Source organism: Rathayibacter sp. AY1C1 (genome assembly GCF_002932105.1).
Taxonomy (GTDB): Bacteria; Actinomycetota; Actinomycetes; order Actinomycetales; family Microbacteriaceae; genus Rathayibacter.
Genome location: NZ_PSWH01000019.1, coordinates 1 through 43,530 on the forward strand (window position 1 = coordinate 1; position 43,530 = coordinate 43,530).

Sequence of the window (43,530 nt, forward strand, 5' to 3'; positions counted from 1 at the left end):
GGGTGGTCGGCGGGCAGGGTGGAGCGGGTGGAGCGAGGGGGCACAGAGAGGTCTCACGGGTCGGCGGCTCGGCGGGGGACCGGGCTCGGGAGCAGGGGAAGCGGCTATGTCACCAGGCGGGGGTGGGAGATCCGTCAGACGGGCCTCCGAAAGCGCTCCGAATAACAGTACGGTAACGAGCGGCGCGTGTCACGCCCGATCGTGTCCGTCTGTGATCGCTAGACCGCCTAGGAAGACGTCCCCGGCGCGTACTCGGGCGCATCCGGAAGGCCGAAGACGCGCTCGAGCGTCTCGATGCCGGAGTCGTGCAGGTACCCGGAGAGCTGGGTCCCGACGTACCGCAGGTGGTACGGCTCCGACTCGTACCCCGTGATCGGAGTGGTGTCGGGCTTGTAGCGCACGAGGAAGCCGAAGCGGTGGGCGTTGGCGCCGACCCACTGCCCCTCCGGAGTGTCGCCCCAGCAGATCTCGAGCGCGCACGCGCCCAACGCTCCCACCACGTCGACCGCCCAGCCGGTCTGGTGCTCGCTGTGCCCCGGGCGCGCACTCGTCGCATCCGCTCCCGCCTGTCCGCGCGAGGACACCCAGCCCGCGTAGACGCTGACCTGGGTGTCGTAGGAGCGGTAGGCGCTCTGCACGGCCAGTGAGAGGCCGGCCTCGGAGCGGGCGGCGGCGAAGAGCGGGACGAGGGCGTCCGCGGTCGCCTGGCGCATCGGCTGCCGGTTGACGTAGGGCACGTCGGGGAAGGTCAGGTCGGCGGGGACGTAGTCGACCGGCGCGAGCGTCCGCAGCTTGTTGACGACGACCCAGGTGCTCGCCGGGTCGTCGACGGACTGCGCGGTGAGGTCGATCCCGGGGGCGGTGGGAGTGGGTGTGGGAGTCGGAGTGGCGGTCGGCTCCGCTGTGGGCGCCGAAGTGGTCGCGGCCGCGGAGGGCGACGGAGCGGGCGGCGCCGTCGAGGGGGTCGGCGAGGGCGCCGGCGCTCCGTTCCCGATGGCGGCTCCGACCCCCAGCGCGGTCAGGCCCGCCGCGGCGGCCACACCCCCGATGACCAGGGCTCGGCGGCGGACGGGGCGCCCATCGGTCGGCTCGTTCTCGTTCGACGTCATCCTCCGAGCCTAGACAGACCCGTTCCTGCGCATCTGCTGAAGCACCGGCGATCGGTTCTGTCCACCCGTGCCCCTCCACGCGGGTCGCGCATATCCTCTAAGGATTCACATAAGCAGACCCCCTAGCTTGAGTGACAGCCACGACTCCGTGTGCGACCGCCCCCTCGGCCGCACGGCCCCCCACGGAGCCGTCGATGGAAGGACCCCATGCTCCGACCCCTCACCGCACCCTCCGTCCCTCTCGCCGCCCTCGCTCGGACGCTCGAGATCGGCGACGAGGGCGGCCTGACGGCCGAGATCAGCGGAGTGACGCTGATCGCCTCCGACGTCGAGCCCGGCGACCTCTTCGTCGCCCTGCCCGGGGTCAACCGCCACGGGGCCGAGTTCGTCGAGCAGGCCGTGGCCCGCGGCGCCTCCGCCGTGCTGACCGACACCGCGGGCGCCGATGCCGCGCGCGCGACGGGTCTGCCCGTCCTCGTGGTCGACGACCCCCGCTCCCGCCTGGGCGCCGTCGCCGCCGCCGTCTACGGGACGGCCGAGCGCTCCCCCGTGCTGCTCGGCGTGACCGGCACCAACGGCAAGACGTCGACCGTCCACATGCTCGAGGGGATCCTCCGCCAGCTCGGCGTCGTGCCCGGCCTCAGCTCGACCGCTGAGCGTCACATCGGCGACACCTCGGTGACCAGCGGCCTGACCACCCCGGAGGCGACGGAGCTGCACGCGCTCGTCGCCCGCATGGAGGAGGAGGGCGTCGGCGCGGCCGCGATCGAGGTCAGCGCCCAGGCGCTCACCCGCCACCGCGTCGACGGCGTGGTCTTCGACGTCGCCGGCTTCACGAACCTCAGCCACGACCACCTCGACGACTACGGCGACATGGACACCTACTTCGGCGAGAAGGCCCAGCTGTTCCAGCCCGATCGCGCGCGCCGGGCCGTCGTCTCGCTCGACTCCCCCGCGGGCGCGCGCCTCGTCGAGGTCGCCGGCGTGCCGGTCACCACGATCACCTCCCTCCCGGGCGTCGACGCCGACTGGACCGTGACGGTGCTCGAGCAGGAGTTCGGCCGCACCCGCTTCCGGGTCGGCAACCGCGAGGGCCGTGCCATCACGACCTCCGTCCCGATCATCGGCACCCACATGGCCGCCAACGCCGGACTGGCGATCGTGATGCTGATCGAGTCCGGTCGGCCGATCGGCGAGATCCGCGCCGCGCTGCACCGCGACGGCGGAGTGGACGCCTCCCTCCCCGGCCGCACCGAGCGCGTCTCCGGCGACCGCGGCCCCACGGTGTACGTCGACTTCGGACACAGCGCCGACGCCTTCGCCCGCACCTTGGAGGCCGTCCGCGAGGTCACTCCCGGCCGCGTGGTCATGGTGTTCGGCGCCGACGGCGACCGGGACGCGCTCAAGCGCCCGGCCATGGCCGGAGCCGCCGTCCTGGGCAGCGACGTGCTGTTCGTCACCGACCACCACCCGCGCTTCGAGGACCCGGCCTCGATCCGGCGCACCCTCGTCGACGCCGCCCGCGCCGCCCGTCCGGACGCCGAGATCCACGAGGTCGACGACCCCAAGCGCGCCATCCGCGTCGCCGTCTCCCTGGCGCACGAGGGCGACGCCATCCTCTGGGCCGGTCCTGGGCACCAGAACTACCGCGACATCCTCGGCGTGCGCACGCCGTACTCTGCCCGAGCCGAGGCCCGCGCAGCGCTCCGTGAGGCCGGCTGGGCGGACGAGGCGGTCCCCGCTCCGGCCTGATGCACGGCCCCGGCACGGCGGCCCTGAGATCCCGTTCAGGCTCGCCGGACGCTCTGTCGCGCTCTCCGCACGCGGTGTAACTTTGCGCAGCACGCAACGTTTGCGGCGGATCGCCGTGCCTGGACGCGTCCGCCAGACAAGGGGACCACCGTGGCCGACTCCGCCTCCGCTCCATCCGCTCCGACCTCGACGCCGTCCGGCGCCGTGATGTCGCACCGGCAGATCCTGTTCGTCATCTTCGGCCTGATGGCGGGGATGTTCCTCTCCTCGCTCGACCAGACCATCGTCGGCACCTCGATGCGCACCATCGCGGACGACCTCGACGGCCTCTCGCAGCAGGCGTGGGTGACCACCGCCTACCTGATCGTCTCGACGATCGCGACGCCGATCTACGGCAAGCTCTCCGACATCTTCGGACGCCGCCCGCTCTACCTGATCGCGATCGTGCTGTTCCTGATCGGCTCGACGCTCGCCGGCTTCTCGACCTCGATGCTCGGCCTCGCGGGCTTCCGCGCCGTGCAGGGCCTCGGCGCCGGCGGACTCATGTCGCTCGCGCTCACGGTGATGGGCGACATCCTGCCCCCGCGCGAGCGCGCCAAGTACCAGGGCTACTTCCTGGCCGTCTTCGGGATCTCCAGCGTCGTCGGACCGCTCATCGGCGGCCTGCTCGCCGGCACCCCCGAGATCCTCTTCATCACCGGCTGGCGCTGGGTCTTCCTGATCAACCTCCCGATCGGCGCCGTCGCGCTCTTCATCGTCGTGCGGTTCCTCCACCTGCCCAAGCCCGCCGGCAAGCGCTCGGTGCGGATCGACTGGTGGGGCGCCTCCCTCGTCGTCATCGCCGCGGGACCGCTGCTGCTGATCGCCGAGCAGGGCCGCGAGTGGGGCTGGGGCTCGCCGATCGCGTGGGTCTGCTACATCGTCGGCGCGCTGGGCATCATCGGCTTCATCGCGGCCGAGCGGATGATGGGCGACGACGCGCTCATCCCCCTCAAGCTCTTCCGCTCGCCGACCTTCTCGATGGCGACCGTGCTGGGCGTCCTCGTCGGCTTCGGCATGTTCGGCGGCATGATGGCGATCCCGCTGTACCTGCAGCTGGTGAACGGCGCCACGCCGACCGAGTCCGGCTTCCTGATGCTGCCGATGATCCTCGGCCTGATGATCGCCTCGATCGTCTCGGGTCAGATCATCTCGCGCACGGGCCGCTACCGCGCCTTCCCGATCGTCGGCACGTTCCTGATGTCGGCCGCGTTCTTCTACTTCACCTTCGTGACGATCGACAAGCCGGTGATCTTCATGATGGGCGGGATGCTGATGCTGGGCCTCGGGCTCGGGCAGATGATGCAGACCCTCACCCTGGCCTCGCAGAACTCGGTCGACGTGGCGAACATGGGAGTCGCTACCAGCGCCTCCACGTTCTTCCGCCAGATCGGCGGCACCCTGGGCACCGCCGTGATCTTCTCGGTGCTGTTCAGCCGGATCCCCGACACCATCGCCGCGGCCTTCAAGAACCCGGCGCTCGCGGCGGATCTGCAGCGGGCCGCCACCGACCCCGCCGTCGCCGCGGACCCGGCCAACGCCGGGATCCTGAAGCTGCTGCAGTCGCAGGACACCGCCGCGATCGGCTCCGCGCTCGACGGGGACACGTCGTTCCTGAACACCGCGGACCGCGCCCTGTCGGCCCCGTTCCTGACCGGGTTCAACGACGCGACCGTGACCGTGTTCCAGGTCGCGCTGGGCGTGGTCCTGCTGGCCTTCGTGCTCTCGTGGTTCCTCAAGACCCCGCCGCTGCGCGCGAAGTCGGCCATGCAGGAGGCGCACGACCTCGCGGCCGAGGACAGCGCGGAGGAGCTGCGCCGCACGGACCCGCAGCTGGCCGCGCGCGCCGGGGCCGACCTGGCCGCGGGCAGCATCGAGCCGGACGTCCGGACGGACTCGATCCGCACCGCTCCTCCACGCGACGGGCACGGCGCCCACCGAGCCTGATCGGGAAGCGCCGACGGACCGCGTCCTGCGCTCCGCTCCTCCCCTCCGAGGCGCCGCCTCCGCCGTCCGGACACCGCCCTCACCGCGGTGTCCGGACGGGGAGGCGGCGCCTCGCGGTCGTCCGGGGCGCGATGTCCCGCGTTCCGGAGCGAGAGAGCGCTCCACCGAGGCTCTAGGATGGTCGGACCGCTGCCGAAGGAGTCCGCAATGAGCGCCGCCCCCACCCCCTCCCCCGCGACCCCGAGCCTCTCGGAGCAGATCGCCCGCGCCGACCGGCTCGCCGTCCGCGACTGGCCCGCCGGCTTCCTCTGGGGATCCGCGACCGCTGCCGCCCAGATCGAGGGCGCCGGCCACGAGGGCGGCAAGGAGGACAGCATCTGGGACGCGTTCTCCCGCGTCCCCGGAGCGGTCGCGAAGGGCGACACCCCCGAGGTCGCGGTGGACCACTACCACCGGATGCCGGCGGACGTGCGGCTGATGAAGGAGCTGGGGCTCGGCTCCTACCGCTTCTCGGTCAGCTGGGCGCGCGTGAAGCCGGGCGACCGCGCCGTGAACCCCGAGGGCCTCGACTTCTACTCCCGCCTGGTCGACGAGCTGCTCGGCGCCGGCGTGCTGCCGTGGCTCACCCTCTACCACTGGGACCTCCCGCAGGCCGTCGAGGAGACCGGCGGCTGGGCGAACCGCGACACCGCCGAGCGCTTCCGGGACTACGCCGAGGCCGTCTACGAGAGCCTCGGCGACCGGGTGCAGCACTGGACGACGTTCAACGAGCCGTTCTGCTCGACCCTGCTCTCCTACGGGGCGGGCGTGCACGCCCCCGGCGTGATCTCGCAGCAGAAGGCCCTCGCCGCCGTGCACCACACGCACCTCGCCCACGGGCTGGCCGTCTCGACGCTCCGGCAGCTCGGAGCGCAGAACCTGGGCATCACGCTCAACCTCTCGAACGCCGTCCCCGACGACCCCGAGGACGAGGCCGACCTCGACGCCGCACGCCGCTTCGACGCCCTCCAGAACCGGATCTTCCTCGACCCGCTGCTGCGCGGCGAGTACCCCGAGGACCTGCTCGAGGACGTCGCCGGGCTCGGGCTCGACGAGCTGATCGTCGACGGCGACCTCGATCTCATCTCGCTCCCGCTCGACTTCCTCGGCGTGAACCACTACCACGACGACAACGTCTCGGCGCATCCGCTGCCGGCCGGAGCCGACGACTTCGCCCAGGCGACCGACCGCGAGGTCGGCTCCCCCTGGGTCGGCTCCGAGTTCATCACCTTCCCGTCGCGAGGGCTGCCGCGCACCGCGATGGACTGGGAGGTGAACCCCGACGGGCTGCGCTACCTGCTGACCCGCCTGGGCCTGGAGTACGAGAACCTCCCTCCGCTCTACGTGACCGAGAACGGCGCCGCCTACGACGACGTCGTCGAGGACGGCCGCGTGCACGACGCGGACCGCACGCAGTACGTGCTCGACCACGTCGAGAAGGTCGCCGACGCGATCGACCAGGGCGCCGACGTCCGCGGCTACTTCGTGTGGTCCCTCCTCGACAACTACGAGTGGGCCTGGGGCTACGAGAAGCGCTTCGGCGTCGTGCGCGTCGACTACGGCACGCAGGAGCGGATCGTGAAGGACTCGGGCCTGGTCTACTCCCGACTGCTCGGCGGCAGCGCCGCGGCGATCCTGGACTGACCCGTGAGCGAGCCGACGGGCGTCCGCGGCGGGGGCCGCTCCCCCACCCTCGAGATGGTCGCGGCGCGGGCCGGAGTCTCGCGCGCGACGGTCTCGCGGGTGGTCAACGGCGCCCCGCAGGTGGCGGCCGAGATCGTGGCCGCCGTCGAGAAGGCGATCGGCGAGCTCGACTACGTGCCCAATCACGCGGCGCGGATGCTCGCCTCGCGGCGCACGCAGTCGATCGCGCTGATCGTGCCGGAGTCGACCGCGCGCGTCTTCGCGGACCCGTTCTTCGCCTCGATCGTGCAGGGCGCCGCGATGCGCCTGGCCGACACGGACTACACGCTCTCGATGCTGATCGCGTCCGAGACGGACGGCGAGAAGACGCGGCGGTACCTGCTCGGCGGCAACGTCGACGGCGCGCTCGTGGTCTCGCACCACTCGGGCGACCACTCCTACGCGGCGCTCTCGGGCACGCTGCCGATCGTCTTCGGCGGCCGACCGCTCTCGCCCGACGAGCGCGGCTCCTACTTCGTCGACGTGGACAACACGGAAGGTGCCGCCGTCGCCACCGCGCACCTGATCGAGCGCGGCCGGCGCCGGATCGCGACCATCGCGGGCCCCGCCGACATGCCGCCGGGCGTCGACCGCCTGATCGGCTGGCGCGGCGCGCTCACCGACGCCGGCCTCGCCGACGACCTCGTCGAGTGGGGAGACTTCTCGCCGGCGAGCGGCACCGAGGCGATGCGCCGCCTCCTCGCCCGCGACCCCGACCTGGACGGCGTCTTCGCCGCGAACGACCAGATGGCGGTCGGCGCCTACGCCGCCCTCCGCGAGGCCGGCCGCCGGATCCCCGAGGACGTGTCCGTCGTGGGCTTCGACGACGATCTCTTCGCGCGGAACGCCGTCCCCGCGCTGACCACCGTTCGCCAGCTCCCCGACGAGCTCGGCGCCCGCATGGTGGAGCTGCTGACCGCCCGCATCGAGGGGCTCCCCGTGGAGCACCGCACGCTGATGCCGACGTCGCTGGTCGTCCGCGCCAGCAGCTGACCCCGGCCCGCGACTGTCCAGGAGTCGTCGCAGTCGACGCCGAGTGCGACTACTCCTGCGTAGTCGGAGGGCTCCGCGTGCTCGATCGGATGCGGACCGGCGGGCGGATCCGGACGGTGGGGCGGACGCGGGCGGCGGGGCGGGGATGGACGAGCGGGTCGATCCGTCGACGGGGTGCGTCACGGTCGCCAGCCGTGGGCGACGAGAGCGGCACGGAGCTCGGCGATCGTGCGCGCCCTGCCCCGGGTCAGACCCTCCGCGCGGACGACCACGACGATCCAGCCCGCGAGGTGCAGGGCCAGGAGCCGTTCACGATCGCGTGAGAACTGCGCGTCGTCCGTCCGGTGCTGGCCGCCGTCGTACTCCGCCACCACCTTCCACCGTTCGAAGACCAGATCGCCGACCGCGAGCAGTCGGCCGCCGATCCTGATCTCGGCGTTCACGTCGGGCGCGGGCAGTCCCGCCTCCTCGACGAGAGCGCGGAGCCAGGTCTCCCTCCGCGAGGCGGCTCCGGTCGATGCCAGCCGCAGAGCCTCAGCCAGGCCGCGTCGGCCCCGGCCCCGATGGGAGGCCAGGCGGTCCTGCAGCTCGTGAAGCCGGACATGGGGACGCGGATCGTCCCGGCGCGGGTAGCGCGGCTCGAACAGGAGGTGGTCCGTCGCCGCGAGGAGATCGCGGGCGGACAGCAGTGGCGCGAGCGCGATCCACGTCGACACCGCTCCCGTCACCGGCAGGCCGTGCCGCTCGACCCTGTCCGTCTCCGTGAGGGTGTGGCCGATCACACCCCGGGTCCTGGGGGGCCGGTGCGGCGTCGTCGCCGACACGTGGATCGGATCGTCCTCGCCGGGTCGCGCCGGGAGCGGCACTCCCCAGGCTTCGGCCGCGGTCAGGTGGGAGAAGAGCTGCCAGGGCCGCAGCCGCGGCAGATAGGCGACGGCTCGTTCCAGGTGCGTGACGGGCGCCACCCGGGTGCTCACTCCGTGGAAGGGGCTGGCCAGGGCGGGAGTGCGCAGCCGGGCGTCCGTCATCCCGGCGCGGAGTGCCGCTCGCCGGGTGAAGGCTCCGAGGTCGGTGCTGGACATGCCGCGATTCTGGGGGTCCGTGATCCTCGTCCGTCTCCCGCGATCCGCATTCTGTGGACGAACCCCTGATCCCGCACCTGGGGAGGCGCGCCTCCCACCACGACTGTCCAGGAGTTGTCGCAGTCGGCGTCGAGTGCGACAACTCCTGGACAGTCGGAGCGATCGATGTCGAGTGCGACACCTTCTGGACAGTGGGAGCGACCGACCTCGACACGTCTGAGGAGTCGAGAGGGCCCGCGTCAGAGGAAGAGCGGCGCCGGGTCGAGGGCGGCGAAGCGTCGGCGCATGACGGCGACCGCGTCGGCGTGCTCGTCGACGAGGACGAAGCGGCGGCCGAGAGCGTGCGCGACGGCGCCGGTCGTGCCGGAACCGGCGAAGAAGTCGAGGACGGCGTCGCCCTCGCGGCTGGACGCCTGCACGATGCGGCGGAGGATCCCCTCCGGCTTCTGCGTCGGGTACCCGGTCTTCTCGCGGCCTGTCGGCGAGACGATCGTGTGCCACCACACGTCGGTCGGCCGCTTGCCGCGCTCGGCCTTCTCGGGGGTCACCAGGCCCGGGGCCATGTACGGCTCGCGGTCCACGGCGGCGGAGTCGAAGTGGTAGCCGCGCGGGTCCTTCACATAGACGAGGATCGTGTCGTGCTTGGTCGGCCAGCGGCGCGTGGCCTTCGCTCCGTAGTCGTAGGCCCAGATGATCTCGTTGAGGAAGCACTCGCGGCCGAAGAGCGCGTCGAGCAGCACCTTCGCGTAGTGCGCCTCGCGGTAGTCGAGGTGGAGGTAGAGGGTGCCGTCGTCGGCGAGGAGCCGCCACGCCTCGGCCAGACGCGGCTCGAGGAACGACCAGTAGTCGTCGAAGCGGTCGTCGTAGCGGAGCAGGTCGCCGCGGATCCGCTCGTAGCTGCGCCCCTTGAAGCCGGCGATCGTGCCTGTGGTGGAGCGCACCGAGGTGGTCGAGGTGCGCACCTGCGCCCGGCCCGTGTTGAACGGCGGGTCGAGGTAGACGACGGTGAAAGCGCCGTCGGCCAGCTGCGGCAGGACCTCGAGGTTGTCGGCGTGGAACACCGCGCTCCGCGACTCCGGGACGCCGTCCGCGATCTGGATCGTCCTGGGCACCCGGCAATTGTGCCAGTGCGCGCGAGCCCGGCGACACGCTCCGCGCCTCGCGCCCGGGCTCGACGGATGCCGGGGAGGCTCCGGCGTAGAGTGGCGCGATGATCTCCGAGGTGCGCCACGACGAGGACTCGTCCCGCTACACGCTCTGGCTCGACGGCGAGACCGTCGGAGTCGCGGACTACGCCGTCCGCGGCCGCGACGTGGTCTTCCTCCACACCGAGATCGCGCCCGAGCACCGCCACGATGGCCTCGGCGAGACCCTCGTCGAGGCGGCCCTCGACGACGCGCACGAGCGCTTCGGCGGGCGCATCGTCCCGGCCTGCCCGTTCGTCGCCGAGTTCATCGCCGAGCACCCGGACTACCAGGAGCTCCTCGCGAGCTGAGGGGCGCCCGCCGGACCGGTCCGCCGCGTTCCGCTCCGGGTCCACGCGCCGGCGACCGCCGCCCCGGACCCGCCGGTCAGGGGACGCGCCGCAGCCACTCCGGAGTCGAGTACTTCGTCCGCACCAGCTCCTCCGCCGCCGCGTACTCCTCCTCGGTCAGCGTCCCCGCCTCGCCGCCGTGCAGCTGCACGAAGGTCGCCTTCATCCGCTCGATGATCTCGGCGCGGCTGAGCCCGGTCTGGCTGCGAAGCGGGTCGACGCGCTTCACGGCGGAGGCGATGCCCTTGTCCGAGAGCTTCTCGCGGCCGATCCGCAGCACCTGCACCATCTTCTCGGCGTCGATGTCGTAGCTCATGGTCACGTGATGGAGGACGGCGCCGGAGCCCAGGCGCTTCTGCGCGGCGCCGCCGATCTTGCCCGAGGGCGAGGTGATGTCGTTGAGCGGCTGGTAGACCGCGTCGATCCCGAGCGACTGCAGCGCGCTGACGGCCCACTCGTCGAGGAAGGCGTAGGAGTCGGCGAAGGTCAGCCCCTGGACGAGGTCGCCGGGGACGTAGAGCGAGTACGTGACGACGCTGCCCGCCTCCATGAACATCGCGCCGCCGCCCGAGATGCGGCGGACCACGTCGACGCCGTACTTCGCCGCGTTGTCGAGGTCGACCTCGTTGCGGAGCGACTGGAAGCTGCCGATGACGACGGCGGGCTGGTCCCACTCCCAGATCCGCAGCGTCGGCTCCCGGCGGCCCTCGCCGACCGCGGCGGTCAGCACCTCGTCGAGCGCCAGGTGGGTCGCGGGAGGGACGGCCCGGTCGTGCACGATGCGCCAGTCGTAGTCGCGCCAGCTGGTCGCCTTCTGCAGCGAGCGGCGGATCGCGACCGCGACGGCCTCGGGCGTGAAGCCGAGCAGGACCGCGTCGGCCGGGAGCGCCTGCCGGATGGCGGCGGCGATGGACTTCGCGTCCGTCTCGGCCGGGAGGCCCACGACCGCGCGATCGATGTCGTCGAGGGCCGTGTCGGGCTCGAGGAAGAAGTCGCCCGCCAGGCGGAACCCGGCGAACCTCCCGTCGACCACGTCGAGGTCGACGACCACGAGCTTTCCGCCGGGGACCTTGTACTCGCCATGCATGACGCCAGCCTAGGCGCGAGCCGGGGCGGGGAAGCGCTCGCCCAGCCACTCCACGAGATCGGCCGTGACCTCGGCCCGGTTGAGCTCCTGGAACAGCTCGTGCCGCGCCTCCGGGTACACCCGCACCGAGACGTCCGTGTACCCGGCCCGCCGCCGGTAGGCCTGGGCGAGCGCGCGCACCGACCGCTCGCCGCCGAGGGTGTCGTCGGCGCCCACGACCAGCAGCAGGGGCAGCGGATGCTCGGGCCCGCGCTTCGGGCGGCCGACCAGCCGCAGGGTCTCGACCAGCCCGATCCGCTTCGCGAGCGGCGTGGTGAAGGTGAGGGGGTCGTCGTGGAAACGCTGCCAGACCTCCGGGTCGCGGGAGAGCCACTCGAGGCCGAGACCGCCGGCGACGCGGTGCCGCTTCGCCAGGTCGCCCGCGTTCATGTGCCACGGGAGGCGGTAGGCCGTGCCGCTCAGCACGAGCGCGCCGTAGGCGCCGGAGTGGTGGTCGACGATCCGCTGCGCCATGAGCGACCCCCAGGAGTGGCCGAGCAGCACGATCGGCACTCCCGGGCTCTCCTCCGCGAGCAGCTCCGTCAGCCGGAGGATCGCCGCCTCGGTCGCGCGCAGGCCGCCCGGCCCCAGCAGTCCGAGCCGGGAGGAGTCGCCGCCGTGCTGCTCGAGGCCGGTCCGGCCGTGCCCGCGGTGGTCGTCCGCCGCGACCGCGTACCCGGCGGCGACCAGCGCCTCCGCCAGCTCGACGTAGCGCCCCGAGTGCTCGCCGACCCCGTGGGCCAGCTGCACGATCGCGCGGGGCGAGGGGTGCGGCCACCAGCGGTAGTGGATGACGACGCCGGAGGCGTCCTGGAAGGTCCTGTCGACAGCGGCGCCGGTCATGGTGACCAGTGTGGCGCTCCGGCCGCTGGGCGCGAGGGACGCGCGGAGAACTGAGAAGATACTCACGATCCATCGGCGGGCGCCCTGCTCGCTACGGTGCCTCGCTACCTTTTCCCTTGACGAGCGACCCCCGCGACCGTCCCCCGACCCCCCCCTTCACGAGCGAGGCCAGCCCCTTCATGACCGTATCGCCCCTGATCTGGACCCTGACGATCGTCTTCATCGTCCTGCTCCTGCTCTTCGACTTCTTCTTCCACGTCCGGAAGGCCCACGAGCCCACGCTGAAGGAGTCGTCGATCTGGTCGGCGCTCTACGTCGGTATCGCCGTGCTCTTCGGGCTCGGCGTCCTCGTCTTCGGCGGAGCGACGCCCGGATCGGAGTACTTCGCGGGGTACATCACCGAGAAGGCCCTCTCGGTCGACAACCTGTTCGTCTTCCTCATCATCATGGCGAGCTTCAAGGTGCCCCGCGCCGACCAGCAGAAGGTGCTCCTCTTCGGCATCGTCTTCGCGCTGATCGCCCGCACCGGCTTCATCTTCCTCGGCGCCGCGCTGATCAACTCGTTCGCCTGGGTCTTCTACATCTTCGGCCTGATCCTGCTGCTGACCGCGTTCAACCTGGTCAAGCCGGGCGACGACCACTCCAGCGACAACGTGATGGTGCGCCTGGCCAAGCGGATCTTCAAGACGAGCGACCAGTACGACGGCGACAAGTTCTACACGCACATCGACGGCAAGAAGGTCCTCACGCCGATGATCCTCGTCATGGCGGCGATCGGCGGAACGGACATCCTGTTCGCCCTCGACAGCGTGCCGGCGATCTTCGGCCTCACCAGCGACGTGTACCTCGTCTTCACGGCGACCGCGTTCTCGCTGCTGGGCCTGCGCCAGCTGTACTTCCTCATCGACGGGCTGCTCGACCGCCTCGTCTACCTCAGCATCGGCCTCGCCGCGATCCTCGCCTTCATCGGCGTGAAGCTGATCCTGCACGCGCTCCACGAGAACAACCTGCCGTTCATCAACAACGGCGAGCACGTGGAGGTCTTCGAGATCGGCACCGGACTGTCGCTCTCGGTCATCATCGGCGTCCTCGTGATCACGGTGATCGCCTCCCTCGTCAGCCCCAAGGGCCGCCGCATGGCCGCCGAGGCCGCCGAGCGCCGCCGCGTTGCCGAGGCCGCGGGCGCGGACGTCGACGCGACGCACTGAGTCGTCTCGTGCGCCGCGAGGCGGCGCACCGCAGTCGGCTCTCCTAGGCGGTCGATTTCCCGAGAGCGGGTCCCGACCGCCTAGAACGATCCGCTGACACGCGGGTCGCTCGTTCGACGGGCCGTCTCGTGCGCCGCAGGGCGGCGCACCGCAGTCGGCTCCCACGGGTGGTCGGGTTCCCGAGAGCGGGTCCCGACCGCCTAGGAGGATCCGCTGACACGCGGATCCCCCGTTCGGCTCGACCGAGCACCGCACGCCGGTGCTCCGCAGTCAGCTCCCCTAGGCGCTCAGGTCCCCGAGAGCGGGTCTTGACCGCCGAGAACGTCCCGCCGGCTCGAGCGCGGACTCCGCTCGCGGAGGGTCAGCGGGCGCGGTAGCGGTGCTCCGGGCGGCCGGTGGTGCCGTAGCTGAGGGTCATCTCGACGAGGCCGCGGCCCGCGAGACCCGAGAGGTAGCGCTGGGCGGTGGCGCGCGAGATGCCGGCGCGCTCGGCCACCTCGAGGGCCGACAGCTCGGCGCCCGACTCGGCCAGGCGCGCCAGGACGAGCTGCTCGGTCGCCGAGCGCGAGGGCTGCGCGGCGGTCGCGTCGCCCGAGTGCAGGATGCGCAGGGCCCGCTCCACCGCCTCCTGATCGGCCGCGCGGTCCTCCCGCAGCACGTTCCGGAACCGCACGTACGCGTCGAGGCGCTCGCCGAGCAGGCGCGCCTCGAACGGCTTGATGAGGTACCCGAGCGCCCCCGCGTGCAGGGCGCGCCGCACCGTCGCCCCGTCGGAGGCGGCGCTCACGACGAACGCGTCGGTGTCGAGCTCGCGGAGCAGCGCGATCCCGCTCTGATCCGGCAGGTGCACGTCGAGCAGGAGCAGATCGGGCGCGTGCTCGGCGACGGCCGCCCGCGCCGCGCGCGCCGTGTGCACCGGAGGAAGGGCCGTCAGCCCCTGCCGCGCCTCGACCAGATCCGCGTGCAGCTGCGCGACCCGGAAGTCGTCGTCCACCACCAGCACCGTGCGCTCCCGCGCCGTGTCCGCGCTCATGACCCGTCCCCGTCCTGCTCCGGCGGCAGCACCGCTCCGGGGAGGCGCGCGCACAGCACGGCCCCCGACTCCGCTCCGCCGGCGTCCGCCAGCCAGACCTCGCCGCCGCGGCGGGCGGCCACCTCACGGCACAGCGGCAGGCCGAAGCCCCGACCGTGCACGCGTCCGTCGTCCTCGACGGGGTCGCCCGCGCCGGCCCGGTCGAACAGCGAGTCCGGATCGAGCACTCCGTCGCCGGAGTCGGCGACCGTCACGAAGAGCGCGTCGCCGTCGTCGAGCAGCTCGACCTCGACGAAGCGCACGTCCCGACGCCCCTCGACCGCCGCGCGCACCGCGTTGTCGACCAGGTTCCCGACCACCGTGGCGACGTCCTCCGGCTCGACGACGGTGCCGCGCACCAGCGTCTCCTCACCGAGCGTCAGCAGCACGCCGCGCTCGGCCGCCTCGATCCCCTTCGCGCCGACGAGCGCCTGGAGGTACGGCTCCTGCAGCCGGTCGGCGTGCTGCACCGGGTACTTGAGCGGGCCGCGGGTCAGCACCTCGTCGAGGTAGTCGCGCGCCGACGCGGTCCGCCCCGCATCCAGCAGGCCCGCGACCACGTGCAGGCGGTTGGCGAACTCGTGCCGCTGCACCCGGAGCGCGTTGGTCATCGCGCCGACCGCGTCGAGGCGCCGGCTCAGCGCGGCGAGGTCGGTGCGGTCGCGCAGCACCACCACCACGCCCAGGTCGCGGTCGCCGCGGGTCACCCGGCGGATGTCGACGTAGACGATGCGGGAACGGACGACGAAGCCCTCCTCGCCTCCGGGGCGGGGCGGTTCGACGGAGTCCAGCGCGGCGCCGATCGCATCGGCCAGCGGTACGGGGAGGTCGAGCGCCGCGAGCGGCCGCCCGTGCAGCGCCCGCCCGGTCGGGTCGTCGGAGCCGAGGATCGCGGCGGCCCGCGCATTGCAGACGCCGACGCGCCCGTCGCGGTCGAGCGCGAGCACGCCCTCGTCGACTCCGTCGAGCACGGCGGCCTGGTCCTGCACGAGCGAGGTGAGCTCCTCCGGGGCGAGGCCGAGCGTCAGGCGCAGCAGGCGGCGGCGGATGAAGACGGAGGCGACGGCGGCGAGCACCAGCCCGGCGAGCGCCGCGGCGAGGACGCCGAGCAGCGCGGTCGGCAGGTCGGTGAAGACGCTGGAGCGCGCGAAGCCGATGCTGACCTCCCCGACGACCCGCTGCTCCCCCGCGGCGAAGACCGGGACCTTGGCCCGTGCCGACTCGCCCAGCGTGCCGGTGCCCCACGAGACGCTCTCGCGCCCGGCGAGCGCCTCGTCGGGGCTGGTCGAGACCCGCTCGCCGAGGCGGTCCTCGTCGGGGTGGGCGAGGCGGATGCCCTGATCGTCGGTGATCACGACGAAGAGCGCGCCGGTGCGCTGCTCGACGGCGGCGGCGACGTCCTCGAGCGGTCCGCCGCGCAGCTCCGAGGCGGCGGGCGCGCCGGGCACGGCGGAGGACGCGGCGACCGCGTCCTGCACGTCGGGGTCCTCGGCGACGGTGCGGGCGATGGCGAGCGCCGTCCCCTCCGCCTCGCCGCGCAGCTGCTGGACGCTGAGCGCGGTGACGAGGCCGGCGCAGACCAGCACGGCGGCCGACACCGTGGCGAGCTGCAGGACCAGGACGTGGGTCGCGAAGCGCATCGGAGCCTCCTCGCCGTCGTCGTGCGCAGAATGCGCAGAAGCCACACTATGCGCAGATGTCGCCGTAATGAGCGATACCCCGGCGCCGGACGCGGAGCTGCCTAGGGTTTCCACCATCTCCCGGCCGGCTCTCCCGCCGAGCGCGGGCGGAGGCACTGGACGAAGGAGTCAGCTGTGTTGGTAGTACTCGGTTTCACCATGATCCTGGCCTTCATGGCCCTGATCATGACCAAGCGGCTGACGCCGATGGTCGCCCTGATCGTCGTGCCGACGATCTTCGGCCTCTTCGCGGGCGCCGGCCTCGGCATCGGCGACATGGTCCTCGAGGCGATCGGCAGCCTCGCGCCCACGGCCGCGCTGCTGATGTTCGCGATCATGTACTTCGGGATCATGATCGACGTCGGGCTCTTCGACCCGCTGATCCGCTTCATCGTCCGCGCGCTCGGCGACGACCCGGCGAAGGTCGTGCTCGGCACGGCGCTGCTCGCGGGTGCGGTCTCGCTCGACGGCGACGGCTCGACCACCTTCATCGTCACCACCGCCGCGATGCTCCCGATCTACCTGCGCCTGGGGATGAACCCGGTCGTGCTGACCTGCGTCGCGGGCCTGGCCAACGGCACGCTCAACATCGTCCCCTGGGGTGGACCGACGGTGCGCGCCGCCGCGGCCCTCCAGGTCTCGCCGAGCGAGATCTTCGTGCCGATGCTCCCCTCGCTCGCGGTGGGCCTGGCCGTCACGCTCGTCTTCGCCTGGTTCCTCGGGCTCGGCGAGCGCCGCCGCCTCGGCTCGCTCGCGCTGGCCGAGCCGATGCTCGAGCAGGAGCTCGTCGGCGCCGGCCGCGGCTCCTCCTCCCGCTCGGGCGGCGCCCGCACCGGCGGCCTCGCGGCCCTGACCGGGGGCATCCGCACCGTCGCCCGGGAGCGCTTCTCCTTCCTCCGCGGTCCCCAGGCCCTGCGCGGAGCCCAGGTGGCCGTCGCCGCCCGCGTGCAGGCCGACGACGCCGACACCGCGATGGCCGACACGATGCTCGACCCCGAGCGCGAGACGCTGCGCCCGAAGCTGATCTGGGTGAACCTGGTCCTGACCCTCGCGGTGATGACGCTGCTGGTCGCCGACATCCTGCCGCTGCCCTACGTGTTCATGGTCGGCTCCGCGGTCGCCCTCCTGATCAACTTCCCGAAGATGAAGGACCAGGCGGCCGAGATCGTCAAGCACGCGCCGAGCATCGTGGGCGTCGTGTCGATGGTGCTGGCGGCCGGCGTGCTGATCGGCGTCCTCAACGGCACCGGCATGGTCGACGCCATGGCGGAGTGGGTCGTCGCGGTGATCCCGCCGGCGCTCGGACCGTTCCTCGCCGTGATCACCGGCGTGCTCAGCATCCCGATGACCTTCTTCATGTCGAACGACGCGTTCTACTACGGCATCCTCCCCGTGCTCTCCGAGAGCGCGGCGAACTACGGCATCTCGCCGGTCGAGATGGCGCGCGCCTCCATCACCGGGCAGCCGGTGCACCTCCAGAGCCCGCTGGTCCCGGCGATCCTCCTGCTCGTCTCCCTCGCCGCGGTGAACCTCGGCGACCACCACCGCAAGGTGCTGTGGCGAGCGGTCGTCGTCTCGCTGGTCATGCTCGCCGTCGGCGTGCTGGTCGGCTCGATCCCCTTCGGCTGAGCCAGGCGAAGCCGAGCGCCGGAGCGCGAGCGATCGGAACGAGGACGGGACCGTCTGCCGCGGCAGGGGGTCCCGTCCTCGTTCCGCGGCTCGGTCCCGCAGCCCGCGCTAGCGCAGCAGCGGCGCCAGGTTCTCGGTCCACACGTCGGAGCCGACCTTGAGGATGAGGGCGCCGACCACGACGAGGAACGCGACCCGGATGAAGCGGCTGCCACGAGCGACGGCCATCCGCGAGCCGAGGTACGCGCCCGCCACGTTGGCGGCGCCCATCAGGAGGCCCAGCAGCCAGATCACGTGCCCGCCCGGCACGAAGTAGAGCAGGGCGCCGAGGTTGGTCGCGACGTTGACGATCTTCGCCTTGGCGCTGGCGAGCAGGAAGTCGTAGCCCAGCGCGGTGATCAGGGCGATGATCAGGAAGGTGCCGGTGCCCGGTCCGATCAGGCCGTCGTAGAAGCCGATCAGGAGTCCCAGCACGGCCGCGGTGACGAGGTGGCGCCGGCCCGCGTGCTTGAGCACCGTGACGCTGCCCAGTGCCGGGCGGGCGATCGTCACGACGGCGACCACGATCAGCGCGACGACGATGATCGGCTTGAACACCGCGGCCGGGAGGAGGCCGGCGAGCGTCGCGCCTCCGTAGCTGCCCGCGAGGGCGACTGCCGCCATCGGCAGTGCGGTGCGCAGATCGGGCTTCGCGCGCCGGTAGTAGGTGATCGCGCTGGTGGTCGTGCCGAAGATCGAGGCCAGCTTGTTCGTGGCGAGCGCCTGCACGGGCGAGATCCCCGGCACGAGGAGCAGGGCGGGGAGCTGGAGGAGTCCGCCGCCGCCCACGACCGCGTCGATCCAGCCGGCCGCGAAGGCGGCGAGGATCATCAGCGCGAGGACGGGGAGTCCGAGATCCTCTGTGAAGGTCAGCATCGGTCGGAAGCGTACGCGAGCACCGCGACCCCCTCGACCTCGGTGGCCGGGCCGCCCTAGGGTCGGCGGCATGCGATTCGGACTCTTCATCCCCCAGGGCTGGCGCCACGACCTCGTCGGCGTCCCGGCCGCCGACCAGTGGCGCACCATGAGCGACCTCGCCCGGCACGCCGACGACGGCGCCTGGGAGTCGATCTGGGTCTACGACCACTTCCACACCGTCCCGCAGGTGACGGAGGAGGCGACGCACGAGGCGTGGTCGCTGATGAGCGCGTTCGGCGCCACCACGTCGCGCGTGCGGCTGGGCCAGATGTGCACCTGCATGGGCTACCGGAACCCCGCCTACCTCGCCAAGGTCGCGACGACCGTCGACATCGTCTCGGGCGGGCGGGTCGAGATGGGCATCGGCGGCGGCTGGTACGAGCACGAGTGGCGCGCGTACGGCTACGGCTTCCCGCCGATCGCCGAGCGGCTGGGCCGGCTCGACGAGGGAGTGCAGATCCTGCAGCAGGCCTGGACGACCGGGTCCGCGACCCTCGACGGCCGCTACTACCAGGTGGACGGCGCGCAGAACCGACCGCTGCCCCTGCAGGAGGGCGGCATCCCGCTGTGGGTCGCCGGCGGCGGCGAGAAGGTCACGCTGCGGATCGCGGCCCAGTACGCGCAGTACACGAACTTCGCCGGGACCCCGGAGGCGTTCGACCACAAGAGCTCGGTCCTCCGCGGGCACTGCGAGCGCCTGGGCACCGACTTCTCGGCGATCACCCGGAGCTCGAACTACAACGTCGTGATCGGCGAGACGGAGGCGGAGGTCGAGGCGGCGCTGCAGCGTCTCGAGGAGCGCGTGGTCCCGTACCTCGGCGCGGAGGGAGCGGCGTCCTTCGTCGCCGAGTACCGCAGCCCCGACGCGCTCGCGGTCGGCACTCCCTCGCAGATCGTCGACCGGCTCGCCGGCATGCAGTCGCGCGGGATGGACTACGGCATCCTCTACTTCCCGGACGCCGCCTACGACCGGTCCGGCATCGAGCTGTTCGAGCGCGAGGTGCTGCCGGCGCTCTCCTGAGCGCGGAGCGGCGGGGGCTCCTACGCCTCCCGCCCCCCGCCCGCAAGTCCTTGGGGCGCCCCGGCCCCGCGCCTACGGTCGGAGCATGGACGCACAGGACATCCGCTGGAACGACGAAGCCCGCGACAAGATCCTCGAGGACTCGGACAGGGTCCTCCGCGAGGCGGTGCTCGACCTCGCGACGAGCAAGAAGGGCGAGCCCTGGGAGGACGTGTTCGCGGAGCTGAACGCGCGCCTCAAGGACCGCTTCATCGACTTCGAGCCCGGCCCGGACCTCCGCAAGTACGCCGAGGCCGTCTCCGCCGGGGAGATCGAGACCGGCTCGTGAGCGAGCACGACCGCGACGCCGCGCTCGAGGACGAGATCACCTCGATCCACGCCCTCGGCGAGGGCCGCGTCGGCGAGACTGCCGGCCCGGAGGACGAGGACCACGAGCTCTCGCCCGAGCAGGACGCCCGCATCGAGTCCGAGCTGAAGAGCCGGGGCAGCGAGAGCTGATCCTCTCTGTACGCGGAAGGCCCGCTCCCCCTCGAGGGAGCGGGCCTTCCGCGTGAGTCGCGACTACGCCGAGAGGGGCTCGTAGTCGGTGTAGCCCTCGGCTCCTCCGCCGTAGACCGTCTCCTGGACGACCTCGTTCTCGGGGTGCCCGCCCTGCCAGCGCTCGACCAGGTCGGGGTTGGCGATCGCCGGGCGGCCGACGGCCACGGCGTCGGCGTGGCCCTCGCTGATCAGCTCGGTCGCCTCCTCGCGGCTGGTCGGCGAGCCGAAGCCGCTGTTGGCGATGAAGACGCCGTCGAAGCGCGAGCGGAGGTCCTGGACCAGCTCGCCGGCGGGCTCGGCGTGCAGGACGCTGAGGTAGGCCAGGCCGAGCGGGGCGAGCCCGTCGACGACGGCCTCGTAGGTGGCGCGCACGTCGTCGCCGTCGGTCTCGACGACGTCCTGGATGTTGTGGGCCGGCGAGAGGCGGATGCCGACGCGGCCCGCTCCGACCTCGTCGACGATCGCGCGGGTGACCTCGAGCGGGAACGCGGCGCGCTCGGCCGGGGTCCCGCCGTACTGGTCGGTGCGCACGTTGGAGATGGGCGAGAGGAACTCGTGCAGCAGGTAGCCGTTGGCGCCGTGCACCTCGACTCCGTCGAAGCCGGCGTCGATCGCGCGGCGGGCGGCGGCGACGAACTCGTCGCGGACGGTCGCCAGCTCCTCGGTGGTCAGCGCGTGCGGCACCGGGAAGGGCTTCTTGCCGGAGGGGGTGTGCACCTCTCCGTCGATGGCGACGGCGCTCGGGGCGACGATGCGGTCGGTGCCGGTGATCTCGGTGTGCGAGACGCGGCCCGCGTTCATCAGCTGCATGACGATGCGTCCGCCCGCGGCGTGCACGGCGTCGGCGACGGCGCGCCAGCCCGCGGCCTGCGCGTCGGTCTCGATGCCGGGCTGCCCGGCGTAGCCCTTGGACTCGGCGCTGGGGAAGACGCCCTCGCTGATCAGCAGGCCCATGCTCGCGCGCTGGGCGTAGTACTCGGCGACGATCGCGCCGGGCACGCCCTGCTCGTCGGAGCGCAGTCGCGTCATCGGTGCCAGGACGATGCGGTTGGGGAGGTCGAGGTCGCCGGCGGTGAGGGGGGAGAACGGATCCACGGGATCGCCTTTCTACGGAGCTGTCTCAGGGGGCTGCCCTGAGGGGGGGAGGCACGTGCACCTGCGGCGCACTCCGGGCAGCAACCGCGAGCGGAGCACGGTCATTCCTCCTCCCGGCGTTCTCCCATCCCCCGCGCCCCGGGCACGCGGTCGACGGCCTGCCGCCTCCCGACTCCTGCTCGGACATCCGGGCTGTCTACACTCGGGAGGCGACGACGAAGGAGTGTGCGCGATGCCGGCGAGACCCCACCACCCCGTGAGCTCCCGGCTGCTGCCGGCGCTCGCGGCCCTCCTGATCGCCGCGGTCCTCGCGCTGGTCCCCGCGACCGCGGCGACGGCCGAATCGCCCGTCTCCTTCTCCTCCTCCACCGTCCTCGACTCGGTCGGGGTGCTGAGCTCCGGAGAGACCGCCGAGATCGAGCAGGCCTCGCGGGCCCTCTACGACCAGCACCGCGTGCAGCTGTTCGTCGCCTTCGTCGACTCCTTCACCGATCCGTCCGACCGCGCCGCGTGGGCGGACGAGACCGCGACCCGCAACGGACTGGGCACCGACGACGTCCTCCTGGCCGTCGCGGTCGACGCCCGCCAGTACCAGGTGTCGGTCGCGCAGGGCTTCGCCCTCGACGACGCGCAGGTCTCCTCGCTCCAGTCCGACGACATCGAGCCGAGGCTCGCCGACGGCGACTGGGCCGGAGCCGCGGTGGCCGCCGCCGACGGGATCGGGCAGCGCCTCGACGCGCCCAGCGCCGGCGAGTCCCTCGGCTCGGGGCTGCTGATCGCGCTCGGCGTGCTCGCGGCCCTCGTCGTGGTCGGCCTCGTGGTGCTGCTGCTCGTCCGCCGCGCGCGGAAGCGCCGCGCCCAGGAGGCGGTGGAGGCCTCGATCGACGAACTCGCCACCCGTGCCGGGTCGGCCCTCGTCCACGCCGACGACGCCGTCCGCACCAGCGAGCAGGAGGTCGGCTTCGCGGAGGCGCAATTCGGCGCCGACGCGACCGGCGCGTTCCGCGAGGCGCTCGTCACCGCGAAGCGCCTGCTCGGCGAGGCCTTCACCCTGCAGCAGCGCCTCGACGACGCCGAGCCGGAGACCGATCAGGAGCGCCGCGACGGCTACCAGCGCATCCTCCAGCTCTGCGAAGACGCCGAGCAGACGCTCGACGAGCGCGCGAGTGCGTTCGAGGAGCTGCGGGACCTCGAGAAGAACGCGCCGCAGGTCGCCGCCGCGCTCACGGCCCGCGCCGCCGAGGTCGGCGACCGCCTCCCCTCGGCCCGAGCCCGCCTCGCCGAGCTCGCGTCCCGCTACGCGCCGACCGCGATCGACGACGTGGGCGACGACGCCGACCAGGCCGAGGACCGCCTCCGCTTCACCCGCGACCAGCTCGCCGGCGCCCAGCAGGCGCTGCAGGCCGGCGACTCCGGCCGCGCCGCCGTGCTGCTGCGCGCCGGGCAGCAGGCCGCCGAGCAGGCCTCCGGGCTCGTCGACGCGGTGGCGACGCGCGGCGACGAGCTGCAGAAGGCGGAGGCGTCGCTCGCCGGCCGCATCGCCGAGATCCGCGCCGACGTGGCGCAGGGACGAGCGCTCGCCGCCTCCCAGGACGCGGAGTCCGCCGCCCAGGCGCAGAACGTCGCCGCGGCGGTCGCCTCGACCGAGGCCGCCCTCGACGACGTCGAGCGCGCCGCCTCCGTGCGGCCGAACGACCCGCTCGCCCTGCTCGAGGCGCTCACCGCCGCCGACGCCACGATCGACGCCGCCGTCGGCGGGTTCCGCGACGCGCAGGCCCAGCGCGAGCGCGAGCGGGCCGCCCTCGGCGCCGAGCTCACCTCCGCCCGCAGCCGCGTCTCGGCCGCCGAGGACTTCATCGCGGCCCGCCGCGGCGCGGTCGGCTCGGAGGCGCGCACCCGCGTCGCCGAGGCCGCCCGCTCGGCCGAGTACGCCGAGCGCATCGCCGCCACCGACCCCCGCGAGGCTCTCGCCTCCGCCCAGCGCGCCTCGCAGCTCGCCCAGCAGGCGCTCGAGCGGGCGCGGGCCGACGCCGGCGCCTACTCCGCGCCGAACGCCGTCGGCAGCCCCTACGGAGGCGACACGACCGGCGCGTTCCTCGGCGGGATCCTGGTCGAGTCGCTCCTGGGAGGCGGACGCCACAGCGGCTACCGCTCGGGCGGCTTCGGCGGAGGCGGGTTCAGCGGCGGCTTCGGCGGCGGCGGCTCGTCCCGGCGCTCCGGCGGCGGCGGCTTCGGCGGCGGGCGCAGCAGCGGCGGAGGCGGACGCCGTGGAGGCGGCGGGCGCTTCTGAGCGCCCCCGGGCATCCGCGCACGACCGACGACCATCACCTCCCCCACGACTCCGGCACCACCTCCGACATCCGGCACCACCCACGACGCAAGGAGAGACACCCATGGCTCAGAGACAGTCGATCTTCGGCCGCATCGCGCAGCTCGCGAAGGCCAACATCAACGCACTCCTCGACCAGGCCGAGGACCCGCAGAAGATGCTCGACCAGATGGTCCGCGACTACACCGACAGCATCCGCGACGCCGAGGCGGCGATCGCCACCACGATCGGCAACCTGCGCCTGCTCGAGGACGACTACCGCGAGGACGTGCAGAACGCCCAGGAGTGGGGCGGCAAGGCCCTCGCCGCGAGCCGCAAGGCCGACGAGCTGCGCACCGGCGGGAGCGCCGGCGACGCCGACAAGTTCGACGCGCTGGCCAAGGTCGCTCTGCAGCGCCAGATCCAGTCCGAGAAGGAGGCGAAGGACGCCGAGCCGACCATCGCCTCGCAGACCGAGGTCGTCGACAAGCTCAAGTCGGGCCTGAACCAGATGCGCGAGAAGCTGCAGCAGCTCTCGAGCAAGCGCGACGAGCTGATCGCGCGCTCGAAGACCGTCGAGGCGCAGAGCCAGGTCCAGGACGCCGTGAAGAGCATCGACCTGATGGACCCGACGAGCGAGGTGAGCCGTTTCGAGCAGAAGATCCGCCGCGAGGAGGCGCGCGTCCGCGGCGCGGAGGAGCTCGCCTCCTCGAGCCTGGACGCGCAGTTCGAGTCGCTCGAGGACCTCGGTGAGATGACCGAGGTGGAGGCGCGCCTCGCCGCGCTCAAGTCCGGCCGCCCGCAGGACTCGATCGGCTCCTGAGCCCGTGCGCCTCCGGCGGTCCTGCCGGAGGCGCACTCCCCCTTCCCGACACGCGCGGAGCGAAGGCTGGCAATCGCCATGGTGCGGTGCCGCCGCCGTCCCCGTAGTGTTCACACCAGGTTGCCCTTGACCCCGGTCGCCCTGATGCCGCGTCCGGCCCCTACCGACGCGGTGAACCATGAGCGGACCGCCCCCGTCGGGATCGCTCACCGAGAGACCGTCGACGCCGACGGTCACCACGAAGAGCGAGGCGCCGATGAGCACCCCCACCACCACGTCCGTCACCGGAGGCGCCCCCCGCGTCGTCCGCACCCGCCCCCGCGCCGACGGCCGCGTCAACCCGACGACCGAGTACTCCGGTCTCCTCAGCACGGTCCGCGACGCGGGGCTCCTCCGCCGCCGCACCGGCTTCTACTACACGATGTTCGGCGCGCTGGTCCTCGCGCTCGGCGGCATCGTCACCGGCTTCGTCCTGCTGGGCGACTCCTGGTTCCAGCTCCTGCTCGCCGCCGCCCTCGGCATCGTGCTGACGCAGTTCGCCTTCCTCGCCCACGAGGCCTCGCACCGCCAGGTGTTCGAGTCCGGCAGGGCCAACGACGTCGCCGGGCGCACCCTCGCGAACCTCTTCGTCGGCATCAGCTACTCCTGGTGGATGACCAAGCACAGCCGCCACCACGCGAACCCGAACGTGCTGGGCAAGGACCCGGACATCGAGCGCGACGTCGTCTCCTTCACCGCCGAGGACGCGGCCCGCTCGCGCGGCCTCTACGCCTGGCTCACCCGCCGCCAGGGCTACGCGTTCTTCCCGCTCCTGCTGCTCGAGGGCCTCAACCTGCACCTGCACGGCTTCCGCACCGTGTTCGGCAAGGGCAAGGTCGACAAGCGCTGGGTCGAGATCACCATGCTCGTCACCCGCGTCGGCCTCTACCTCGCCGTCGTCTTCTGGGCCCTCCCCCTCGGCCTGGCGTTCGCCTTCGTCGGCGTGCAGCTGGGCGTCTTCGGCCTCTACATGGGCGCCTCGTTCGCGCCGAACCACAAGGGCATGCCGCTGCTGCCGAAGGAGGCGCGCGTCGACTTCCTCCGCCGCCAGGTCCTCACCTCGCGCAGCATCCGCAGCACCTGGTTCACCGACCTCTACATGGGCGGACTGAACTACCAGGTGGAGCACCACCTCTTCCCGAACATGCCCCGCCCGGCGCTGCGCCGTGCGCAGGTCATCGCCAAGGAGTACTGCACCACCCACCAGATCCCCTACACCGAGACCTCGCTGATGGAGTCGTACGCGATCGTCGTCCGCTACCTCAACAAGGTCGGCCTGTCGGCCGGCGGCGACCCGTTCGACTGCCCCGCCGCCTCCGCCTACGGACGCTGAGCACTCCCCCTTCGGAGGCCCCTCGCACCTTCCCGGTGCGGGGGGCCTCCGTCGTTCGCGGGAGCGCAAGGGGGTGCCCCCGCGGGCGGCGGAGTCGTAGCGTCGGGACATGAGCAGCTCCGACTACGACATCGAGCCCACCCCCACCGACACGACCGACGGCGCCCGCACGCCCGACCCCGCCACCGAGACCGGCACCTCCGCGGGCCTCGACGAGGTCGGCGGCGCGGCCTCCCCCCTGGCCGACGGCGTCGGCGCCGACGGCGAGGAGCAGAACCCCCCGCTGCCCGACTGGGGCCCCACCGACGGCGTCCACGGCACCGACGCCGAGACCGACGCCTCGGGCACCGAGCAGCACTGACACGGCTCCGCGAGGGACCTCCCCGGCCGGTCGGCGAACGTTCCGACCGCGTTCCGAGGAGGTCCCTCCGTGTTCGCCGGAGGGTCGGCCGGCGCTCGGTCGGCGCGCCCTACACTGGCGAAATGCAGCCGACCGAACGCGCCCTCCGCGTGATCTCCTACAACCTCCGGGAGCACCGAGCGCACGCCGAGATCGCCCCCCTCGCCGCCCGCCACGACATCGACGTCCTGTGCCTGCAGGAGTGCGACACCACGAAGCTGCCGCAGGAGGTGGGCTCGCTCCGGCTCGCGTCCGTCACGGCCCGCAACCGCCTGGGCCTTGCCGTCTACTACTCGCAGGACCGCTTCGAGCTCTCCGGCAGCGCCGCTTTCGAGCTCAGCAAGTCCATGCACGACCGGGTGATGTCCCCCGCTCACGAGCGCCTGCTGGCCGTCCGCCTCGACGACCGCGACGGCGGATCGATCGCGGTCTCCTCCTTCCACGCCGCCCCGCTCTCGGCCGGCAACGCCCTGCGCCGCAAGCAGATCGACGAGGCGCTCAACCGGCTGCGCGAGTACGCGCCGGACACCCCCTCCCTGATGGTCGGCGACTACAACTACCCGTGGTTCTTCCGCGGACTCGACCGCCGGATGACCCGGAACGGCTACCTGGTCTCGCGGAGCGACTCCCCCACCTACGCGCGCTACCGCTACTTCAGCGGCCACTTCGACTTCGCGATCAGCGACTCCGTGCGGATCGAGCGGGTCTCCACGCTGCCCCAGGGCGTCTCGGACCACCTCCCGGTGATGGTCGACGCGCACTACGGCGTCCCCGCCGCCTGAGCGCGGGGCCCGCGGGCCCGCGCGGTCGGTAGGCTCAGGGGGTGACGACCCTGATCCTCGCCCGGCACGGAGAGACTGTCTGGCACTCCGAGAACCGCTTCGCGGGCTCCTCCGACATCGCGCTGACCCCCCGGGGCCAGGACCAGGCGGCGACTCTGGCCGCCTGGGCCGTCGACGCCGACCTCGAGGCGGTGTACTCCTCCACCCTGGTCCGGGCCGTGCGCACCGCCGTGCCCGCCGCGCGGGCGGCCCACCTCGAGCTGCAGCCCGACCCGGCCCTGGTCGAGGTCGACTTCGGCCGCGGCGAGGGGCTGACCACCGACGAGATGGAGAAGCGCTTCCCGGACGAGTACCACGCGTGGGTCGCGGCGCCGGCCATCCAGCCGATGCCCGGCGGCGAGTCCGGCCTCGACGCCGTCGCCCGCGCGAACACCTCCCTCGCCCGCATCCACCGCGAGCACCCCGACGGCCGCGTGCTCGTCGTCGCGCACGGCACGCTCATCCGCCTCCTGCTGTGCGCCTACCTCGGCATCAACCCCGAGACCTATCGGCACACCTTCCCGGTGGTCGACAACGTCTCGCTGACCACGCTGCGCTGGGACGCGACCGGCGTCGGCCTGCTCGGATACAACGTCCCGCCCGTCCAGACGCAGCGGCGCTCCAGCTGAGCGCAGCGGCCGCTCCGGAGCGGCGCCCGGCGAGCGCGGGCTCGATCGGCCTGGTGCTCGGGTCGGTCGCGAGCGTGCAGCTGGGCGCCTCCTTCGCCGTGCTGCTCTTCCCCGCCGCGGGGCCGATCGGCACCGTCACGCTCCGGCTGGTGTTCTCGGCCGTCGTTCTGCTCCTGGTCTGCCGTCCGCGGCTGAGCGGCCACAGCCGGAGCGACTGGGCCACCGTCGCCGCCTACGGTCTCGCCCTCGGCGGGATGAACGCCTGCTACTACGAGGCCATCGCCCGGATCCCGCAGGGCGCCGCCGTCACCCTCGAGGTGCTCGGGCCGCTGACGCTCTCGGTGATCGCCGGGAGGAGCGTGCTGAGCCTGGTCTGGGCGGTGCTCGCGCTGGCCGGGGTGGTGACCCTGTCGCAGGGCGGGTTCTCCGCGCTGGACCCGGTCGGCGTCGGCTTCGCGCTGGGGGCCGCAGTGCTCTGGGCCGCGTACATCGTCTTCGCCGGCCGCACCGGCGGGCGGTTCCAGGGGATCGACGGGCTCGCGCTGGCGCTGGCGGCCGGCGCGATCGTGTCGCTGCCGTTCGGCATCGCCTCCGCCGGGCCCGCCCTGGTGGTGCCGCCGGTGCTGCTCCTCGGGCTCGCCGTGGCGGTGCTCTCCTCCGCGGTGCCCTACGCGCTGGAGCTGCTGGCGCTGCGGCGCCTGCGCTCCTCCACCTTCTCGATCCTGATGTCGCTCTCCCCCGGGGCGGCCGCGCTCTCGGGCTTCCTCGTGCTCGGCCAGCGCCTCAGCGCCGTCGAGGCCGTCGGGATCGCGCTCGTGGTCGCCGCGAGCATCGGGGCGGTGCGGACCGCGCGGACCTCCGCCTGAGCGGCAGTTCTTTTGTTAGGCTAACTATGTGCCATCGACCGAGACCCTGCAGACCGAGACCCCTCAGACCGATCTCCCGCAGACCGATCTCCCGCTGACCTCCCTCGCCGGCGAGGTGCGGGCAGCGGTCGGCCGGCTCGGACGGCGGCTCCGGCAGGAGAAGGCCCAGCACGAGCTCAACGATCCGCAGTTCAGCGTGCTCGCGCTCCTGCACCGCGAGGGCGCGAAGACCCTCGGCGAGCTGGCCGAGGCGGAGCGGGTCCGCCCGCCGTCGATGACCCGCACGGTCGGCTGCCTGGTCGACGAAGGACTCGCGGAGCGCCTGGCCGACCCCGCCGACGGCCGCGTCACCCGCATCCGCCCCACGGAGGCCGGCACCGCACTGGTGCTCGACGTGCGCCGCAGCCGCGACGCCTGGCTCGTGGCGCGCCTCGAGGAGCTCCCTCCCGAGGACCTGCGCCTCCTCCACGACGCGGCGGCGGTCCTGCGCGCAGTGGCCGACCGATGAGCGCGATGTTCCGCTCCCTCGCCGTGCCGAACTACCGCATCTGGTTCGCGGGCGCGATGGTCTCGAACGTCGGCACCTGGATGCAGCGCACGGCCCAGGACTGGATCGTGATCAACGACCTGACCGACCACGACGCGACGGCGCTCGGCGTGACCATGGCGCTGCAGTTCGGACCGCAGCTCGTGATGGTGCCCTTCTCCGGCTTCATCGCCGACCGCTTCGACCGGCGGAAGCTCCTGATGGCCACCCAGGGCGCGATGGGCGCGCTCGGGCTCGGCCTGGGGCTCATCGTCGTGACCGGGGTCGTCCAGCTCTGGATGGTCTACCTCTTCGCCCTGCTGCTCGGCTTCGCCGCGGCGATCGACGCGCCCGTGCGCCAGACGTTCGTGTCGGCGCTGGTCGAGGAGCGCGACCTCACCAACGCCGTCTCGCTGAACTCGGCCTCCTTCAACTCGGCGCGGATGATCGGACCGGCCCTCGCGGGCGTGCTGATCGCCGCGGTCGGCTCCGGCTGGGTCTTCCTCCTCAACGCCGCGAGCTTCCTCGCCGTCCTGCTCTCGCTGCGCGCGCTGCACCGCGACCAGCTCCGCAGCGCCCCACGCGCCACCCGCGGCCCGGGTGCCCTGCTGGAGGGGTTCCGCTACGTGTCGAAGCGGCCGGACATCCTCGTGGTGCTCGCGATCGTGTTCCTGATCGGCACCTTCGGCCTGAACTTCCCGATCTTCGCCTCGACGATGGCGACGGTCGAGTTCGACATGGGGGCGAGCGAGTTCGGCCTCCTCTCCTCCGCGATCGCCGTCGGCTCGGTGCTGGGGGCGCTCCTCTCGGCTCGCCGCGACCGCCCGAGGCTCCGGCTCATCGTCGGCGCCTCCGCGGCGTTCGGCGTCGCGCTCGCGCTGGCCGGCGTCATGCCGACCGTCTGGGCGTTCGCGATCCTGCTCCCCTTCGTCGGCATCGCGGCGCAGACGCTGATGACCTCGGCCAACGGCTACGTGCAGCTCTCGACCGCCCCCGAGATGCGGGGCCGGGTCATGGCGCTCTACATGGCCATCTTCGTCGGCGGCACCCCGATCGGCGCCCCGCTGATCGGCTGGGTCGCGAACGCCTACGGTCCGCGCCAGGCGATGCTGGTCGGCGCCGCCTCCGGGATCGCGGCGGCCGCCATCGGACTCGCCTTCCACCTCCGCCTGCGCCGCGCCGCCCGGCTCGCGGCCCCCGGGCCGGAGGCTCTGCCCGCCACCGGCGGAGTCCCCCTGCTGCGTCCGCGCGCCTAAGCTCCGTCGGCCGGTCCGCACGCCGGGCGGATCCGCGGACCGCCCACTCGACGGGTCGCCCCCGACGCGGGGCGCGACCGCCGCCCGCCCTCAGGCCTCGCGGGTGATCTCGACGCGGACGAAGAGCTTCGACGAGCGGGGCCCGGCGAACACCCCGCGCAACGGCGCGATGTCGTTGTAGTCGCGGCCCCGGCCGACGATGACGTGGCGGTCGCCGATGTCGATCAGGTTCGTCGGGTCGTAGCCGCGCCAGGCTCCTCCGCAGAACCACTCGACCCAGGCGTGGGACTCCCCCACCACGGTCTCGCCGATCTCGGCGTGCGGCTTGGGGTGCAGGTAGCCCGAGACGTAGCGCGCCGGGATGCCCACCGAGCGCAGCGCCCCGAGGACGATGTGCGTGATGTCCTGGCAGACGCCCTCGCGCGCGGTCCACGACTCCGTCGCGGTGGAGTGCACGCCGGTGACGCCCTGCCGGTAGGTCATCGCCCGGCCGATCGTCTCGGCGATCATGAGCGCGGCCTCGCACGGGCCGGCCGCCTCGTCCGCGAGCGAGCGCGCCATCGCCGCGAGGTCCTCCGGCGGCGCGGTGCGGTGGGTCTGCTTCGACTGCTCCACGTACTCGGTGCGCGTCTCGACCTGCTCGGACAGCTGATCCCACCCGGTCGGGTGGTCGGGGTGCTGCTTCGGCCGGATCTCGACGAGCGAGGTCGCCGTCAGCGAGAGCTCGCGGTGGGCGTCGAGCACGTCGAACGACGAGACGCGGGTGCCCCAGTAGTCGGTGTAGGCGTGCACCGAGGTCACCGGCCTGATGTCGAGGTTCGAGAACAGCACCAGCTGCCCGTCCGAGGAGGCGGGGAGCATCCGCGCCTCGTTGTAGGACGCGACCACGTCCCCCGCGTAGGTGAAGCCCGTGGTGTGCCTGATGCGCAGCCTGCTCACAGCGCCTCCCCGATCCAGCTCGGCATGACGTTGGTGGGGAAGTACCGCTGGCGGATCGCCTCGGAAGCGGCCGAGGTCGCCTCCTGCACGCTGTCCATGTGCCGCGGCAGGTCCTCGAGGATGTCGGTGATCGGCCGGAACTCCAGCTCGCTGCGGATCCGCCCGAGGACGCGCTGCGCGTCGCCGGAGTGGCCGATGCGGCCGGTGCGCGGCTCGATGTCGCGCATGCACGCCTCCGCCCGCGAGACCGAGAAGAGGATCGAGCGCGGGAACAGCCGGTCCAGGAGGAGGAACTCGGCCGCGTTCCGCGCGCTCGGCACGCCCCGGTAGGTGCGCAGGTACGCCTCGTAGGCGCCGCAGGAGCGGAGGATCGTGGTCCAGGAGGGGCCGCTCGCCTCGGTCAGCGAGCGGGTGGCGAGCAGGCGGGCGGTCATGTCGGCGCGCTCGATCGAGCGGCCGAGCGTGAAGAACTGCCAGGCCTCGTCGCGCGAGGTCGCCGACTCGATGATGCCGACGGCGAGGGCGGAGCGCTCCCTCACCCAGCTGAAGAACTCCGACACCCGCTCGCCCGAGACGCGGCGCGGCATCCGGGTGCGCGTGGTGTTGAGGCACTCCCAGAGCTCCGTCGAGACGATCTCGCGCGCCCGGCGGGCGTTCTCGCGGGCGGCGCCGAGCGAGTAGGCGATCGAGGCGGGGTTCGTGCGGTCGATCGCGAGGATCGCCAGCACGTCGGCGCGGGTGATCTCGCGCATGTCGTCGGGCGGGGTCGAGCCCATCACGGACAGGAGCGAGCGGCAGGCCGTGTCCTCGTCGATCCACGGGTCCTCGAGCAGGAGCTGGAGGTGGACGTCGAGGATGCGGGCGGTGCCGTCGGACCGCTCGATGTAGCGGCCGATCCAGAACAGCGACTCGGCGATCCGGGAGAGCATCAGTCGTCCTCCCCCGCCGCGAGCGTCTGCTGCTGCTGCTGGTCCTGGTCGGTGTTCGGCGCGTCCTGCGGCGAGTGGTCGGGCGTGTGGTTGAGCGGGTAGACGATCGGGATGGAGCTGGTGACCGCGGCCTGCTCGGCGACGAGCGCCTGGATGTCGCGCGCCTCGGGCTCCGCGCTGCGCGCCTCCTCGAGGCCGACCACCCAGGTGTCCTTCGATCCGCCGCCCTGCGACGAGTTGACGACGAGCTGCCCCTCCGGGAGCGCGACGCGGGTCAGGCCGCCGGGCAGCACCCAGACGTCGGTGCCGTCGTTCACGGCGAAGGGCCGCAGGTCGGCGTGCCGGGGGCGCATCCCGTCGTCGACGAGGGTGGGGATGGTGGAGAGCTGCACGACCGGCTGCGCGATCCAGCCGCGCGGGTCGGCCTGGAGGCGGGAGCGCAGCTCCGCGAGCTCCTTCGCCGAGGCGGCCGGCCCGACGACCAGGCCCTTGCCGCCGGAGCCGTCGACCGGCTTCACGACGAGCTCGTCGAGGCGGTCGAGCACCTCCTCGAGCGCTCCCGGGTCCTCGAGCCGCCACGTGTCGACGTTCTTGATCACCGGCTCCTCCGAGAGGTAGTAGCGGATGAGGTCGGGCAGGTAGGTGTAGACGAGCTTGTCGTCGGCGACGCCGTTGCCGACCGCGTTGGCGATCGTGACGTTCCCGAGCCGGGCCGCGAGCATCAGCCCGGGTGAGCCGAGCATCGAGTCGGCGCGGAACTGCAGCGGATCGAGGAACTCGTCGTCCACGCGGCGGTAGATCACGTCGACCCGGGTCGGGCCGGAGGTGGTGCGCATGAACACCTTGCCGCCCGTGCAGAACAGGTCGCGGCCCTCGACCAGCTCGACGCCCATGAGGCGGGCGAGGAGGGTGTGCTCGAAGTAGGCGGAGTTGTAGACGCCCGGAGTGAGCACGACCACGGTCGGGTCGTCGACGCCGTCGGGGGCGGAGGCGCGCAGTGCCTGCAGCAGCTTGTTCGGGTAGTCGCCGACCGGGCGCACCCGCATCGAGACGAACAGCTCGGGCAGCGTCTGCGCCATCACCCGGCGGTTCGAGATGACGTAGGAGACGCCGGAGGGCACGCGGACGTTGTCCTCGAGGACCCGCCAGCCGCCCTTCTCGTCGCGGATCAGGTCGATCCCGGACACCTGGATCCGCACGCCGTTCGCGGGGACGATGCCCGCGGCCTGCCGGTGGAAGTGGCTCGAGCTCGAGATCAGCCCGGCGGGGATGACGCCGTCGGCCACGGCGTTCTGCGGGCCGTAGACGTCGGCGAGGAACGCCTCGAGAGCACGGACCCGCTGCTTGATGCCGGTCTGCACCTCGTTCCACTCGGCGCGCTCGATCACCCGGGGGACGGCGTCGAGCGGGAACGGCCGCTCCTCCCCCGCGAAGTCGAAGGTGACGCCCTGCGCGAGGTAGGAGGAGGCGAGCGCGTCGGTGCGGCCGCGCAGCTCCTCCTGGGTCATCCGCGCGAGCGAGGAGTAGATGTCGCGGTAGGCGCCGCGGACCCCGTCGGGGCCTCCGGTCGACGCCACGTCGGCGAACATCTCGTCCCAGGGGGTGGCGCCCGTGTCGGGCCGCTCGACCTTCTGGGACCCGTATCCGTCGAAGAGGTCACCCATGGCACGACTCTAGTGCGGGGCGTATTGCGGGGATGTTTCGGGCGGCCGCGGGGCGAGCGGGGCGGGTCGGCGACGTCCGGGCACGGCACCGGCGCCGTCCTCCGACAGGCCGGCGGAGGCCCGGGGATCCACGGGAATAGATCCGGCCGCACGTGGTTGAATGAGGATGTACATGCAAACGCATGGACCAGGCCCCACCGGGCCGGAGGACAGAAGGAGCGCCTGATGCAGTTCGGCATCTTCACGGTCAGCGACATCACGACCGACCCCACGACCGGACGGACCCCGTCCGAGTCCGAGAAGATCCAGGCGACCCTCGCGATCGCGCTGAAGGCGGAGGAGATCGGCCTCGACGTCTTCGCCCTGGGCGAGCACCACAACCCGCCGTTCTGGTCCTCCTCCCCCACCACCACGCTCGGCTACCTCGCGGCGAAGACCGAGAGGATCACGCTCTCCACCGCGATGGCCCTCATCACCACGAACGACCCGGTGAAGCTCGCCGAGGACTACGCGATGCTCCAGCACCTCGCCGGCGGCCGCGTCGACCTGATGCTCGGCCGCGGCAACACCGGCCCCGTCTACCCGTGGTTCGGCAAGGACATCCGCCGCGGCATCGAGCTGACGATCGAGAACTACGACCTGCTGCACCGCCTGTGGACCGAGGACTTCGTCGACTGGGAGGGCCAGTTCCGCACGCCCCTCCAGGGCTTCCAGTCGACCCCGCGCCCCCTCGACGGTGTCGCGCCGTTCGTGTGGCACGGATCGATCCGCTCCCCTCAGATCGCCGAGCAGGCCGCCTACTACGGCGACGGCTTCTTCGCGAACCACATCTTCTGGCCCGCCTCGCACACCCAGAAGATGGTGCAGCTCTACCGCCAGCGCTTCGAGCACTACGGCCACGGGACCGCCGATCAGGCGATCGTCGGCCTCGGCGGGCAGATCTTCCTGGCGAAGAACTCGCAGGACGCGGTCTCGCAGTTCCGCCCCTACTTCGACAACGCCCCCGTCTACGGCCACGGCCCCTCGCTGGAGGACTTCACGGAGCAGACCCCGCTCACCGTCGGCTCCCCGCAGCAGATCATCGACCGCACCCTCGGCTTCCGCGAGTACGTCGGCGACTACCAGCGCCAGCTCTTCCTGATGGACCACGCGGGACTCCCGCTGAAGACCGTCCTGGAGCAGATGGACATGCTCGGCGAGATCCTCCCCGCCCTCCGCGCCGGCTTCGCCGAGGGCCGCCCCGCGCACGTGCCCGACGCCCCCACCCACGCCTCCCTCGTGGCCGCGCGCGACGCGCAGCCCGCGGCCGAGCCCGTCACCGTCTAGTCAGGAGCTCTCCATGGACACCCGCAGGATCACCGTCCTCTCGGCCGGCCTCAGCCAGCCGTCCTCGACCCGGCTGCTCGCCGACCGCCTGGCCGACGCCGCCGAGTCCTCCCTCGCCGAGCAGGGCTTCGCCGTCGAGCGGAGCGTCGTGGAGCTGCGCGACCTCGCGCACGACGTCACGAACAACCTCCTCACCGGCTTCGCGAGCCCCGCACTGCAGACCGCGCTCGACGCGGTCGCCGGCGCCGACGGCCTGATCGCCGTGACGCCGATCTTCACCACCAGCTACAGCGGGCTCTTCAAGTCGTTCGTCGACGTGCTCGACACGGAGGCGCTGCGCGGCCTGCCCGTGCTGCTGGCGGCCACGGGCGGGTCCCCCCGCCACTCCCTGGCCGTCGACTACGCGATGCGCCCGCTCTTCACCTACCTGCACGCGACGCCCCTCGCGACCACCGTGTTCGCGGCGACGGACGACTGGGGCGGCGCGACCGAGGACGGACGGGCGCTGCCCTCGCGCATCGAGCGCGCCGGACGCGAGCTGGCCGATCAAGCCGCCCGCTCCTCCCGCTCGGGCTCCACGCCCGACCCGTGGGCGCTCGACGGCTCGTTCGAGGGGATGCTCGGCCGCCGCGGCTGAACGCCCGCCGCGCGGATCGGCCGCTCCTCTCATGGATCGGCCGATCCGTCCAGCCGCGATACCCGCGGCCCTGCCGGAATAGCCTGCCCCCGGGAGCCTGCCGCTGGCCCCCGGAAGGAGGCCGTCATGGGCCTGACCAGCAAGGGGCTCCCCTCGGGGGCTCTCGACCTCTCGCAGCTCGGACGCGCGGTCCTCGACCGCCGCCGCTTCCTCGGAGCCCTCGGCGTCGCCGCCTCCGTCCCGGTCCTCTCCGGCTGCGGCTTCGCCCCCGCGGGCCCCGCGGCGAGCGCCGGCAGCGACACCCTCACCTTCACCACCTGGGGCACCGACGCCGAGCTGGCCGGCTTCCAGCGCGCGATCGACGCGTTCCAGTCGGCGAACGCCGGCGCCACCGTGACCCTCAACGCGGTCCCGTACGAGCAGATGTTCACCAACATCGACGCGCAGCTGCAGGCGGGGAACCCGCCGGACGTCTTCCGGGTCCCGTACTACACGTTCGGCAGCTACGCCGGCCGCGACCAGCTCCTGGACCTGTCGGGCTTCCTCGACTCCGACGTCGCCGAGCGGTTCACCGATCCGGCCTGGGCCGCGGTGCAGAGCGGCGGGAGCCCCTTCGGCGTCCCCCACCACACCGACACCTCGCTGATCCTCTACAACACGCAGGTGCTGGCCGACGCGGGCGTCACCTCCTTCCCGTCCTCGCCCGAGGAGGCGTGGACCTGGGAGGAGTTCACCGAGGTCGGGCGGAAGCTGCGCGCCTCGCTCCCCGCCGAGCGCTACCCCTTCGCCTACAACTGGCAGGGCAACGGCGTCACGCGCTGGCTGAGCCTGCTCTTCCAGGCCGACGGCCGCTTCCTCACCGAGGACCTGTCCGGGCCCGCGATCGACTCCGCCGCCGGCCGCGCCGCGATCGACTTCAGCCGCAGCTTCTTCACCGACGGCCTCGTGCCGCCGAGCAGCTCCGTGCAGGCGACCACCTACGCCAGCGACCTCTGGTACTCGCAGACCACCGCGATGACCTTCGCCGGCGCGTTCCTCATCCCCGACGCCGACTCCACCCTCGACTTCGAGTGGGGCGCCACCTACTCCCCGCGCAACGTGCGCGGAGGCGGCGACTTCGGCGGCAACGCCCTCGTCGCGACCAAGGCCGCGAAGAACCCGGAGCTGGCCGCCTCCTTCCTCGCGTTCGTGACGGAGGAGGAGGCGATGCGCGACTTCTGCGCCGGCGCCTCCCTCCTCCCCACCCGTCGCGACCTCACGGAGTCGGGCATCGAGTTCGCCGTGCGCCCCGAGCTCGCCGAGGTGTTCCTCGGCCAGGCGGGCACCGTCCAGGCGTCCGACTCGGCGCAGGTCGCCTCGCCCGACATGGCCGCGATCATCACGGTGCTCAAGGAGCAGCTGGAGCAGGCCTTCGTCGGCGGGCGCAGCACCGAGGACACCATCGCCGGCCTCACCTCCGGCATCGCGGCCGCGACGCAGTGAGCCGGTCGGTCCTCGCGCCGGAGGCGGTGACCGCCCGCTCCCGGCGCGCCTCCCGCGCCCCCGCCCGCGAGACGGCGGCCGCCTACGCGTTCCTCGCGCCGAACCTGCTGATGCTCGGCCTGTTCGTGTTCGTCCCCCTGGGCGGCGCGTTCCTGATCGGCTTCCAGCGCACGAACGGCTTCGGCGACGGCGTCTTCGTCGGGCTCGACAACTACGCGCGGCTGCTCGGCGACGGCCTCTTCTGGCGCTCGACGTTGAACACGGCGCTGTTCACCCTGATCGTGACCCCGCTCTCGATGGCGCTGGGCCTCGGCGCGGCGGTGCTGATGAACTCGGTGCTGCCCGCGCGGCCGGTGTTCCGCAGCATCCTCATCCTGCCGATGGCGGTCTCCGGAGTGGCGACGGCGCTGATGGGCGTGCTGATCTTCGACGAGAACAGCGGCGTGCTCGACGGCATGCTCCAGACGATCGGCCTCCCCCGCATCGCCTGGCAGTCCGGCGGAGCGGCGGCCTTCGCCTCCGTGGTGCTCGTCACCCTGTGGTGGCGCACCGGCTTCAACATGCTGATCTACCTGGCGGGGCTGCAGGGGGTGAACCCGGCGCTCTACGAGGCGGCCCGGCTCGACGGAGCGAACGCGTGGCAGCAGTTCCGCCACGTGACGCTGCCGCTGGTCGGCCCGTCGTCGTTCTTCCTGCTCATCCTCAACGTCATCTACTCGTTCCAGGTGTTCGACATCGTCTTCGTGCTCACCGGCGGCGGACCGCAGAACGCGACCTCGGTGCTCGTGACCTACGCCTACGACACCGGGTTCGTCACCCGCGACCAGGGCTACGCCGCGGCCATCGGCATCGTGCTGCTGATCCTGACCATGATCTTCACCGCGGTGCAGTGGCGCACCAACCGCTCGAGGGACCTCGTCGAATGATCCGCACGTCGCGCACCTCGCGCCTGCTCCGCCTCGCCCTCGCCCTCGGTGTCTCGGTGGTCATCGTCTTCCCGCTGTACTGGATGGTCGTCGTCGCGTTCTCCTCGCGGTCCGAGCTGCTCGGCGGCACCCTCCGCCTCTGGCCGCGCGAGCTGACGCTGGTGAACTTCGAGCGGGTGTTCTCGTCGTTCCCCGTGGCGACCTGGTTCGGCAACTCCCTCGCGATCAGCCTGGTCACCGCGCTGATCACCGTGACGATCAACCTGCTGGGCGGGTACGCCTTCGCGCAGCTGCGGTTCCGCGGATCCGGCGTGCTCTTCCTCCTGGCCCTGTCGACGCTCACCCTGCCCGTGCAGGTGATCATGGTGGCGCTGTTCCGGCTCGTCACCGACCTCGGCCTCTACGGGAGCTACTGGGCGGTGATCCTGCCGACGGCGGCGTCGGCGTTCGGGCTGTTCCTGGCGCGGCAGTTCATCCTCGCGATCCCGCGGGACCTGATCGAGGCGGCCCGGATCGACGGCGCCGGGCACTTCCGCGTGTTCACGGCCATCGTCCTCCCCCTCTCGAAGCCGCTCATCGCCGTGCTCTTCTTCATGTCGCTGCTCGGCTCCTGGAACGACTTCGCCTGGCCGCTCATCGCCCTGAAGGAGAACGCGCTGTTCACGCTCCCGATCGGGCTGCTCTTCCTCCAGGGGCAGTTCGGCAGCGACTACGGAGCGACCATGGCGTTCGCCCTGGTGAACGTCGTGCCGATGGTGGTGCTGTTCCTGGTGTTCCAGCGCTACTTCGTGCAGGGCTTCGCGCGCAGCGGCCTCCGCTGACCTCGCGGCGGGGGGGGGTGCGGATCGGTGCGCTGAGCGGCCATTCGTCCCCCCGTCCGGGGCCGGGAGTGTCAATCCCCCCGTTCCGCCGACCCGGCCGGCGCCGCCCCGCGGTACCGTCGTCGCAGGCGCCCACCTCGTGCGCTCCGGAGCGCACCGTTCGAGCGGAAGGCGGGATCGCCATGAGTACCGTCGCCGCGAACGCCGCCCAGCAGAAGGTGGCCGGCCGCTACTACCTGATCGAGCGCATCGGCTCCGGCGGGATGGGCTCGGTCTACCGGGCCCGCGACGAGACCGTGCAGCGCGAGGTCGCCGTGAAGGTGTTCCGCGCGGAGGCCTCGAACCCCGAGGACGTGGCCCGCCAGGAGCGCGAGGTGCGGATGCTGAGCTCCTTCGCCCACCCGGGCATCGTCAACCTCTTCGACGCGGGGCTGCACAACTTCGGCGGCGAGGTCCGCCGCTACGTCGTGATGGAGCTCGTCGCCGACCCCACGATGGAGGCGCGGCTCGAGTCCGGCCCCCTCCCGGCGGCGGAGGTCGCGGCGATCGGCACACAGCTCGCGGAGGCCCTGGCCTACCTGCACGAGCGCGGCGTCGTGCACCGCGACGTGAAGCCCGCGAACATCCTGGTCAGCGAGGTCGCCTCCAGCGGCTACGCCCGCACCGCCAAGCTCACCGACTTCGGCGTGGCGCACTTCATGGACGGCTCCCGCCTCACCAGCGACGGCGTCGTGATCGGCACCGCGAGCTTCGTCAGCCCGGAGCAGGTCGCGGGCGAGCCGATCAGCGGAGCGAGCGACGTCTTCTCCCTCGGCCTGGTCCTCCTCGAGGCGATCACCGGTCACCGGGAGTACTCGGGCACCGTCCTCGAGGCGGCGATCGCCCGCCTCCACCGCAGCCCCTCCGTGCCCGACGCCCTGCCGGCGGAGTGGCGGGCGCTGCTGACCTCGATGACGCAGCGGGACCCGGAGAAGCGGCCGACCGCCGACGAGGTCGCGCACCGGCTCCGCGGCGGGATGACGACGGGCTCGGCTTCGGGCGCGCCGACCGCCTCGGACTCGCGCGCGGCACGGATCCGGCGCTCCGTGATCATCGGCTCGAGCGTGGTCGGCGTCGGCGCGATCGCGGCGCTGTCGTGGATGCTCGGAGCGCTCGCCGGTCGCTGACCGACCGGGCGCGGGGCCCTAGGCCTCGCCGGGGAACGCGGGACGGAGCACGATCCGCGTCCAGGCGCCCACGTAGATCCGATCGCCCTCCTCGACCTCGCGGCGCTGACCGGCGGCGATCGGCGACTGCGGGAGCGGAGCCCCGGCCGGGGCGAGGTACGTGCCGTTCGCCGACTGCAGATCCTCGACCCACCAGCGGTAGCCGTCGGTGCTCAGCTGGCAGTGGCGCCGCGAAACACCGGAGTCGGAGCCGCAGTCCACCTGCGGCGAGATGCCGCGGGAGACGGACGGGCGGCCGACGAGCAGGGTGCGCTCGCGGAGGACGACGGTCGCGGGCGGGCCGGGCGAGGGCATGGGGTCGTCGGCGCGCTGCTCGGCGTACCACTCCGGGTCGACCCAGAGCTCGGCGATCCACGGGCGGTCCGGGTCCGCGGAGGCGGCGGCGGGGCGGGCGGAGCCGGTGGCCGGCGCGGACGCAGCCTCCTCCTCCGACGCTGAGGCCCCGGGTGCCGGGTCGGGGGCTGCGGCCTCGGGTGCAGGGGCCTCCGGGATCACCTCGGTCGGCGGAGCGGCGGGCGGCGCGGTCGCGACGGGGGTGTCGAAGCCGGCCTCCTGCTCCGGGATCAGCTCGGTCGGAGCCGCGGGATCGGCCTGCGGCGCGGGCGCCTCGCCCAGGTGCTGGGCCGGGTCCCCCGACGGCGTCGCGGAGCCGCCGACCTCGCCCGGAGCGCGGACGGCGCCGGAGGAGGTGAACGGATCGGCCTCGGGGAGGGAGCCGGTCGTGAAGTCGTAGCCGCAGTTCTCGCAGAACAGGGCGCCGGGCTCGTTGGGGAACGAGCAGTGCGGGCAGACCGAGGGGCCGGTCGGGATCGCGGTGGTCGGCGCGGCGGGAGCGGGCGACGGGGCCGCAGCGGCACCGATGGGCGCCCCGCAGACGTCGCAGTAGTCCCCGGACTGCGAGGTGTGCCCCTCGGGGCAGCGGAAGCTCACTTGCGCACCCGCGTGGTCTTGGTCGACGCGGTGTCCAGCGCCATCTCGTCGAGGCGGTCCACGCCTCGCTTGAGCCGCACGGTGCCCTCGTTCGGGTTGTCGATCTCGACGACCTTCCGCAGCTTCGCGGTCGCCTCGTCGTTCCCGGTGACGGAGGCGAGCTGCACCGCCCGCCCGAGCTTGACCGTGGCGGTCGCCTCGTCGCCCCGCGCCTTGGCCGCGAGCCCGTCCTGGATCGCGGAGGCGAGCTCGGTCTGGCCGGTGTAGTGGGCGACGGCGGGGTCGATGCGGGCGGTCAGGGCGGAGTCGTCCGTCCAGCGCGCCTTCACCAGGGCGGAGGCGACCACCTCGTCGCGCACGCTGAGCTGCACCCGCGCGGCGAGCTGCTCCGAGCCGACCGGCTTCGACGCGACCCGGACCGCCACGTGGTACTCCCGCGACTCGTCGCCCCAGGCGCCGGTCGGGTAGGCGCCGGTGAGCGGGTTCACGGCGTTCCGCCGGGAGCTGAGGTCCTCGAGGTTCGGAGCGACCTGGCGGACGAAGAGCAGCTGCGCGCCCTGCGGAGTCCAGACGCGGAGCTCGCCGTTGGCGACTCCCCGGCCCATCGACGCCCGCATCAGCGACTCGAAGTCGGCAGCCATGTCGGCCGGGTTCGCGATCAGGCCCACGGTGCCCAGCAGGGCGCTCGCGATGGTGCGCGCCTCCTCGACGATCCAGCGGGAGCCGACGCCGCGCACGTCGCACTGGAAGTCGCCCGACGCCGCGCGGATCGCCGCGTCCAGCTGCATCCGCGACTCGTGCTCGTTCTTGCCGTCGGTGAGGAGGATCGCGTGCCTCTGCGTCGCCTCCGGCACGGTCGCGAACAGCTGGCGGGCGAGGGTCAGCCAGGTGCCCATCGCGGTGCCGCCGTCGGCCTGGAGGTAGCCGATCGCCTCCTTCGCCGCGGCTCGCGCCCCCGGCTCCATCCGCACCATCGAGACGGTGGCGTTGGGGTACGGGAAGGCGCGGTCGGCGCGCTCGGACCCGGCCACGACGGCGAAGAAGGTGCCGTCCAGGATCTGGTCGACGGCCACGGCGGCGGCGCGCTTCGCGGCCGTCATGTTCTCGCCGGTCATCGATCCGGAGCAGTCGACGATGATGATCTCGGCCGCGGCCCCGTCGGACCCGGCGACCCCCGTGCCGGACGCGGTCACCGTGACGATGGCGTGCACGTCGGTGGCGCCGTCCGAGAGGAACTCGTTCTGGAAAACACTCGCGCTGAACTCCGCCATTCCGGCAGTTTACGGGGACGCCCGGCCCGAGCGGCCCTCCATCGCCGAGGATCGGCCGGGCATCGCGGCCCGACGCCTGCACGACAGCTGTCGGGGCCGGCGGAGGCGGGTCGAGCGCCGCCGGAGCGCCCCCGTCAAGCCCGCCGCGACCGGACGCCGCCGATGCCAGGGTGGAGCCGTGCCTCCCTGGACCCTCGCCCTCGCCAGCGGCGCCATCGGCGGCGCCACCCTCCTGATCGGCGCCGCGCTCGCCTGGTTCGTGCGCGTGCCCCCGAAGCTCACCGCCGCGATCTCCGCCTTCGGAGCAGGGGTGCTGATCTCGGCGCTCGCCTACGAGCTCGTGCAGGAGGCGGCGGACGACGGAGGACTGCTCCCGACGATCCTCGGCACGCTCGCGGGAGCCGTCGTCTTCGTCGGCGCGGACGCGCTGCTCACCCGCGCCGGCGCGGGGAACCGCAAGAGCGCGAAGGGATCGGGCGGAGGAGGAGGCGCGGCCATCGCGGCCGGCGCCCTGATCGACGGGGTCCCCGAATCGATCGTGCTCGGCCTCTCGGTCGCCCAGGGCGGCGCGGGAGCGGCGATCAGCGTGCCCATCGTCGCCGCGGTCGCGATCTCGAACCTCCCCGAGGGCCTGTCCTCGACGGTCGGCATGAAAGCCGACGGCCGCTCCGCCCGCTACGTCTTCACCGTCTGGGGCGGGATCGCCGCGATCTCGGCCGCCGCAGCGCTGGTCGGCTTCCTGGTCTTCGCCACCGCACCGGGCGCGGTCGTGGCCTTCGTGACGACCGTCGCCGCCGGCGCGATCCTCGCCATGATCTCGAACACGATGATCCCCGAGGCGTTCGACCGCGACGACGTGCTCACCGGGCTGTACGCGGTGCTCGGGTTCGTGACGGCGTTCGCCTTGCACAGTGCTGGTTAGGACGCCGCTCCCCGCGCGGCGTCCCGCAGTCGGCCCGAGCGCGCGGCCGGGTCCCGAAGAGCGGCAGGCGCACGGCGACGCGGATCCGCTGGAACGCGGATCCCCGGG

40 protein-coding genes are annotated in these 43,530 nt (G+C 72.6%); 26 read left to right on the forward strand and 14 right to left on the reverse strand.

Annotated features, from left to right (window positions below; all coding sequences use genetic code 11):
- Positions 1-227: 227 nt before the first annotated feature.
- Positions 228-1,109: a D-alanyl-D-alanine carboxypeptidase family protein gene (locus C5C71_RS10390; RefSeq protein WP_104337641.1), complete on the reverse strand. Its 882-nt coding sequence runs from the start codon at positions 1,107-1,109 to the stop codon at positions 228-230.
- 207 nt (positions 1,110-1,316) lie between these two features.
- Between C5C71_RS10390 and C5C71_RS10395 the strand changes: the two genes are divergently transcribed.
- The 4 genes from C5C71_RS10395 to C5C71_RS10410 all read left to right on the forward strand — a co-directional run bounded on the left by C5C71_RS10395 (position 1,317) and on the right by C5C71_RS10410 (position 7,562).
- Entirely contained in the window at positions 1,317-2,861 is a 1,545-nt protein-coding gene (locus tag C5C71_RS10395; RefSeq protein ID WP_104337642.1) for a Mur ligase family protein, read from the forward strand.
- A gap of 207 nt (positions 2,862-3,068) precedes the next feature.
- Positions 3,069-4,847 carry an MDR family MFS transporter gene (locus C5C71_RS10400; protein WP_104337658.1) on the forward strand — a complete coding sequence of 593 codons (1,779 nt, stop codon included), beginning with the start codon at positions 3,069-3,071 and terminating at the stop codon, positions 4,845-4,847.
- Positions 4,848-5,054: 207 nt separating this feature from the next.
- Positions 5,055-6,530 (forward strand): GH1 family beta-glucosidase, encoded by a 1,476-nt coding sequence (locus C5C71_RS10405; protein ID WP_104337643.1) that lies wholly within the window; start codon positions 5,055-5,057, stop codon positions 6,528-6,530.
- A 54-nt stretch (positions 6,531-6,584) separates the two neighbouring features.
- Complete coding sequence (locus tag C5C71_RS10410; protein WP_104225165.1) at positions 6,585-7,562, forward strand: LacI family DNA-binding transcriptional regulator; 978 nt, start codon at positions 6,585-6,587, stop codon at positions 7,560-7,562.
- Between the two features lie 179 nt (positions 7,563-7,741).
- Here the strand turns inward: C5C71_RS10410 and C5C71_RS10415 are convergent, their stop codons facing one another.
- Positions 7,742-8,644 carry a hypothetical protein gene (locus C5C71_RS10415; protein ID WP_104337644.1) on the reverse strand — a complete coding sequence of 301 codons (903 nt, stop codon included), beginning with the start codon at positions 8,642-8,644 and terminating at the stop codon, positions 7,742-7,744.
- A 239-nt stretch (positions 8,645-8,883) separates the two neighbouring features.
- Positions 8,884-9,756, reverse strand: a complete 873-nt coding sequence (locus C5C71_RS10420) for a site-specific DNA-methyltransferase (protein WP_104225160.1) — start codon at positions 9,754-9,756, stop codon at positions 8,884-8,886.
- A 98-nt stretch (positions 9,757-9,854) separates the two neighbouring features.
- Between C5C71_RS10420 and C5C71_RS10425 the strand changes: the two genes are divergently transcribed.
- Positions 9,855-10,139 carry a GNAT family N-acetyltransferase gene (locus C5C71_RS10425; protein WP_104309856.1) on the forward strand — a complete coding sequence of 95 codons (285 nt, stop codon included), beginning with the start codon at positions 9,855-9,857 and terminating at the stop codon, positions 10,137-10,139.
- Between the two features lie 76 nt (positions 10,140-10,215).
- Here C5C71_RS10425 and C5C71_RS10430 read toward each other — a convergent pair whose 3' ends face one another.
- Positions 10,216-11,265, reverse strand: a complete 1,050-nt coding sequence (locus C5C71_RS10430) for a biotin/lipoate A/B protein ligase family protein (protein ID WP_104225162.1) — start codon at positions 11,263-11,265, stop codon at positions 10,216-10,218.
- 9 nt (positions 11,266-11,274) lie between these two features.
- A complete protein-coding gene (locus tag C5C71_RS10435; RefSeq protein WP_104337645.1) occupies positions 11,275-12,147 on the reverse strand; it encodes an alpha/beta fold hydrolase in 873 nt (290 codons plus the stop codon).
- Positions 12,148-12,326: 179 nt separating this feature from the next.
- Here C5C71_RS10435 and C5C71_RS10440 point away from each other — a divergent pair, with 179 nt between their 5' ends.
- The gene (locus C5C71_RS10440) at positions 12,327-13,355 is read left to right on the forward strand and encodes a TerC family protein (RefSeq protein ID WP_104223866.1); all 1,029 of its coding nucleotides are present in this window, start codon (positions 12,327-12,329) and stop codon (positions 13,353-13,355) included.
- A gap of 361 nt (positions 13,356-13,716) precedes the next feature.
- Here the strand turns inward: C5C71_RS10440 and C5C71_RS10445 are convergent, their stop codons facing one another.
- Both C5C71_RS10445 and C5C71_RS10450 read right to left on the reverse strand, forming a co-directional pair.
- Complete coding sequence (locus C5C71_RS10445; protein WP_104223865.1) at positions 13,717-14,388, reverse strand: response regulator; 672 nt, start codon at positions 14,386-14,388, stop codon at positions 13,717-13,719.
- Entirely contained in the window at positions 14,385-16,067 is a 1,683-nt protein-coding gene (locus C5C71_RS10450) for a sensor histidine kinase (protein WP_104337646.1), read from the reverse strand. Before C5C71_RS10450 ends, C5C71_RS10445 begins: the two co-directional genes overlap by 4 nt.
- Positions 16,068-16,265: 198 nt before the next feature.
- Here C5C71_RS10450 and C5C71_RS10455 point away from each other — a divergent pair, with 198 nt between their 5' ends.
- The gene (locus C5C71_RS10455) at positions 16,266-17,735 is read left to right on the forward strand and encodes a CitMHS family transporter (protein WP_104233156.1); all 1,470 of its coding nucleotides are present in this window, start codon (positions 16,266-16,268) and stop codon (positions 17,733-17,735) included.
- Between the two features lie 108 nt (positions 17,736-17,843).
- Here C5C71_RS10455 and C5C71_RS10460 read toward each other — a convergent pair whose 3' ends face one another.
- Positions 17,844-18,650 (reverse strand): TSUP family transporter, encoded by an 807-nt coding sequence (locus C5C71_RS10460; RefSeq protein WP_104223862.1) that lies wholly within the window; start codon positions 18,648-18,650, stop codon positions 17,844-17,846.
- Between the two features lie 70 nt (positions 18,651-18,720).
- On the opposite strand from C5C71_RS10460, the gene C5C71_RS10465 reads away from it, so the two are divergent.
- The 3 genes from C5C71_RS10465 to C5C71_RS17610 all read left to right on the forward strand — a co-directional run bounded on the left by C5C71_RS10465 (position 18,721) and on the right by C5C71_RS17610 (position 20,211).
- On the forward strand, positions 18,721-19,713 hold the full coding sequence (locus C5C71_RS10465; RefSeq protein WP_104223861.1) for an LLM class F420-dependent oxidoreductase: 993 nt from the start codon (positions 18,721-18,723) through the stop codon (positions 19,711-19,713).
- A gap of 85 nt (positions 19,714-19,798) precedes the next feature.
- Complete coding sequence (locus tag C5C71_RS10470) at positions 19,799-20,041, forward strand: hypothetical protein (protein ID WP_068251275.1); 243 nt, start codon at positions 19,799-19,801, stop codon at positions 20,039-20,041.
- A complete protein-coding gene (locus C5C71_RS17610; RefSeq protein WP_160035225.1) occupies positions 20,038-20,211 on the forward strand; it encodes a hypothetical protein in 174 nt (57 codons plus the stop codon). Before C5C71_RS10470 ends, C5C71_RS17610 begins: the two co-directional genes overlap by 4 nt.
- Before the next feature lie 63 nt (positions 20,212-20,274).
- Here the strand turns inward: C5C71_RS17610 and C5C71_RS10475 are convergent, their stop codons facing one another.
- Positions 20,275-21,348: an alkene reductase gene (locus C5C71_RS10475; RefSeq protein ID WP_104323710.1), complete on the reverse strand. Its 1,074-nt coding sequence runs from the start codon at positions 21,346-21,348 to the stop codon at positions 20,275-20,277.
- Between the two features lie 232 nt (positions 21,349-21,580).
- Here C5C71_RS10475 and C5C71_RS10480 point away from each other — a divergent pair, with 232 nt between their 5' ends.
- The 9 genes from C5C71_RS10480 (at position 21,581) to C5C71_RS10520 (ending at position 30,349) form a co-directional block, all read left to right on the forward strand.
- A complete protein-coding gene (locus C5C71_RS10480) occupies positions 21,581-23,638 on the forward strand; it encodes a TPM domain-containing protein (RefSeq protein WP_104323709.1) in 2,058 nt (685 codons plus the stop codon).
- Between the two features lie 103 nt (positions 23,639-23,741).
- On the forward strand, positions 23,742-24,479 hold the full coding sequence (locus C5C71_RS10485) for a PspA/IM30 family protein (RefSeq protein WP_104223858.1): 738 nt from the start codon (positions 23,742-23,744) through the stop codon (positions 24,477-24,479).
- Between the two features lie 256 nt (positions 24,480-24,735).
- Positions 24,736-25,851, forward strand: a complete 1,116-nt coding sequence (locus tag C5C71_RS10490; protein ID WP_181065694.1) for an acyl-CoA desaturase — start codon at positions 24,736-24,738, stop codon at positions 25,849-25,851.
- Positions 25,852-25,960: 109 nt separating this feature from the next.
- Positions 25,961-26,212, forward strand: coding sequence for a hypothetical protein (locus tag C5C71_RS10495; protein ID WP_104246865.1), 252 nt, complete (start codon positions 25,961-25,963; stop codon positions 26,210-26,212).
- A 122-nt stretch (positions 26,213-26,334) separates the two neighbouring features.
- Positions 26,335-27,033: an endonuclease/exonuclease/phosphatase family protein gene (locus tag C5C71_RS10500; protein ID WP_104223855.1), complete on the forward strand. Its 699-nt coding sequence runs from the start codon at positions 26,335-26,337 to the stop codon at positions 27,031-27,033.
- A 41-nt stretch (positions 27,034-27,074) separates the two neighbouring features.
- On the forward strand, positions 27,075-27,701 hold the full coding sequence (locus tag C5C71_RS10505) for a histidine phosphatase family protein (RefSeq protein WP_104223854.1): 627 nt from the start codon (positions 27,075-27,077) through the stop codon (positions 27,699-27,701).
- A 53-nt stretch (positions 27,702-27,754) separates the two neighbouring features.
- The gene (locus tag C5C71_RS10510; protein ID WP_258068707.1) at positions 27,755-28,567 is read left to right on the forward strand and encodes a DMT family transporter; all 813 of its coding nucleotides are present in this window, start codon (positions 27,755-27,757) and stop codon (positions 28,565-28,567) included.
- A 28-nt stretch (positions 28,568-28,595) separates the two neighbouring features.
- Entirely contained in the window at positions 28,596-29,075 is a 480-nt protein-coding gene (locus tag C5C71_RS10515) for a MarR family winged helix-turn-helix transcriptional regulator (RefSeq protein ID WP_258059385.1), read from the forward strand.
- Positions 29,072-30,349: an MFS transporter gene (locus tag C5C71_RS10520; RefSeq protein ID WP_104223853.1), complete on the forward strand. Its 1,278-nt coding sequence runs from the start codon at positions 29,072-29,074 to the stop codon at positions 30,347-30,349. The genes C5C71_RS10515 and C5C71_RS10520 overlap by 4 nt, the downstream gene beginning before the upstream one ends.
- Positions 30,350-30,439: 90 nt before the next feature.
- Here C5C71_RS10520 and C5C71_RS10525 read toward each other — a convergent pair whose 3' ends face one another.
- The 3 genes from C5C71_RS10525 to C5C71_RS10535 are packed head-to-tail and all read right to left on the reverse strand — an operon-like array spanning position 30,440 to position 33,881.
- A complete protein-coding gene (locus C5C71_RS10525; RefSeq protein WP_104337647.1) occupies positions 30,440-31,288 on the reverse strand; it encodes a transglutaminase family protein in 849 nt (282 codons plus the stop codon).
- Positions 31,285-32,217, reverse strand: a complete 933-nt coding sequence (locus C5C71_RS10530) for an alpha-E domain-containing protein (protein WP_104223851.1) — start codon at positions 32,215-32,217, stop codon at positions 31,285-31,287. The genes C5C71_RS10525 and C5C71_RS10530 overlap by 4 nt, the downstream gene beginning before the upstream one ends.
- Positions 32,217-33,881, reverse strand: a complete 1,665-nt coding sequence (locus C5C71_RS10535; RefSeq protein WP_104223850.1) for a circularly permuted type 2 ATP-grasp protein — start codon at positions 33,879-33,881, stop codon at positions 32,217-32,219. Before C5C71_RS10535 ends, C5C71_RS10530 begins: the two co-directional genes overlap by 1 nt.
- A gap of 225 nt (positions 33,882-34,106) precedes the next feature.
- Between C5C71_RS10535 and C5C71_RS10540 the strand changes: the two genes are divergently transcribed.
- The 6 genes from C5C71_RS10540 to C5C71_RS10565 all read left to right on the forward strand — a co-directional run bounded on the left by C5C71_RS10540 (position 34,107) and on the right by C5C71_RS10565 (position 40,239).
- Positions 34,107-35,207 carry an LLM class flavin-dependent oxidoreductase gene (locus C5C71_RS10540; RefSeq protein ID WP_104226200.1) on the forward strand — a complete coding sequence of 367 codons (1,101 nt, stop codon included), beginning with the start codon at positions 34,107-34,109 and terminating at the stop codon, positions 35,205-35,207.
- A gap of 13 nt (positions 35,208-35,220) precedes the next feature.
- Positions 35,221-35,844, forward strand: a complete 624-nt coding sequence (locus C5C71_RS10545; protein WP_104337648.1) for an FMN reductase — start codon at positions 35,221-35,223, stop codon at positions 35,842-35,844.
- Positions 35,845-35,970: 126 nt separating this feature from the next.
- Positions 35,971-37,326: a sugar ABC transporter substrate-binding protein gene (locus C5C71_RS10550; RefSeq protein ID WP_104223847.1), complete on the forward strand. Its 1,356-nt coding sequence runs from the start codon at positions 35,971-35,973 to the stop codon at positions 37,324-37,326.
- A 26-nt stretch (positions 37,327-37,352) separates the two neighbouring features.
- On the forward strand, positions 37,353-38,252 hold the full coding sequence (locus tag C5C71_RS10555; protein ID WP_258068708.1) for a carbohydrate ABC transporter permease: 900 nt from the start codon (positions 37,353-37,355) through the stop codon (positions 38,250-38,252).
- Positions 38,249-39,073 (forward strand): carbohydrate ABC transporter permease, encoded by an 825-nt coding sequence (locus C5C71_RS10560; RefSeq protein WP_104223846.1) that lies wholly within the window; start codon positions 38,249-38,251, stop codon positions 39,071-39,073. Before C5C71_RS10555 ends, C5C71_RS10560 begins: the two co-directional genes overlap by 4 nt.
- Positions 39,074-39,255: 182 nt before the next feature.
- A complete protein-coding gene (locus C5C71_RS10565) occupies positions 39,256-40,239 on the forward strand; it encodes a serine/threonine-protein kinase (protein WP_104337649.1) in 984 nt (327 codons plus the stop codon).
- A gap of 18 nt (positions 40,240-40,257) precedes the next feature.
- On the opposite strand, the gene C5C71_RS10570 is transcribed toward C5C71_RS10565, so the two are convergent.
- Together C5C71_RS10570 and C5C71_RS10575 are read right to left on the reverse strand one after the other, a co-directional pair.
- Complete coding sequence (locus C5C71_RS10570) at positions 40,258-41,229, reverse strand: FHA domain-containing protein (RefSeq protein WP_104337650.1); 972 nt, start codon at positions 41,227-41,229, stop codon at positions 40,258-40,260.
- Positions 41,226-42,500, reverse strand: a complete 1,275-nt coding sequence (locus C5C71_RS10575) for a VWA domain-containing protein (protein ID WP_104238603.1) — start codon at positions 42,498-42,500, stop codon at positions 41,226-41,228. Before C5C71_RS10575 ends, C5C71_RS10570 begins: the two co-directional genes overlap by 4 nt.
- A 178-nt stretch (positions 42,501-42,678) precedes the next feature.
- On the opposite strand from C5C71_RS10575, the gene C5C71_RS10580 reads away from it, so the two are divergent.
- Entirely contained in the window at positions 42,679-43,422 is a 744-nt protein-coding gene (locus C5C71_RS10580) for a ZIP family metal transporter (protein WP_104223842.1), read from the forward strand.
- Positions 43,423-43,530: the final 108 nt, after the last annotated feature.

Bases quoted from the DNA above. Each gene is read 5' to 3' on its own strand.
- C5C71_RS10390 (WP_104337641.1), bottom strand. From the start codon at position 1,109: ATGACGTCGAACGAGAACGAGCCGACCGATGGGCGCCCCGTCCGCCGC.
- C5C71_RS10395 (WP_104337642.1), top strand. From the start codon at position 1,317: ATGCTCCGACCCCTCACCGCACCCTCCGTCCCTCTCGCCGCCCTCGCT.
- C5C71_RS10400 (WP_104337658.1), top strand. From the start codon at position 3,069: ATGTCGCACCGGCAGATCCTGTTCGTCATCTTCGGCCTGATGGCGGGG.
- C5C71_RS10405 (WP_104337643.1), top strand. From the start codon at position 5,055: ATGAGCGCCGCCCCCACCCCCTCCCCCGCGACCCCGAGCCTCTCGGAG.
- C5C71_RS10410 (WP_104225165.1), top strand. From the start codon at position 6,585: ATGGTCGCGGCGCGGGCCGGAGTCTCGCGCGCGACGGTCTCGCGGGTG.
- C5C71_RS10415 (WP_104337644.1), bottom strand. From the start codon at position 8,644: ATGTCCAGCACCGACCTCGGAGCCTTCACCCGGCGAGCGGCACTCCGC.
- C5C71_RS10425 (WP_104309856.1), top strand. From the start codon at position 9,855: ATGATCTCCGAGGTGCGCCACGACGAGGACTCGTCCCGCTACACGCTC.
- C5C71_RS10430 (WP_104225162.1), bottom strand. From the start codon at position 11,265: ATGCATGGCGAGTACAAGGTCCCCGGCGGAAAGCTCGTGGTCGTCGAC.
- C5C71_RS10435 (WP_104337645.1), bottom strand. From the start codon at position 12,147: ATGACCGGCGCCGCTGTCGACAGGACCTTCCAGGACGCCTCCGGCGTC.
- C5C71_RS10440 (WP_104223866.1), top strand. From the start codon at position 12,327: ATGACCGTATCGCCCCTGATCTGGACCCTGACGATCGTCTTCATCGTC.
- C5C71_RS10445 (WP_104223865.1), bottom strand. From the start codon at position 14,388: ATGAGCGCGGACACGGCGCGGGAGCGCACGGTGCTGGTGGTGGACGAC.
- C5C71_RS10450 (WP_104337646.1), bottom strand. From the start codon at position 16,067: ATGCGCTTCGCGACCCACGTCCTGGTCCTGCAGCTCGCCACGGTGTCG.
- C5C71_RS10455 (WP_104233156.1), top strand. From the start codon at position 16,266: ATGATCCTGGCCTTCATGGCCCTGATCATGACCAAGCGGCTGACGCCG.
- C5C71_RS10460 (WP_104223862.1), bottom strand. From the start codon at position 18,650: ATGCTGACCTTCACAGAGGATCTCGGACTCCCCGTCCTCGCGCTGATG.
- C5C71_RS10465 (WP_104223861.1), top strand. From the start codon at position 18,721: ATGCGATTCGGACTCTTCATCCCCCAGGGCTGGCGCCACGACCTCGTC.
- C5C71_RS10470 (WP_068251275.1), top strand. From the start codon at position 19,799: ATGGACGCACAGGACATCCGCTGGAACGACGAAGCCCGCGACAAGATC.
- C5C71_RS10480 (WP_104323709.1), top strand. From the start codon at position 21,581: ATGCCGGCGAGACCCCACCACCCCGTGAGCTCCCGGCTGCTGCCGGCG.
- C5C71_RS10485 (WP_104223858.1), top strand. From the start codon at position 23,742: ATGGCTCAGAGACAGTCGATCTTCGGCCGCATCGCGCAGCTCGCGAAG.
- C5C71_RS10490 (WP_181065694.1), top strand. From the start codon at position 24,736: ATGAGCACCCCCACCACCACGTCCGTCACCGGAGGCGCCCCCCGCGTC.
- C5C71_RS10495 (WP_104246865.1), top strand. From the start codon at position 25,961: ATGAGCAGCTCCGACTACGACATCGAGCCCACCCCCACCGACACGACC.
- C5C71_RS10500 (WP_104223855.1), top strand. From the start codon at position 26,335: ATGCAGCCGACCGAACGCGCCCTCCGCGTGATCTCCTACAACCTCCGG.
- C5C71_RS10520 (WP_104223853.1), top strand. From the start codon at position 29,072: ATGAGCGCGATGTTCCGCTCCCTCGCCGTGCCGAACTACCGCATCTGG.
- C5C71_RS10530 (WP_104223851.1), bottom strand. From the start codon at position 32,217: ATGCTCTCCCGGATCGCCGAGTCGCTGTTCTGGATCGGCCGCTACATC.
- C5C71_RS10535 (WP_104223850.1), bottom strand. From the start codon at position 33,881: ATGGGTGACCTCTTCGACGGATACGGGTCCCAGAAGGTCGAGCGGCCC.
- C5C71_RS10540 (WP_104226200.1), top strand. From the start codon at position 34,107: ATGCAGTTCGGCATCTTCACGGTCAGCGACATCACGACCGACCCCACG.
- C5C71_RS10545 (WP_104337648.1), top strand. From the start codon at position 35,221: ATGGACACCCGCAGGATCACCGTCCTCTCGGCCGGCCTCAGCCAGCCG.
- C5C71_RS10550 (WP_104223847.1), top strand. From the start codon at position 35,971: ATGGGCCTGACCAGCAAGGGGCTCCCCTCGGGGGCTCTCGACCTCTCG.
- C5C71_RS10560 (WP_104223846.1), top strand. From the start codon at position 38,249: ATGATCCGCACGTCGCGCACCTCGCGCCTGCTCCGCCTCGCCCTCGCC.
- C5C71_RS10565 (WP_104337649.1), top strand. From the start codon at position 39,256: ATGAGTACCGTCGCCGCGAACGCCGCCCAGCAGAAGGTGGCCGGCCGC.
- C5C71_RS10575 (WP_104238603.1), bottom strand. From the start codon at position 42,500: ATGGCGGAGTTCAGCGCGAGTGTTTTCCAGAACGAGTTCCTCTCGGAC.